General features: G+C 69.3%; 48 protein-coding genes, 2 tRNA genes, 1 other RNA gene and 3 pseudogenes. 28 read left to right on the top strand and 26 right to left on the bottom strand.

Annotated elements, in window-relative coordinates; translation table 11 throughout:
* From VJN29_RS04585 to VJN29_RS04575, 3 genes and pseudogenes are all read left to right on the top strand, one after another.
* Positions 1-893, top strand: a pseudogene (locus tag VJN29_RS04585) (MFS transporter); the annotation flags it as partial.
* Positions 894-1,104: 211 nt separating this feature from the next.
* Complete coding sequence (locus VJN29_RS04580; protein WP_324142398.1) at positions 1,105-2,874, top strand: immune inhibitor A domain-containing protein; 1,770 nt, start codon at positions 1,105-1,107, stop codon at positions 2,872-2,874.
* A gap of 68 nt (positions 2,875-2,942) precedes the next feature.
* A complete protein-coding gene (locus VJN29_RS04575) occupies positions 2,943-3,293 on the top strand; it encodes a VOC family protein (protein WP_324142397.1) in 351 nt (116 codons plus the stop codon).
* A 21-nt stretch (positions 3,294-3,314) separates the two neighbouring features.
* On the opposite strand, the gene VJN29_RS04570 is transcribed toward VJN29_RS04575, so the two are convergent.
* A complete protein-coding gene (locus tag VJN29_RS04570; protein WP_324142396.1) occupies positions 3,315-3,797 on the bottom strand; it encodes a VOC family protein in 483 nt (160 codons plus the stop codon).
* Positions 3,798-4,177: 380 nt separating this feature from the next.
* Entirely contained in the window at positions 4,178-4,357 is a 180-nt protein-coding gene (locus tag VJN29_RS04565) for a hypothetical protein (protein WP_324142395.1), read from the bottom strand.
* 596 nt (positions 4,358-4,953) lie between these two features.
* Here VJN29_RS04565 and VJN29_RS04560 point away from each other — a divergent pair.
* A pseudogene (locus tag VJN29_RS04560) lies at positions 4,954-5,322 on the top strand (transposase); the annotation flags it as partial.
* 391 nt (positions 5,323-5,713) lie between these two features.
* Here the strand turns inward: VJN29_RS04560 and VJN29_RS20350 are convergent.
* Together VJN29_RS20350 and VJN29_RS04555 are read right to left on the bottom strand one after the other, a co-directional pair.
* A pseudogene (locus VJN29_RS20350) lies at positions 5,714-6,232 on the bottom strand (ANTAR domain-containing protein); the annotation flags it as partial.
* Between the two features lie 502 nt (positions 6,233-6,734).
* The gene (locus tag VJN29_RS04555; RefSeq protein ID WP_324142394.1) at positions 6,735-7,436 is read right to left on the bottom strand and encodes a GAF domain-containing protein; all 702 of its coding nucleotides are present in this window, start codon (positions 7,434-7,436) and stop codon (positions 6,735-6,737) included.
* Between VJN29_RS04555 and VJN29_RS04550 the strand changes: the two genes are divergently transcribed.
* Positions 7,435-7,578, top strand: a complete 144-nt coding sequence (locus VJN29_RS04550; protein ID WP_324142393.1) for a hypothetical protein — start codon at positions 7,435-7,437, stop codon at positions 7,576-7,578. The genes VJN29_RS04555 and VJN29_RS04550 overlap by 2 nt on opposite strands.
* 275 nt (positions 7,579-7,853) lie before the next feature.
* On the opposite strand, the gene VJN29_RS04545 is transcribed toward VJN29_RS04550, so the two are convergent.
* The 5 genes from VJN29_RS04545 to rnpB all read right to left on the bottom strand — a co-directional run bounded on the left by VJN29_RS04545 (position 7,854) and on the right by rnpB (position 12,438).
* Positions 7,854-8,168: a hypothetical protein gene (locus VJN29_RS04545; RefSeq protein WP_324142392.1), complete on the bottom strand. Its 315-nt coding sequence runs from the start codon at positions 8,166-8,168 to the stop codon at positions 7,854-7,856.
* A complete protein-coding gene (locus VJN29_RS04540; RefSeq protein WP_324142391.1) occupies positions 8,165-9,334 on the bottom strand; it encodes a protein kinase domain-containing protein in 1,170 nt (389 codons plus the stop codon). The genes VJN29_RS04545 and VJN29_RS04540 overlap by 4 nt, the downstream gene beginning before the upstream one ends.
* The gene (locus VJN29_RS04535) at positions 9,334-10,644 is read right to left on the bottom strand and encodes a hypothetical protein (protein WP_324142390.1); all 1,311 of its coding nucleotides are present in this window, start codon (positions 10,642-10,644) and stop codon (positions 9,334-9,336) included. Before VJN29_RS04535 ends, VJN29_RS04540 begins: the two co-directional genes overlap by 1 nt.
* Before the next feature lie 32 nt (positions 10,645-10,676).
* Positions 10,677-11,456, bottom strand: coding sequence for a vWA domain-containing protein (locus VJN29_RS04530; protein ID WP_324142389.1), 780 nt, complete (start codon positions 11,454-11,456; stop codon positions 10,677-10,679).
* A 615-nt stretch (positions 11,457-12,071) separates the two neighbouring features.
* Positions 12,072-12,438: RNase P RNA component class A (gene rnpB, locus VJN29_RS04525), an RNA gene on the bottom strand.
* Between the two features lie 239 nt (positions 12,439-12,677).
* Here rnpB and VJN29_RS04520 point away from each other — a divergent pair.
* Entirely contained in the window at positions 12,678-13,490 is an 813-nt protein-coding gene (locus VJN29_RS04520; protein ID WP_324142388.1) for a hypothetical protein, read from the top strand.
* A 24-nt stretch (positions 13,491-13,514) separates the two neighbouring features.
* Here VJN29_RS04520 and VJN29_RS04515 read toward each other — a convergent pair whose 3' ends face one another.
* The gene (locus VJN29_RS04515) at positions 13,515-14,954 is read right to left on the bottom strand and encodes an RNB domain-containing ribonuclease (protein ID WP_324142387.1); all 1,440 of its coding nucleotides are present in this window, start codon (positions 14,952-14,954) and stop codon (positions 13,515-13,517) included.
* Between the two features lie 52 nt (positions 14,955-15,006).
* Between VJN29_RS04515 and VJN29_RS04510 the strand changes: the two genes are divergently transcribed.
* A complete protein-coding gene (locus VJN29_RS04510) occupies positions 15,007-15,783 on the top strand; it encodes a peroxide stress protein YaaA (RefSeq protein ID WP_324142386.1) in 777 nt (258 codons plus the stop codon).
* Positions 15,784-15,816: 33 nt separating this feature from the next.
* On the opposite strand, the gene VJN29_RS04505 is transcribed toward VJN29_RS04510, so the two are convergent.
* Genes VJN29_RS04505 through VJN29_RS04485 form a run of 5 tightly spaced genes read right to left on the bottom strand, consistent with a single transcriptional unit; the run spans position 15,817 to position 20,053 of the window.
* Entirely contained in the window at positions 15,817-17,010 is a 1,194-nt protein-coding gene (locus VJN29_RS04505; protein ID WP_324142385.1) for an O-succinylhomoserine sulfhydrylase, read from the bottom strand.
* Entirely contained in the window at positions 16,995-17,408 is a 414-nt protein-coding gene (locus VJN29_RS04500) for a rhodanese-like domain-containing protein (protein ID WP_324142384.1), read from the bottom strand. Before VJN29_RS04500 ends, VJN29_RS04505 begins: the two co-directional genes overlap by 16 nt.
* 25 nt (positions 17,409-17,433) lie before the next feature.
* The gene (locus VJN29_RS04495) at positions 17,434-18,444 is read right to left on the bottom strand and encodes a reverse transcriptase-like protein (RefSeq protein ID WP_324142383.1); all 1,011 of its coding nucleotides are present in this window, start codon (positions 18,442-18,444) and stop codon (positions 17,434-17,436) included.
* Complete coding sequence (locus VJN29_RS04490) at positions 18,441-19,244, bottom strand: zinc ribbon domain-containing protein (RefSeq protein WP_324142382.1); 804 nt, start codon at positions 19,242-19,244, stop codon at positions 18,441-18,443. Before VJN29_RS04490 ends, VJN29_RS04495 begins: the two co-directional genes overlap by 4 nt.
* Positions 19,178-20,053, bottom strand: a complete 876-nt coding sequence (locus VJN29_RS04485; RefSeq protein ID WP_324142381.1) for a Nif3-like dinuclear metal center hexameric protein — start codon at positions 20,051-20,053, stop codon at positions 19,178-19,180. The genes VJN29_RS04490 and VJN29_RS04485 overlap by 67 nt, the downstream gene beginning before the upstream one ends.
* A 163-nt stretch (positions 20,054-20,216) precedes the next feature.
* On the opposite strand from VJN29_RS04485, the gene VJN29_RS04480 reads away from it, so the two are divergent.
* Positions 20,217-21,101 carry a universal stress protein gene (locus VJN29_RS04480; protein ID WP_324142380.1) on the top strand — a complete coding sequence of 295 codons (885 nt, stop codon included), beginning with the start codon at positions 20,217-20,219 and terminating at the stop codon, positions 21,099-21,101.
* A gap of 6 nt (positions 21,102-21,107) precedes the next feature.
* Here the strand turns inward: VJN29_RS04480 and VJN29_RS04475 are convergent.
* Positions 21,108-21,180, bottom strand: a tRNA-Val gene (locus tag VJN29_RS04475).
* 198 nt (positions 21,181-21,378) lie between these two features.
* Here VJN29_RS04475 and VJN29_RS04470 point away from each other — a divergent pair.
* The 5 genes from VJN29_RS04470 to VJN29_RS04450 all read left to right on the top strand — a co-directional run bounded on the left by VJN29_RS04470 (position 21,379) and on the right by VJN29_RS04450 (position 27,318).
* Complete coding sequence (locus tag VJN29_RS04470) at positions 21,379-22,626, top strand: alpha-hydroxy acid oxidase (protein ID WP_324142379.1); 1,248 nt, start codon at positions 21,379-21,381, stop codon at positions 22,624-22,626.
* 61 nt (positions 22,627-22,687) lie between these two features.
* Positions 22,688-23,872, top strand: coding sequence for an ABC transporter substrate-binding protein (locus tag VJN29_RS04465; RefSeq protein WP_324142378.1), 1,185 nt, complete (start codon positions 22,688-22,690; stop codon positions 23,870-23,872).
* An 82-nt stretch (positions 23,873-23,954) separates the two neighbouring features.
* On the top strand, positions 23,955-24,830 hold the full coding sequence (locus tag VJN29_RS04460) for a branched-chain amino acid ABC transporter permease (RefSeq protein WP_324142377.1): 876 nt from the start codon (positions 23,955-23,957) through the stop codon (positions 24,828-24,830).
* Positions 24,830-26,527 (top strand): branched-chain amino acid ABC transporter ATP-binding protein/permease, encoded by a 1,698-nt coding sequence (locus VJN29_RS04455; protein ID WP_324142376.1) that lies wholly within the window; start codon positions 24,830-24,832, stop codon positions 26,525-26,527. The genes VJN29_RS04460 and VJN29_RS04455 overlap by 1 nt, the downstream gene beginning before the upstream one ends.
* 80 nt (positions 26,528-26,607) lie before the next feature.
* On the top strand, positions 26,608-27,318 hold the full coding sequence (locus tag VJN29_RS04450) for an ABC transporter ATP-binding protein (protein WP_324142400.1): 711 nt from the start codon (positions 26,608-26,610) through the stop codon (positions 27,316-27,318).
* Between the two features lie 172 nt (positions 27,319-27,490).
* Here the strand turns inward: VJN29_RS04450 and VJN29_RS04445 are convergent, their stop codons facing one another.
* Positions 27,491-27,997, bottom strand: coding sequence for a peroxiredoxin (locus VJN29_RS04445; protein WP_324142375.1), 507 nt, complete (start codon positions 27,995-27,997; stop codon positions 27,491-27,493).
* Between the two features lie 45 nt (positions 27,998-28,042).
* Positions 28,043-28,459 carry a DUF3052 domain-containing protein gene (locus VJN29_RS04440; protein WP_324142374.1) on the bottom strand — a complete coding sequence of 139 codons (417 nt, stop codon included), beginning with the start codon at positions 28,457-28,459 and terminating at the stop codon, positions 28,043-28,045.
* Positions 28,460-28,784: 325 nt separating this feature from the next.
* Between VJN29_RS04440 and aceE the strand changes: the two genes are divergently transcribed.
* Both aceE and argG read left to right on the top strand, forming a co-directional pair.
* Positions 28,785-31,556: a pyruvate dehydrogenase (acetyl-transferring), homodimeric type gene (aceE, locus tag VJN29_RS04435; protein ID WP_324142373.1), complete on the top strand. Its 2,772-nt coding sequence runs from the start codon at positions 28,785-28,787 to the stop codon at positions 31,554-31,556.
* A 100-nt stretch (positions 31,557-31,656) separates the two neighbouring features.
* Positions 31,657-33,081: an argininosuccinate synthase gene (argG, locus tag VJN29_RS04430; RefSeq protein ID WP_324142372.1), complete on the top strand. Its 1,425-nt coding sequence runs from the start codon at positions 31,657-31,659 to the stop codon at positions 33,079-33,081.
* Positions 33,082-33,375: 294 nt separating this feature from the next.
* Here the strand turns inward: argG and VJN29_RS04425 are convergent, their stop codons facing one another.
* Positions 33,376-34,515, bottom strand: coding sequence for a glycerophosphodiester phosphodiesterase (locus VJN29_RS04425; protein WP_324142371.1), 1,140 nt, complete (start codon positions 34,513-34,515; stop codon positions 33,376-33,378).
* Positions 34,516-34,646: 131 nt separating this feature from the next.
* Here VJN29_RS04425 and VJN29_RS04420 point away from each other — a divergent pair, with 131 nt between their 5' ends.
* The 6 genes from VJN29_RS04420 to fabF all read left to right on the top strand — a co-directional run bounded on the left by VJN29_RS04420 (position 34,647) and on the right by fabF (position 40,596).
* Positions 34,647-35,366, top strand: coding sequence for a class I SAM-dependent methyltransferase (locus VJN29_RS04420; RefSeq protein WP_324142370.1), 720 nt, complete (start codon positions 34,647-34,649; stop codon positions 35,364-35,366).
* Positions 35,367-35,513: 147 nt separating this feature from the next.
* Positions 35,514-36,758, top strand: a complete 1,245-nt coding sequence (locus tag VJN29_RS04415; RefSeq protein WP_324142369.1) for a helix-turn-helix domain-containing protein — start codon at positions 35,514-35,516, stop codon at positions 36,756-36,758.
* Positions 36,759-36,803: 45 nt separating this feature from the next.
* Positions 36,804-37,781, top strand: a complete 978-nt coding sequence (locus VJN29_RS04410) for an ACP S-malonyltransferase (protein WP_324142368.1) — start codon at positions 36,804-36,806, stop codon at positions 37,779-37,781.
* A gap of 10 nt (positions 37,782-37,791) precedes the next feature.
* Positions 37,792-38,892, top strand: a complete 1,101-nt coding sequence (locus VJN29_RS04405; protein WP_324142367.1) for a beta-ketoacyl-ACP synthase III — start codon at positions 37,792-37,794, stop codon at positions 38,890-38,892.
* An 88-nt stretch (positions 38,893-38,980) separates the two neighbouring features.
* Entirely contained in the window at positions 38,981-39,229 is a 249-nt protein-coding gene (locus VJN29_RS04400; RefSeq protein WP_324142366.1) for an acyl carrier protein, read from the top strand.
* 122 nt (positions 39,230-39,351) lie between these two features.
* On the top strand, positions 39,352-40,596 hold the full coding sequence (gene fabF, locus VJN29_RS04395) for a beta-ketoacyl-ACP synthase II (RefSeq protein WP_324142365.1): 1,245 nt from the start codon (positions 39,352-39,354) through the stop codon (positions 40,594-40,596).
* Positions 40,597-40,783: 187 nt separating this feature from the next.
* Here fabF and VJN29_RS04390 read toward each other — a convergent pair whose 3' ends face one another.
* From VJN29_RS04390 to VJN29_RS04375, 4 genes are all read right to left on the bottom strand, one after another.
* Positions 40,784-41,158, bottom strand: a complete 375-nt coding sequence (locus tag VJN29_RS04390; protein WP_324142364.1) for a WhiB family transcriptional regulator — start codon at positions 41,156-41,158, stop codon at positions 40,784-40,786.
* Entirely contained in the window at positions 41,155-41,676 is a 522-nt protein-coding gene (locus VJN29_RS04385; RefSeq protein ID WP_324142363.1) for an HNH endonuclease, read from the bottom strand. Before VJN29_RS04385 ends, VJN29_RS04390 begins: the two co-directional genes overlap by 4 nt.
* A gap of 433 nt (positions 41,677-42,109) precedes the next feature.
* Positions 42,110-42,634 carry a DUF3145 domain-containing protein gene (locus tag VJN29_RS04380; RefSeq protein ID WP_324142362.1) on the bottom strand — a complete coding sequence of 175 codons (525 nt, stop codon included), beginning with the start codon at positions 42,632-42,634 and terminating at the stop codon, positions 42,110-42,112.
* A gap of 184 nt (positions 42,635-42,818) precedes the next feature.
* Positions 42,819-43,160, bottom strand: a complete 342-nt coding sequence (locus VJN29_RS04375; RefSeq protein WP_324142361.1) for a bifunctional 3-phenylpropionate/cinnamic acid dioxygenase ferredoxin subunit — start codon at positions 43,158-43,160, stop codon at positions 42,819-42,821.
* A 103-nt stretch (positions 43,161-43,263) separates the two neighbouring features.
* Between VJN29_RS04375 and VJN29_RS04370 the strand changes: the two genes are divergently transcribed.
* A tRNA-Ile gene (locus tag VJN29_RS04370) sits at positions 43,264-43,337 on the top strand.
* On the opposite strand, the gene VJN29_RS04365 is transcribed toward VJN29_RS04370, so the two are convergent.
* Complete coding sequence (locus tag VJN29_RS04365; protein WP_324142360.1) at positions 43,319-43,741, bottom strand: SHOCT domain-containing protein; 423 nt, start codon at positions 43,739-43,741, stop codon at positions 43,319-43,321. The genes VJN29_RS04370 and VJN29_RS04365 overlap by 19 nt on opposite strands.
* A gap of 226 nt (positions 43,742-43,967) precedes the next feature.
* Between VJN29_RS04365 and VJN29_RS04360 the strand changes: the two genes are divergently transcribed.
* Together VJN29_RS04360 and VJN29_RS04355 are read left to right on the top strand one after the other, a co-directional pair.
* Positions 43,968-44,432 (top strand): aromatic ring-opening dioxygenase LigA, encoded by a 465-nt coding sequence (locus VJN29_RS04360; RefSeq protein ID WP_324142359.1) that lies wholly within the window; start codon positions 43,968-43,970, stop codon positions 44,430-44,432.
* 129 nt (positions 44,433-44,561) lie between these two features.
* Entirely contained in the window at positions 44,562-46,316 is a 1,755-nt protein-coding gene (locus VJN29_RS04355; RefSeq protein ID WP_324142399.1) for a CapA family protein, read from the top strand.
* Positions 46,317-46,342: 26 nt separating this feature from the next.
* Here VJN29_RS04355 and VJN29_RS04350 read toward each other — a convergent pair whose 3' ends face one another.
* Complete coding sequence (locus VJN29_RS04350; protein WP_324142358.1) at positions 46,343-46,702, bottom strand: metalloregulator ArsR/SmtB family transcription factor; 360 nt, start codon at positions 46,700-46,702, stop codon at positions 46,343-46,345.
* A 133-nt stretch (positions 46,703-46,835) separates the two neighbouring features.
* On the opposite strand from VJN29_RS04350, the gene arsB reads away from it, so the two are divergent.
* The gene (gene arsB, locus VJN29_RS04345; protein WP_324142357.1) at positions 46,836-47,948 is read left to right on the top strand and encodes an ACR3 family arsenite efflux transporter; all 1,113 of its coding nucleotides are present in this window, start codon (positions 46,836-46,838) and stop codon (positions 47,946-47,948) included.
* Between the two features lie 132 nt (positions 47,949-48,080).
* Positions 48,081-48,509 (top strand): arsenate reductase ArsC, encoded by a 429-nt coding sequence (locus tag VJN29_RS04335; RefSeq protein ID WP_324142356.1) that lies wholly within the window; start codon positions 48,081-48,083, stop codon positions 48,507-48,509.
* Positions 48,510-48,600: 91 nt separating this feature from the next.
* On the opposite strand, the gene VJN29_RS04330 is transcribed toward VJN29_RS04335, so the two are convergent.
* Positions 48,601-49,650 carry a M15 family metallopeptidase gene (locus VJN29_RS04330; RefSeq protein ID WP_324142355.1) on the bottom strand — a complete coding sequence of 350 codons (1,050 nt, stop codon included), beginning with the start codon at positions 49,648-49,650 and terminating at the stop codon, positions 48,601-48,603.
* Positions 49,651-49,745: 95 nt separating this feature from the next.
* On the opposite strand from VJN29_RS04330, the gene VJN29_RS04325 reads away from it, so the two are divergent.
* Together VJN29_RS04325 and VJN29_RS04320 are read left to right on the top strand one after the other, a co-directional pair.
* Positions 49,746-52,145, top strand: coding sequence for an excinuclease ABC subunit UvrA (locus VJN29_RS04325; protein ID WP_324142354.1), 2,400 nt, complete (start codon positions 49,746-49,748; stop codon positions 52,143-52,145).
* Between the two features lie 234 nt (positions 52,146-52,379).
* Positions 52,380-53,443: M23 family metallopeptidase (locus VJN29_RS04320; protein ID WP_324142353.1), on the top strand; the 1,064-nt coding region annotated here is incomplete at its 3' end.

Raw genomic sequence — 53,443 nt, 5'->3', positions numbered from 1 at the left:
TGCTGCTCGCCGCTTTCGTCGTCATCGAGCTGCGCACCGAGTCCCCACTGCTGCACCTGCACGTGTTCGGCAACCGCGCCTACGCCGTGGTTGCGATCGCGACGGTCATCGGCATGTTCGCCTTCCTCGCGACCTGTTTCTCGATGAGCATCTGGCTCGGCGCCATCCAGCACCAGAACGCGCTGGTGATCGGTGTGCTGTTCCTCTTCATCCAGGGTCCCGCCTTCGTGCTCGTGCCGGTGGTGTCCCACCTGATCCGCAATGTGCCGGCGCAGTGGATCCTCACCGGCGGCTTCGCCCTGATGGCCATCGGCGGGTTGTGGCCCTCGACCTTCGACGTCCATGACATGAGCTGGACTCGCTTCATCGCTCCCATGCTCATCCTCGGCTGTGGCTTCGCGCTCACCGTCGGCTCGATCACCGCCGTCGCGATCAACACGGTCCCGATCCGGCTCGCGGGCATGGCCAGCGCCACCACGAACCTGTTGCGAGACTTCGGTTTCGCGCTTGGCCCGGTCCTCATCGGCGCGGTGGCCTTCAGCAAGGCAAACGAGTGGATGCTCGAGAAGGTCGGCCCGGCCATCGGCGCCTCCGGACTCGAGCCGCCGTACTCCGACATCGCCGGTGGCATCGCACACGAGGGAGGCGCCATGGCGATCAACTCCATGCCCGTCGTCCCCGGCGCAGGTCCCGACATGCCCCCGGTCCCCATGCCAGAACAGCTCCAGCAGCTCGCCTTCGAGTCTCTTGGCAGCGCCTACAACGCGGCCTTCCTGCTGGCTGGGCTGTGCGCCCTCATCGCTGCGGTCCTGACGCTGGTGGGGCTCATCGGCCACCACGAGCCGTCGGCCAAGGTCGAGAGCGGTGAGTCCGAGGACCTCGTCGCGGTCTGAGCCGCATCACCCGGCACCCATGAGCGGGGACCCCGACAGCCGTCGAGGTCCCCGCTCCGGCGTGGCGATTCGGGTCAAGTTCAGCGCGCGCTGGGCTCGAGCTTGTCCTAGGCTCCGGTCAACTGTCCCAAAAAGGCAGCTGCGTCCGTCCCCAAGCCGGGCGCGCACTGACGCGACAGGTCCTGCAACGGAGCAGGCCGGAGGAGTTGAGATGCGGCACACCAGATCCCGAATCTTCATGGGCGCAGCAGTCGCTGCGGCTACCGCGCTAGTTCCTGCCGTGGCCGCCAACGCGGTCCCGGACGTGGAGGACACCGTCGTCCAACGCACCGATGACCGCCCGGACGACCAGAGCGACGCCCGACGCGCCCTGATCGAGGAGGCTGTCGCCCAGGTCATCAATGGCGAGGCCACCCCAGTGACCAAGGGCCAGGGCCAGGCCGTCCAGGTCTCCCCGGGCCAGTGGGCGCAGTACGGCCTGCAGTCCACCGACAACATCCTGACCTTCCTCATCGAGTTCGGTGACCAGATCGACACCCGTTTCCCGTCGGCCCCGGCCGGCCCGGTGCACAACGAGATTCCGCAGCCGGACCGCTCGGTGGACGACACGACCTACTGGGTCGAGGACTTCAACCGCGACCACTTCCAGGACATCTTCTACGGCGACGGCGAGTCCATGACGAGCCTCTACCGCGAGATGTCGAGCGGGCGCTACACCGTTCAGGGCGACACGTCGGACTGGGTCACCGTGCCCTTCAACGAGGCGAGCTACGGCCAGACCGAGAGCCAGGCCGACATGACCCGCTTCATCCAGGACGGCGCCAATGCCTGGTACGCCCAGCAGCAGGCGAGCGGCAAGACCGACGCCGAGATCACGCAGTATCTGCAGCAGTTCGACCAGTGGGACCGCTACGACTACAACAGGAACGGCAACTTCAACGAGCCGGACGGCTACATCGACCACTTCCAGGCCGTGCATGCCGGCGAGGGCGAGGAAGCCGGCGCCCCGGAGTGGGCGATCTGGTCGCACCGCTGGTCGGTGGGCCAGCGCGCGGCCGGTGGGCCCACCTGGAACCGCAACGGTGGCATCCAGGTCGGTAGCACCGACTTCTGGATCCGGGACTACACGACAGAGCCGGAGAACGGCGGGCTCGGCGTGTTCGCACACGAGTTCGCCCACGACCTCGGGCTGCCGGACCTCTATGACACGAGCGGTGGCGAGAACGGCACGGGGTTCTGGACGCTCATGAGCTCCGGATCATGGATGGGCCACGGTCAGGACACGATCGGCACGACGCCCAACCACATGGGCGCCTGGGAGAAGCTGCAGCTCGGCTGGCTCGACTATGCCACGGTCGCCCACGACGAGGGGGCGACTCTGGTGCTCGGCCCGTCGATGCACGCCAACAAGAAGGGCCAGGCGCTCATCGTCACCCTTCCCGAGGACGCCAACGGCCGCGACCGCTTCTACATTGCTGAGAACCGGCAGTATGCCGGTTACGACTCGACGCTCAGGGTCGGCCCGTACAACTTCGGCTGGCTCGAGACGAAGCCCAACTGGGTGGAGCACTTCCCCTACCAGGACGGGCTGTTGGTCAACTACTGGAACACCGCGGTGTCGAACAACAACACCAGGATCCACCCTGGCACCGGTCGCATCCTGCCGATCGACGCCCGTCCGGCTGCGCTCAGGTGGAGCGACGGCGTGGTGGCCCGCAACCGGATCCAGTCGTTCGACTCGACCTTCGGAGTCGAGCGGACCGACCCGATCTCCCTGCACCGGGAGACGGCGGCTGGCATGACGACGCTGGGTGTTCCGGCCCAGGCGCCTGTCTCGACCTTCGACGACAGCGACCCCGAGCGCTACTACGACGCCGCCAACCCCATGGGTAGCGTCAAGGTCGCCGGCGTCGGCGTCACGATCAGGGTGGTGCAGAGCAACAGCACCGGCAAGATGACCGTCGAGGTCAACGGCGGCTGATCACACACCCACCTCGTCGGCCCGGGCGTCCCACGCGGCGCCCGGGCCGACCCGTGATGAGGAGCAGCATGCACGGCTCGATCACTCATCTCATCGCAGGCGTCCCGGTGTCCGAGCTCGACGCCGCCATTGACTGGTACACCCGCTTCTTCGGGCGACCGCCAGATCTGCGCGCCGGGGAAGAGATCCTCTGGGACATCGACGAGCACGCCACGCTCTTCATCGAGCCGGACGCGGCGCGCGCCGGCGCAGGCAGGGTCACCTTCGGCGTCTCCGGACTCGATGCGCTCCTGGAGCGCCTGGCGGCCCAGGGCATCGACCACGAACCAGTCGAGACGTACACGAACGGGGTCCGCCACGCAATGGTGCCGGATCCGGATGGGAATTCACTGGCTTTCGCCGAGTCCCCGTCGTCGTGACGCCTTCGGAAACGAGGCGGCTCAAACGAAGATGCAGAAGGGATGCCCCGCCGGGTCGGCGAAGACGTAGAGCGGTTCCTCCTCGTCGGCGGAGCGGTCGAGGAGGATCGTGGCGCCGAGCCAGAGCGCCCGATCTCGCTGCCGTGCCAGGGCTGCGGCGTCCGGCACCGTCATGTCGAGGTGGAGCATCTGTCGCTGTCGGGCTGCGTCGCCTGCACCTCCAGTGCCGTGCTCGGGCCGCCATTCCGGGCGGACATAGTCATCGGTCGCCTGGAAGGCGATGCCACGACCGCTCCTCGCATCACCCCGACTGGGGCGCAGCACGAGCCAGTCCTCTCCGCGCGGATCCGGCTCCCGCGGAGCAGGCGGTTCGTCGCCCGGACGATAACTGTAGCCGAGCAGCTGGCGGTAGAACTCAGCGAGCACTCGGGGGTGAGGGCAGTCGAGGACGACCTGGCGAACGACTGGAAACTCATCACTGCCGACGGCAGCCATGTTCGTCATCTGTCGACCCTACGACCACCGGGGTGTGAGGGTGGTTGATGAGCCGGCCAGCGCGACTCGTCCATGGATGCACGTGACCGAGCCCAGCGGCATACGGCATCGTGGTCGCCGAAACGGTGCAACGCTGGGAGGCAGGCGATGAGGCACGACCTGGCTCGCGGGATCGATGCCGGCTACCTTGCAAGAGCTCGTGGCTGGGCACCGCCTCAATGAGGAGGAGGCGGTCCAGACGGCAGTCGATCTGGCCTACACCCTTTCCAAGCAGTCGCATGCCCGCAGCACGTCGAATCGCTCGCCAGCTCAGGCGGCCTTCCGCGCACCTCGACCTCAACGCGGTAGATCACGACCACGACGCCGGTCACGAAGCGCGACAGGCAGCCTCAGTCCGGGATCACGAGGAAGGTCAACAGGCCGAACGTCACCAGGAACCACAGCGTGAGCAACAGGATCTGCACCCAAGTGAATGGCCGCTGAGACTCCTGGTTGTGTAGGTAGGTGATCAGCCAGACCGAGATCGCGGTCGCCACGACGACCAGAAGTCCAGCGAACAGCGGGTCCACGATGCCTCCAGCGGTACTGACCCCATCCTGCCAGCGCCCGGCTCATCGTCCATAGGGTCGGAGGCGACGGCCCGCCCGCGTCGCCAGATCCGGCGGCGTCGCGTCTCCCTGGCCCCACCTTCACGAGACACCAGGGCGCGGCAGGCTCGCCGAACGTGGTCAGGAAGCACGGCCCAGACCATTCCCCCAGTCAACCCCTGAGGGCCGCCCTTCCACCAGCTCGCGACCCCTCCCCGGTCCGAGAAATCAAGGGTTGCACCCCGGACCGCATCATGAACAGGAATCGGCGCATCTCACAGGGGGACCGCGTGAGCGATGAGTCAGCCGATACGCCGGGATTGCAGGTACTCGGAGGCGGCGTCCTCCGGAGCCGCGAGCGGGTTCTCGACATCCAACCGCGACATCTCCTGGGACCCTCGAGGTTGCTCGGAGCTCAGGCGCGCTGTCGCTCCTCCCGCTGCCGGAGCAGAACCTCGACCGCGGTCGGCAGGGTCGACTCGGAGTCGATCAGCTTCGCCCAAGTGGGGGGCCCTGACCCTGGTTCTTGGACACGCTGAATCCCGCATTCGCGGGAGAGAGCGAGATGATCCTGAACCGTGGCCCGCCAGAACTACTCCGAGGAGTTCCGTCGGCAGGCCGTCGACTTGTACGAGTCCACTCCGGGCGCGACGGTGCGTGGCATCGCCGAGGACCTGGGCATCGAGCGGGGCACGCTGCGGCACTGGCTCGAGCGGTACGGGACCGGCAAGAAGACGGCTGCTGACGGGACGTTGACCCGCACCCCTCTCCAGGCCCAGCCTCGGCGGGTCCCGGCTGGCGTGGTGGTCGACGAGACGCCCGAGCAGCAGGCCGCGCGGCTGCGGGCGCGGGTCGCGCAGCTGGAGGCGGAGAACGCCAAGCTGACGACCGAGCGTGAGAAGCACCACGGACTCGAACCCGCTCATCGGCACGTCCGCGCCGGTAACCCCAGGGAACGCGCCGTCGACCTCGCGCAGGGGCGACCTCGCTCCAACGAGGGCCGCAAGCCCGGCTCGTACGCTCCTCGACGAGCGGACCGCGGCCTTCCCGAGCTACGACGGAAACGGCATGTACCTCTCGACGGGCAACGTCCTGTCAACCCGGAGGTCGGGATACTGTTCATCAACTTCGAGCACGGCCATCGGATGCGCCTCGAGGGCATCGCGAGCATCGACCTCGAGGACGTGCTGCGGAACGACTACCCGAGGCGCAGTTCGTCGTCAGCGTTCGCACCCGGTCCGACTGGGCGCGCGACGCACTGCCAGCCGGCGATCCGACCAAGGACCCGGGCAGCCGCGAGGTCCTCGGCCGCCGACGTGCCACTCAGGACGACGAGCCTCAAGTCGACCGGCGGTTACGTCGCCCTGCGGCGTCCTCGGCCACTGAGACACCCCATGGCGGATGAGTCGACCTGCGCGCCATGGACTGCCTGGGCTTTGGTGGGCCTACTGCCGATCGTGCCCCAAGCCCCTGACCAGCGCAAACGTGTAGTTGGCTCGTCCATCCGGGATGCGGAATGGCCAGAATGGACGCCACCGCCGACCAGCACAGGTTCAGTCGTCCGCGGCGCGCCGTGACTCCCGCAGTCGTTGGTAAGCAGCAGATGCGTCGCCGGTGCCCCGCTCTCGAGCCCTGACTGGGATGGGTGTGGGCGCGGGTCATGGGTGCTCGAGTAGTTCCTTGCCGGCAGCCGGTTTTCGACGTTGGTCGCGTTGACCAGCTTGCGGCGATGTCACGAAGCTTGATGTTGCCCTCTTGGCAGACCCGTGTCAGGAACGCGAAGGCGCCGTCCTCGTCGAGTTCGTAGCGGCCCATGAGGGTGCCGATGGCCTGGCCGATGACCTTGCGGGTGTACGGGGCCTGGTTGAGGCTCTTCGTGGCGTCCGGGGCCCAGGGCGAGGGCTGCCTGGGTCGCGAGCAGTTCGGCCATCACCATGGTGTCCGGGTCGAGGGTTTGACTCTGGGTGGAGTAGAGGTTGAGGCCGCCGAGCGTCCTGGCGTCGAAGAGCCGTGGGCCACCTGCGCTCGCAGACCGAGGGCGACGGCGCGTGCAATGAACCGGGGCCGCGGTGGGGTCACCGAGACTCCAGCGTGGTCAACGCCCGGCAGCGAACGCTGGGCCGTTTCGACGATGGCCTGCAACGTTGAGGCGAGGTCATGTTGCGAGGGGATCTGGCGGGCCGCTTCGGCGACGGCGCCAGCGAACTGCTCTTGGGTCGGTGTGCATTTGAGGCTCCGTCGGTGATCGCTAGTCGAATTGCCAAGGCCTCGTCCGCTTGGGCCGCACCGCTTCGAAAAGGGATATCCCCCTTGCTTTTCAGAGTAGGCAGAGAATCGGCTGTCCGCCTCCATGGGGCGCCTATTGCGTCGGATCGAACATTTCCACGAGTGCGAGCGCGAGGACGTGGACGGCCACACCGGCTCGTGCGGCCGCGTCGACCAGTTTCTGCTCGGCCGCTTGGGGTTCCAGCCCACGCGCGCTGACCAGAATCCCGACCGCGTGATCGACGTGGGTCTGGGACTTGAGGCGCCGCGGGGCCTTCGCGGCCTCGCGCCGGGTCGCGAAGGACAGGTCCGCATTGGCCACCGCGCCCGGCGCCCAGGCACCGAACACCGCAGCGAGCGCCTCCACGTGTCCCTCGAAGGTGTCCAACGCCTCGCCATACAGGTTGACCCCACCGGTGACGACACCGTCGCGCCGGAACGGCATCGAGAGGCTGCTGCGGATGCCGGCGGCCGCACTCGCCTGCGCAAACAGCTGCCACTTGCCCTCATCGAGCAGGGACTCGGCGTCGGTGCGGACCGTCTCGCCGTTGCGAACCGCCTCAAGGCACGGTCCGTCGTCGGCGTACTGGACTGCATCGAGGGCGGCAACGTCGACGCCCGTGGCGACATAGGTCAACACCAGATCCTCGGCGACCAAGCCCAAGCTGACACCGACCAGTCCAGGCACCAGCTGCTGGGCAAGTGCGGTCTGCCGCTTCAGGTCATCTCGCAACTGGAGGTCGCCGTACCGCTCGAACTCCAGCAGCGCCTCATGGGTTGCGGGGATTGGTTCCATGGCATCCGCATACCCCGCCGACTCGTGCACCAAGCGTTGGGACGCGGCCGAGTGCCCCGTCAGCCCAGAGGCGGCCCGCACTGTCGTCCTCGTGCTGCACGTACGCGATCTACTGGTGCAGGCGAAGACCGGTGGCGCATGACCTCGGACTCCGCGGAGCGCAGCAGGCTGTCGCGCTCGTGTCCGGCAGCTGTGGCGGCCGGACGGTCACCACCCCAACCCGCGCGCGGCAACCCGGGACGCAACAGCTTCGCTACGGTGTCAGCTCGGTCGGGGTGCCGTGCCACGATCCAGACGCGCGAGCGTGGGCGCCCGGCTTGGCTTCATGGGTTGCCCGCTCTTCTGAGACGTCGACAGGCCGCGCGGCCGGCACGGGGCGGGATCGTCTGAGACACGCATTTCGGCCGCAGACTTGTCTCACGAGGCGCCGGGGTTGCGGCGGCGTGGGGTGCTGACCATGATGCATCCGCCTGGCACGGGAATCATCCGGACGTTCTGCTCGTCGTAGGGCCACTCGTCCTCGTCGACGGGTTCGCGGTTGATCGCACGCTGGACCGGCGGGGGGAGCTGCTGCCGGGCTGGTGGCGGCGGCAGCGGTGCGATTCGGGCGCGTGCAGCGTTGACTGCTCGGGATCCGCGGGTCATGACCGCGCCGCAGGCTGCGCAGGCGGTGCCGCCCGTGTTGACGGTCTCGCAGACGGCGCACCGCCACACCGGTGTCGGCGCGGTCATCGCGAGCGCCGCTCATCGATCCGGGAGACCAGCCGGCCGAGCAGCCCTGGGCCCCGAGGTCTTGCCGTCGGCGCGGGGCCTTCCGGGGTGCCTTCAGTGGGGGCCTTGGAGCGCTTGCCGGCGATGCCCAGGCCCTTGCCGCGCAGCCCGGACGCCGTGGATGGCGCCGCCGCTGGTCGGCCGGAAGGTGTTCCCGAAGCCGCGGGGGGCGAGCGTAGGGGGATCGGTGGTCGGGGAGGGGCGGGGAAGCGGCCCGGCGTGGTGCGGGTGGTGCGGATCCTCATCAGCGTTGCGTGCGCCTGCGTCACGGTGGGCCGGGCGGCGGGATCGAGCAGCATCATCCGCTCCACTAGGTCGCGCACGCTCTCGGGCACCCGGTCCGTGGCCAGACGAAGGCGCTGACCGTGTAGTGCCGCGATCGCGGCCTGCGGGTAGGCGGGGTCGAACGGCGGCAGTGACCCGGTGAGGTATTCGGTGTAGATGAGGCCCAACGCGAAGATGTCCGAGGCCTGGGTGAGCTCGCCGGGGTGGGCGGCACCTTGGATGTAGCGCACCAGCTCCGGCGAGTAGTGCGTCATCGTGCCCACGATCTCCTCGGGAGGCGGGGGCGTGCCGACGATGTAGGAGCTGTCGAAGTCGATGAGCTTGGTCGTGTAGCCCAGCTCGGTGCGCTTGATCAGCACGTTGCTGGGCTTGAGGTCGCTGTGGACGATCTTGAGGTCGTGCAGGATCTTCAGGCTGTGCGCCACCGTCTTCAGCAGCACCAACTGGGCGGGGAAGGCCAACCGCGCCACGTCACCCGGCGCCAGCCCGGCGAGGTCGACCTTCTCGGTCACCTTGTAGTACTTCGCGCCCTCACGGAAGAAGTCGAGGGTGGCGATGAGGTTGCCGCCATAGGTTGTCAATGGGGCCATCGCCACTTGGATGCCGCGGTGGTGCGCCTCGAAGGCGGCGCACCGTTCGCGCTTGCGCGCCTTGGTCCGTGGGCTTCCCGGCGCCGCGTCGTCGGGGTAGGTCGGGCTGAGGAAGCGCTTGACGAAGTAGATCCGCCCACCCTGCTCCGCGAAGGTCCACTCGCTCAACCCGGCGCCGACCACGCGGAAGTCCTCCAGGAGCCGGTAGCCGCGAAGCATGTCACCGGCACGCAGCACGTCAGTTCGTGCCATCACGCTTCCCTCTCGTCCGGTGCACGAAGGTAGCGTTCGTACTCCGCCTTGTAGGCGCCCCAGAGTTGCGCCTGACCGGTGACCTGCCGGCGCCGTGCCTCCTCCAGTGCCTGTTCCGCGCGCTGCACCTCCGCCCCCAGCTGGTCCAGCGGCCGGATCCACCGACGCTCCAGCTCGGTGGTTCGGGCGGCAAACAGCACCTGCAGCTCGGCGTGGTCGGCGCCGACCGCCAGCAGCCCCATGGCTGCATCGTCGCCGGTGACGGCGCCGATCGCGGACTGCATCACCGCCGACCACTCCTCGGCGTCGTGCGAGTCCCGCAGCGCCGCAAGGACAAGGTGCTCGAAGTGCATCGGGCTCCGCAGGTAGCCGAAGCAGCCGTCGGTGGCGGCGATCGCCACAAACGGCGCGTCCAGCTCCACCTCGCGGTGCCGCACCACGAAGTCGGTGTCCGCCGACATCACGTTGCTCACCACCGAGTCCTGGCGCAGGTTGACCATCGCGTCCCCGGCGTCACGGATGTCATCCGTGGTCAGCTGGTGGGCCCCCGTCGCCGGGTCGAAGGCGTAGACCCGCGAGTCACCGCTCCACAGCAGGTGGCCGGTCCAGGGGTCGCCGTCCGAATCGCGGCGCTGCAGGGCAATCAGCGCCATGGTCGTCGGCAGGGCTCGGATCAGCCGCGACCGCAGCCCGCTGGCGGGAGCGTTGAGCTCTCCGAGCGTCTCGACCAGCGCCTGCCTCACCCCGACCTGCAGCTCCCGCGCTGCGCTCGGTCCGTCGAGATTCCACTCCGGGTCGAGCAGGCGCAGCATCCGCGGTTCGACCACATCGCGGGCCACCCGCGACGCGAGGTACGCACCGGTGCGTTGCCCCTTCGGCGTCTCGTAGACGGTGCCACCCGCACCACCCATCCCGTCGAACACGGCCACCAAGCCCAAGTGCCTGCCGTGCCGAACGATGGGGTCGGAGTCCTCCCCCTGTCCGGGGATCTTGGCAAGATTGAACCCCAGCGCGACGCGGGGCCCGGCTGGCGACCGCCTCTCCATGGCCGACCCCTCCAGCTCGTATTCCGGCTCCCATGCCTCCTCGACGGAGCGCGACCCCGCCAACTCGGCTTGGTCGCCGCCCTGGTCCGTCGCGGCGGGGACGTTGCCCGCTGCACTGGACGCGGCAGCCTCCGGGACTGCTGCCGTCGTCCGGTATGCCACCTCGGGGTGGTCCGCCGGGACCTCGGCTTGCGGGTGGTGCTGCTGCTCTGTGCTAGCGGACGGCCCTTGCAATCCCTCGTTCTCGGCCGGGGCCGAGTCCATCGCGGAGCCGGCTTCGGAGGGTGTCTGTCCGATCACACCGAGTTCCCGATGGAATCGATGATCGTGCCGTAGTCCACGTCGGAGAGCCCACCCCCGGCCTGCGACGGATGGTGAACGACGTTCTCCCACACGGAGGATATGTCGCTCCACCCCGGACCGTCCGGCGCGAATAGAATCAGCCGCTTGCTGCTTGAGCCGAGCGTCCCCTGCGCGTCCTCCCACATGTCGGTGAGCGCGCTGAAGTCGGCCGGCACGCGCCCGCGGTAAGCCTCCGGCAGAACTGCGGGGCTGAGCGGCTGGGCCGGCTGGTCGGTCCACACGACGACGACCTGACGCCGCCGGTCGCCGCGGGTCGTCCACGGCGAGGCCATCGCGAGCGAGACCGCCTCCAGGCCGGACTCCGGGGCATCCCCGCCGCCCTCGGCGACAAGACCGTTGACGAAAGCGCTGAACTCCCCCTGGTCGGCGGGCAGCGCGAAGAAGGGCGACTCCTGCATCGCGGCGTCACCGTCCGCCGTGAAGTCGCGGAAGGCCACCACGCGCACCCGCAGCTCATCGACATTCTTGCCCTTGTTGACCAGGTTGTCCTGAACGTCCCCATAGAAACGCAGCGCGTTCGCCTTCACAGCGTCCAGGATCGGCGTCATGCTGCCGGTCACGTCGATGCAAAACACGATGTCAACCGCATAGCTCAGCCCCCGCACCGGCGGAGGCGGGGCGGCCAAACTGGTCTGCGAGCTGTCGCCATCGCCGCCCGTCGGCGCCTCGACCGTGGCGGCCGGCTCCTCCGCGGGCTGCTCGGTCCCGGCCACGTCCATAACCGGCAAGCCCGCGCCCGGCGCGGCGTCCGCTTCGGTGCCGCCCGGCGCAGTGGCGGTCGCCTCTCCGGCGCCGAGTGCCGCCTCCGCGGCTGAGGCGTCAGTGGGTAGGGCATCGGCCGCGGTCGTGTCGGCGCGGGAGTCGGCGGGCGAAGGGGGCGTTGGCGTCTCAGACATTGCAGGTGCTCCAAGCGGTCTCGGGGTTGTACGCCGGAAGGCGCGGTATCCACTACCTACCCGGGCCCAAACCCGGTCAACCGCTCGGCGATGCGCGGGTCCCATCCCTTGGGATATGACCCAAGAGACCGATTGCTCGCCAGTTCGCTGACGACGAGTTTGGAACGCTCGACCGGGCCCAATGTGATGCAATGACGGCAGCTGCGATCTGGGGCCACTGCTGGCACCTCGGCTCGGCGACCACATCCTGTCCGCGCGCCCTGCCTCCTTGCCCAGGGTCCAGTCTCGCAGCTGCGAGGGTGTCTGACGACGCAATTCGGCCAGACCCGGGCGTCCGGTGCTCGGCGCTGCTCCAAGATCTCGGTGGCATCGCGCGAGCGCGTCCATCCGTAGCCGCGCTCTTGTGCATCTTGCCCCCGACGGAACGTATGGCGGATGAGCCGGCTTGTACGCCGGGTTCTGTTCCGCGTCCCCGTTGCCAGTGACGCGGCGACGGCCATCCATCTCGGCCGGCCATTGCTGACCGGCTCCAGCGCCCTACCCGCGCACTCGACCGGGCCGGTCTCGAACGTGCGCTGTCTGGGCTTGCTCCGGGTGGGGTTTACCGAGCCGCCCCAGTCACCTGGAGCGCTGGTGGTCTCTTACACCACCGTTTCACCCTTACCTGCACGCAGGCGGTTTGTTTTCTGTGGCACTGTCCCGCGGGTCACCCCGGGTGGCTGTTGGCCACCACCCTGCCCTGTGGAGCCCGGACGTTCCTCGGCAGGATCTCTCCTGACGCGACCGCCTGGCCGACTCATCCGCCTTCAATCATAGATGCCGTATGCCGCTGAGCTCACACCGCGCCCACCTGACCTCGCGCACGTGGCCGACTCCAGCCACCTACCGCGGGTAGAACGCTCCACGACAAACCCAGGGTTCGCGAACAGACCTCGTCTGCGAGTCGGCGTGACCTGACTCACACCTGGACGCGGGCATCAACGAGCGAGGGCCCTCGTTCGTCCTCATGGAGAACGCGATACACAACTGAACCAGGACATGACCGAGCAACTGAACACCGAGACCGCCCCACCCACCCGCAGAGCGACGTTGCTCGACCTCTCAGTCACCCAGCTCATCGCCGGGTCGTTGGCTGCTGCCACCGCGGCCTTCCTCGGCTCGCGCCTCGGTGTCCTCGGCACCATCAGTGGTGCAGCGATCGGTTCGGTCGTGAGCGCGATCGCAGCGAGCCTCTACACGGCATCGATGACCCGGGCCCGCGAGGCGCTGCGCTGGCGGGAACTGCTCAGTCGACAGGCTCACTCGAAACCGCAGAACGCGCCGCCGCCCACCCCGTCGAGTGTGCAGTCTGCGCCCACCTCGCCGCCCTCGTCGAGTGTGCAGTCTGCGCCCACCTCGCCCTCGTCGAGTGTGCAGGACGTGCCTGTCCGCCCGCCTCGTCGGGTCCTGGCAACCGCCGGCGTACTCTTCGCCCTGGCCATTGCCTTCCTCACCGGCCTCCAGCTCGCGAGCGGAGCCGACGTCACGGGGACGTCGGTGGGCACACGCCGGTCCGCTGGCCAGCTCGAACGGCCTGTGTCCCCCACCAGCGAGGACCCGCCCGGCACCTCACCGAGGGGGCCGGGAGCCACCTCGGAGTCAGCCACGCCGACGCCACAGCCACCGGCCCAGGCCACGACGGACGCCCCGGAGCCGGCGTCCGAGGCCACCGGCACCGCACCTTCCGTCCCCGCGGAGCCCACTCCGACGCAGACCTCCACGGTGGACCCGACGGCCCCGGGAGACCCGGCTCCAAGCCCATCCCCGACCCAGCCGACCCACCAAGTGGCCCCGACGACGCCAGGCGGCTGAGCGGCATACGACCCTGGGCAGCGCTCAGCTGACGACGCTCAGTGCGAGGGTGCCGGTCTCGATCTCCGCGGCGTCGACGCGAACCTGTACGGTCGCTCCCTCGTCCGCGCGACCGGTTGCCTTCGCCACCACGGCGAAGTCGATGAGCTGGACCACGACACCCTTCTCGTTCTGGTCGACGACCACCCCTTCGACGGTCGAGCCGACGCGGGAGCGGAGCTCGGCCGCCTCCACCGCGTCGGTGCAGGCGCGCTCCACTCCCCCGGCCCGGCGGTCCGAGGTCGTCATGACCTCGGGGATCGTCGGCAGCGCCTCGAGTACCCACCGCGGCACCTCGTTGCCCGCTGAGAGCGCCTCGCAGACAACGAGTCCGAACCGGTCGACGAGGCGTCGCAGCGGGGCCGTGACGTGGGCATACGGGTTGGCGACGGCGGAGTGGTTCGGCTGCTCGGGCACTGAGCCGTTGAAGTGCGTGTAACCCGCGCCGCGAAAGAGCGCCGTCGCCTCGTGGATGAGCGCGAGGTGCTTGGGATTCGTCCGGTCGAGTGTCCGGAGGAACTCGCCATAGGCCAGGTCCTTCGCCCACGGCACGCCGGCGGCAGCCGCCTGGCGGCGGAACCGCTTGATGTCTCGCGGGTCCGGATCGGGCATGGTGCGCAGGACGCCGACCTTGCCGCGGAGCATGAGGTCAGCGGCGCCCATTCCGGTCAGCAGAGAGATCTGGGCGTTCCAGTCCTCCGACGCGAGCAGCGGCCGGAAGCTGACCGTGAAGCCACCCTTGCCGTCCTCGGCAACCTCCTGCTCCGGCATCGGCAGGGTTGCGCCACCACGCTTGGCCTCCAACGTGATTCGCTTCTCCCCCACCTCCCTGAGGAGCAGCAGCACCTCCTCGGCGGACCCACCGTCGACCAGCTGCTGCGCCTCGACATAGTCGTAGCGGCGCACGCTGCGAACCATGGCCCGCGCAACGCTGACCTCGACACCCTCGCCGTCGGCTGCGAGGACCATGTCCCAGACGAAGGCCGGACGCACCTGGTCCGGCAGCAGGCTCGCCGCACCCTCGCTGATCTCCTTGGGGTGCAACTGGACTCGCTTGTCCGGACAGTAGATCGTCTGACCGCGGCGGCGGGACTCGGCGTCGATCGCCCCGCCCGGCTGCACGAAGGCCGGCACGTCCGCGATGGCGTAACGGACGCGGTATCCGTCGCCCTTTCGCTCGATGTGCATGGCCTGGTCGAGATCCATCGACGTCGGCGGGTCGAGGGTGATGAAGGGGATGTCCGTCGCGTCGGTCGTCGCCAGATCCGCGCTGCCGGCGGCCCGCATGGCCTCGGCGACGACATCAGCAGGGAACTCCTTCGGCACCTCGAACTCGTCGCGGATCGCCTCGAAGCGTTCGGCGAGAGCGAGTCCCGCCCCGCCCGGCGGCTCTGCTCGGCGATAGACGATGTGTCGCTTGGCCATGACGCAACCCTACGCAGAAGCGGCCGCCCAGCAGCGGCCTAGGCTGTGTCGCGTGCTCATCCTCCTGCCGCCCTCAGAGGGCAAGACCCAGCGTCGCCGCGGCCGGGCACTCGACCTCGAGACGCTGTCCTTCCCGCAGCTGACCGGACTGCGGACCCGCGTCATCGCTGGCGCCGGCGAGATCAGCGCACGCCCGGATGCGCACCGGCTTCTCGGCGTCAGCCCCAACCTGGTGGAGGAGGTCGCCCGCAACACCCGCCTCCGCGTGGCGGCGACGGCGCCTGCCGGAGAGGTCTACAGCGGCGTGCTCTACGAGGCGCTCGGCATCGCGACGCTCGACCCGGCCTCAAAGCGCCGGGCAAGCCGCCGGATCGTCATCCTGTCGGCACTCTTCGGCGCGGTACGCCCCACCGACCGCATCCCGGCCTACCGGCTCCACCCCTGTGTCCAGCTGCCCGACATCGGCGAGCTGACCCGGGCGTGGCGACCCGAGCTGGCGCCCGTCCTCGAGCAGGAGGCGGGGGCCAGGCGCCTCATCGTCGACTGCCGGTCCAGCACCTATGCGTCGATGTGGAACCCGAAGGGTGCACTGGCCGAGCGCCGCGTGCAGGTCACCGTCCCGGGTGCGTCGCACATGGCCAAGCACACTCGCGGCCTCGTCGCCCGGCACCTGGTGCAGTCGGGGGCGAAGCCCCGTTACCCCGAGGACCTCGTCGAGATCCTCTCCGATGCCTTCGACGTGCGGATCACCGAGCCGGAGCGGCCGGGCCGCCCGTGGCAGCTCGCCGCGACGCCCTCGCCTGGTTCGAGGTACCAGCAGGCTCTGTAGGGCCCGGCGAATACCTCCACCGGACGAGGCAGGTCAACCGAGGGCGCGCTTCAGGTCGTCCACGAGGTCGCGGACGTCCTCGAGCCCGACGGAGATCCGGAGCACGCCATCGGTGATCCCCACCGCCGCCCGGGCCTCTGGAGAAAGCCTCCGGTGCGTCGTCGTCGCAGGGTGCGTGACGAGCGACTTGGCGTCGCCGAGGTTGTTCGAGATGTCGATGACCTCGAGCGCGTTCATCACCGCGAACGCCTCGGCCTTGCCACCGTCGAGCTCAAAGGTCACCACGGTGCCGCCACCGAGCATCTGGCGACGGGCCAGCTCGTGCTGCGGATGCGACTCGAGGAACGGGTGCACCACCCGGCGCACCCGCGCGTGCGCCTCGAGGAACCGCGCGACCTCGAGGCAGCTCGCGGCCATGCGCTCGACCCGCAGCGACATCGTCTCGAGACCCTTGACCAGCACCCAGGCGTTGAACGGCGACATCGCGGGTCCGGTGTGCCGCATGAGGTTCTGCACGGGCCCGTCGATGAACTCGCGCGGCCCCAGCACCGCACCACCGAGCACGCGTCCCTGCCCGTCGATGTGCTTCGTCGCGGAGTAGACGACGATGTCGGCGCCGTGCTCGAGCGGCCGGGAGAACACCGGCGTCCCGAAGACGTTGTCGACGACCACCTTCGCTCCAGCCGCATGGGCGAGCGAGCAGACCGCGCGAATGTCGACCAGCTCCTGCATCGGGTTGCTCGGTGTCTCGAAGAACACCGCCGTCGTGGGCTCCGACAGCGCCTCGCGCCACTGGTCGAGGTCCGGCCCGTCGACGAAAACCGTCTCGACTCCCCACCGGGGCAGGATCTCGTCGAGGATGACGAAGCACGACCCGAAGAGCGAGCGCGACGACACGACCCGGTCCCCCTTGCCGAGCAACGCCGCCAGGGCCACCCACACGGCCGCCATGCCGGACCCCGTCGCAAAGGCCGCCTCGGCCCCCTCGATCTGCGCGATGCGGTCCTCGAACATCCGGACCGTCGGGTTCCCGTAGCGGGAGTAGACGAACCGGTCCGATTCGCCCCTGAACGCCGCCTCCGCGGCCTCGGCCGACTCGTAGACGAACCCGGACGTCAGGTAGATGGCCTCGGACGTCTCGTCGAAACCGCTGCGCGCCAAGCCTCCCCGCACCGCGATCGTGTCCGGACGCCACCCGCGTCCCGTGTCGTTCAGCCCTGAACCCACGGCAGTCCCGCGACCTTCCAACCGGCCAGCGAGCGATGGTGCTGGGCGTCGTGGGGTCCCTCGAAGCCCTCGCTGACGTTGTACGACTCGGCCCACCCGGCAGCAGTGGCCGCCTCTGCCGCGGCCAGGGAGCGCACCCCGGACCGACACAGGAAGTAGAGGGGCTGGTCCCTCTCGACGCCAGCGGCTGCCAGCTCATCGACGAAGCGGTCGTTGATGGCGCCGTCCGGGTACCGCTGCCACTCGACGCGCAGGACGGCACGGCCCAGCGATCGCAGGTCGGGCAACCCGACGTACGACCACTCGGCATGGGTCCGCACGTCGACGAGCACGGCTCGCGGGTCCTGCTCCAGGGCGGCCCAGGCCTCGGTGGGGGTCACGTCACCGGCGTAGGTCATGACTCCGAATATCGCACAGTGCCCACTAGGCGAGATGATCCGTCCGATTCGTGAAAGCGATCGACGCCGTGCCGTCCCCCCACACCTCGACGCCGCTCAGGCTGCCGGGTGCCGTCGCGAGGCTCCAGAACCGCTCGGGGCCCAGGCCGAGGACCTCCGCCAGGACGGTGACGATGCCGCGTCGCGTGGTCACGACGACGACCGTCCCCCCGTTCAACCGCAGTCTGCCGTATGCCGCTGAGCTCGCCGCGTCCGCAGGCTCGCTCCCAGCCCTCCCGGGATCCGCCGCCCAGTCCGCGGAGACCTCGACCTCGGTGCCGATGAGCTCCGCAACCGCGCGCCCGGTCTGCTCGGCCAGCGGCTCCGGCGCGGTGACGACCCGGCTGTCCCTGCCGACGAGCGGCCGAACGGCCTCCGCGACTCGCTCGACGGCGCCCTCCGTGGACGGCGTCTGGACGAGGAGCAGCCGCAGGTCCCGCTGGTCCGCCAGGTCGTCGGGGGCGTCCGGCGCGTCGGCGGGCTCGGCCGCCCTCGAATCGTCGGCCTCCACATCGTCGACCCGATCCGAGCCGGCCGGCTGGTCCCGGTGCACACGGCGCACGCTCTCACCGTCCATCGCCAGGTTGCTCAGCGCGTCGGCCGCCTTGTTGAGCTCCCGCGGGATCCACGCGAAATCGACGTTGCCGCCGTTGTCCCTGATCGCCCTGCAGATGGCCTGGGCCTCAAGCGCGAGCGGCCGCATGTTCGGGTGCTTCACCTTGTTGACACCCGTCATCTGCTTGACGATGAGGTCCGAGTCCATGCGCACGCTGATGTCCGCGCCTGGATCGATGTCGAACGCAGCCTTCAGGCCAGCCAGGAGTCCTCGGTACTCCGCAACGTTGTTGGTCGTGGTGCCGAGTGGTTCTGCCAGCTCGATCAATACCTTGCCCGTACGTGCCTCCCGCACCACCGCGCCGTAGCCGGCCACGCCCGGGTTCCCTCGTGAACCGCCGTCGGACTCCACGATGAGGCCACGGCGACCAGGTCGACTCACAGGCCTGACTCACCCGTCCGGATCATGATCCGGCGGCACTCCTCGCACCGGATGACCTCGTCCTCCGCGGCCCGCCTGATCCGGTCGAAGTCGACATTGTTCAGCTCCAGGCGGCACCCGCCACACCGGCGCTGGCGCAGCTCCGCGGCTGCGATGCCGCCGCTCTGGGCCCGGATCTTCTCGTACAGCCCGATCAGCTCCTCGCCGACCCCGGCGACGATGTCCGAGCGTCCGGAACCGACCTGCTGCGCCTCCGCCTCGAGGTCGGCGAGGACCGTGGCGTGCTCCTGCTCGAGACTCGCGAGCCGGTCGGCGACCTCGGTGCGGGTGCGCTCGAGCTCGGCGACCCGCTTCGTCAGCGTCTCGGCCCGCTCCATCACCTCGATCTCGATGTCCTCGAGCTCGGACTGGCGCCGGGCGAGTGAGACGAGCTCGTGCTGGAGTGCAGCGAGGTCCTTCGCGCTGCCCTGACCGGAGTCGAGCCTGGCCTGGTCACGTGCTGCGCGGTCGCGAACGAGCTGGACGTCCTGCTCCGACTTGGTCAGCTCGCGCTGGACGTCGCCGACGGCGGTGCGGGCATTGACGAGCTCGGTGTCGACCGCGGCCAGCTCGCTCCGGGCCGCGGCGATCGCGGCGACCTGGGGCAGGTTCGCCCGGGCATGGGCGATCTGGTCGAGCCGCGTGTCGATGGCCTGCAGGTCGAGCAGACGCCACTGGCGGGACGGATCGGCTTTCAGGACACACCTCCAGGTGAGTCCGCATCGGTGCTTGCGGAGTTCGCTGCGACCACGAAGGTCCACGGCTCGGTGCGGATGGACGAGATTCTCGACTCGACCCTAGTCGGTGCGGACGGGTCCTCCCCCAGCTCCGCCAGAAGGCGACGCTCGGCGCTCGCCAGCCACAGCGACTCAGTCGCCCAGTGACCGGCGTCGATGAGGTAGGGCGGCCCGCCGCGGGCCTCTTCACGGGCCTCCAGCACGGGGTGGTGACGCAGGTCGGCCGTGACGTAGACGTCGGCGCCGCTGGCCCGCACGGCGTCGAACTGGTCATCGCCGGAGCCGCCCATGACCGCCACCGACCGGACCGTCCCCGCTGGGTCACCGCTCACGCGGATGCCGCCCGCGGTCGGCGGCAGGGCAGCGGCGACGGCGTCCGCGAACTCAGCCAGCGACGCAGGCGGGGAGAGCTCGCCGACCCGCCCAGCGGCATACGGCCCGATGGTGGTCAGCGGGCGCTGGGAGGTGAGCCCAAGTGCGTCAGCCAGCACGGAGGAGACCCCCGGGTCGGCGACGTCGGCGTTGGTGTGGGCGACATAGAGCGCGATGTCCGAGACGACGAGGTGCGTCACGGAGGCACCCTTGGCACTCGTCGTCGCCACCGAGTGGACGCCGCGGAGGAGCAGCGGATGATGCGTGACGAGCAGGTCGGCGTCCCAGTCGCGCGCCTCCTCGATGACGGCGAGCGTCGGATCCAGCGCGAAGGCGATGCGACGCACGGGCTGGTCGAGATCGCCCGTCACGAGGCCGACCCGGTCCCAGTCGGCGGCGCTGTCCTGCGGATAGAGCCGCTCCAGCGCGGCGACGACCTCGCGCAGCGTCAGGTCACCCATGGTCGCTGACCTGCACCGACGCCTCCTCATGCCTTCTGTCTGCGTGAAGGAGACTACTCGGTGTCCGCACCGCAGCGGCGTGGGTTCGGCGGCGGCGCGGTGAGGCAGATCCCGAGCGCCAGGGCTAGGTTCGTGCCCATCGACTCCTGCGGGAAGGAATCCCATGACCGGCCGGATCGTGGTGGGCATCGACGGCTCGGAACAGAGCCGCTACGCGCTCGAGTGGGCAGTGGCCCGAGCACGTCTGGGCGGCGAGGAGCTCGAGCTGCTCCATGCCTACAGCTTCACTCCGCCGATCGACTTCTTCGGCTACCACGGCGCCGCAGCCGGCCAGCAGGTGGCCTGGTTCATGGAGTTCTCCGAGGAGGTGCTCTCCGCCGCCCAGCAGCGCGTCCGTGAGCTGGCTCCCGAGCTGACCTGCACCACGACCTCGAAGCTGGGCCACCCCGCGGTCATGCTCGCGGAGGCATCAGCGGCCGCAGACGTCGTCGTCGTCGGCCGCCGCGGCCTGGGAGGCGCTGCGAGCGTCCTCATGGGTTCGGTGAGCAACCGGCTGCCGGTCGAGTCGAAGGGCCCCGTGGTCGTCGTCGGGGACGATGAGCCTCCCACAGGGGGCCCGATCGTCGTGGGCGTCGACGACTCACCGTTCGGCACGAACGCGCTTCGGTACGCGCTGGCCGAGGCGGCCGTGCGCAAGACCCGCGTGAGAGCCGTCGCCGCGTACGACCTCACGGACCAGGCGATCCAGGGAGACCCGGAGCTCGTCGCGCGGGCGCGGGCGGATGTCGAGGCCGACGCGGAGGGCACGATCACCCGGGCGCTCGGGGAGCTCCACGGGATGGGCGCCGCGTCGGTGGGCGTGGACCGAGTCGCGGTGGAGGGCCGCGCGGCCGACGCGATCCTGGCTCATGCCGACGATGCGCAGCTGGTCGTCGTCGGTACGCACGGCAAGGGCCTGGTCCGTCGGGCGCTGCTCGGGTCCGTGAGCCGGCAGGTCCTCAACGATGCCGACCGGCCGGTCGCCATCGTCGATCTTCCCGACAGCTGACTCGGGTGGGCCCGGCCGGTCTCGAACCGACGACACCCGCGGTGTAAACGCGGTGCTCTACCAACTGAGCTACAGGCCCTCAGGACGCGGGGCGCCACCGTGACGCTCCCTCATCCGGCGGACCATTGTGTCAGGAGTTGGAGACCGCGCCAGTCGCCGGCCGTCCCGGACCCGAGCCGAGCAGCTGGGTGGTGCCTCTCCGCGCCATGAACTGTCGCCGAAGCGCAACTCCGGGCATCTCCCCAAGGTGCCGGTCGAGGCGGCATGATGAGGCGCCATGAGCACCCGGCGCCGTCGTCCGCGTTGGTCCGAGCTGCGCCCTCTCGTCCGGATCGAGCCGCCGCGTGTCGGCTCGGCCGAGCGTCGGGTTGCGGCGGCCGCGACGATCGCAGACCTCCGGAGGATCGCCAAGCGCCGCACGCCGCGCTCCGTCTTCGACTACGTCGACGGCGCGGCGGAGCAGGAGATCAGCCTCCGCCGGGCGCGCGAGGCCTTCCTCCGCGTCGAGTTCCGGCCCCGGGTCCTGCGCGACGTGAGCGAGGTGGACGCGAGCCGGGTCGTCGTCGGCAGCCGGAGCAGCCTGCCGCTCGTCCTCGCCCCCACGGGCTTCACCCGGATGATGCACTACGAGGGCGAGCGAGCCGTGGCGCGAGCCGCAGCCCGTGCCGGCGTCCCGTACGCCCTGTCCACCATGGGAACCGTGTCGGTCGAGGACCTCGCGGCCGTCGCACCCGATGCAGAGCGCTGGTTCCAGCTCTACCTCTGGCGGGACCGCGAGGCATCGCTCCAGCTCATCCGGCGCGCCCGGGAGGCCGGCTACTCGGCTCTCGTGCTGACGGTCGACACGGCGGTCGCCGGGCGGCGCATCCGGGACGTGCACAACGGCCTCACCGTCCCGCCGTCGCTGACCCTGCGCACGCTGGCGGACATGTCGATCCACCCGTCGTGGTGGTTCAACCTGTTGACGACCGAGCCGCTCGAGTTCGCCTCGCTGACGCACTCGGGCGGCACCGTGGCCGAGCTGGTGGATCGGATGTTCGACCCGTCCGCGTCCATGGCCGAGCTCGCGTGGCTGCGCGACCAGTGGCCGGGCCGGATCGTCGTCAAGGGCATCCAGGATCCTGAGGACGCCCAAGCCGTCGCGCAGCTCGGCATCGACGGCATCGTCGTGTCGAACCACGGGGGTCGGCAGCTCGACCGGGCAGTCACCCCGCTCGAGGTGTTGCCGCAGATCGTCGAGGCGGTCGCGGGCCGGACCGAGGTCCTGCTCGACACCGGGATCATGGACGGCGCCGACATCGTCGCGGCCGTGGCCAACGGGGCCACCGGCTGCCTCGTCGGCCGGGCGTACCTCTACGGGCTCATGGCGGGTGGAGAGCGCGGCGTCGACCGAGCGTTGAGCATCCTTCGGGACCAGGTCACCCGGACCATGCGCCTGCTCGGCGTGACCTCGCTCGACGAGCTGACCCCCAGCCATGCGATCATCCGCCCACGGGATCGGCAGACCGACGTCGCAACCACGTGACAAGCACCGGTCCGTCCCGGCCGGTGCCAAGATCGCAGTCAGATCGTTCTAGGAGGAAAACTTGCGTACCAATCTCTCTCGTATCGCCGTCACCGCGACGGCGATGCTCGCCCTCACCGCGTGCGGCGGCAACGGCGACGGCGGTGACGACGGCCAGACCGGTGCGGCCGGCGGGCTGACGGGCCAGGGGTCCGGCGATTCGTGCACGATCTCGAGCACGATCCCCGTCGGCGCAGCGCTCAGCCTCACGGGTGCGGCGGGCAGCTACGGCACCTCCCAGCAGAAGGGGCTGCAGCTCGCCGCCGAGCAGCTGAACGCCAAGGGCGGCGTGAAGTACGACGTCAAGATCGAGGATGACCAGACGGATCCGAGACAGGGCATCACGGTCTTCGAGGGTTTCGTCAACGGCGACAAGAGCGTCATCATCGGCCCCACGCTGTCCAACACCGCCTTCCAGGCGCAGCCCATCGCCCAGGAGGGCAAGACGCCCGTCCTCGCCATCTCCAACACGGCCTCGGGCATCACCGAGCAGGGTGACTTCATCTTCCGCGACTCCCTCACCGAGGCACAGGTGATCCCGCAGACGGTCAAGAAGGCCAAGGAGAAGTACAACCTGGCCAAGGTCGTGGTCATGTACAGCAATGACGACGCCTTCACCGAGTCGGGCTTCAAGGTCTTCGAGGAGGCGCTCAAGGCCGAGGGCATCCAGAACCTGGAGACGATCACCTTCTCCAAGGCCGACACCGACTTCCGGGCCCTGTTGACACAGGCCAAGGGACAGAACCCGGACGCCCTCGTCGTGTCCGGGCTCATCGAGGCGGCCATCCCGCTCGTCACCCAGGCCAGGGAGCTGGGCATCACCGTCCCGATCATCGGCGGCAACGGGTTCAACAACCCGAAGCTGATGGCCGACGCCGGCGAGGCCGCAGAGGGCGTCGTCGTGGGCGCCGCGTGGAACTCGGCGTCAGAGAACGAGCTCAACACGGCCTTCCTCAAGGACTTCCAGGCGAAGTTCAACGCGGCTCCCGACCAGTTCGCCGCGCAGGCACATGCCGGGCTCGTGCTCATCGACCACGCCGTCCGGTCAGGCTGCTCGGGCGAGCGCGAGGCCATCCAGGAGGGGCTGACCAAGATCAGCAACGTCCCGACCGTGCTCGGCGACGTGTCCATCAACGCGAACCGGGACGCGGAGCACCCGGCGGTGGTCCAGGTCGTCCAGGACGGCAAGTTCGCCGTGCTCGAGTGATCGCAGGCCGGGTCGGGCGGCTGGGCCACTCCCAGCCGCGCGGCCCGGCCAACCATTCGCTTCCGGACCACGAAGGACCCCCATGCAGCAGCTCCTCAATGGCGTGTTCATCGGATCGATCTACGCGCTGTTCGCCATCGGCTTCACCCTGGTCTTCGGCATCCTCGACCGACTGAACCTGGCCCACCCGTCGGTGTTCGCGGTCTCTGCCTTCATCGGCATCGAGCTCGTCGCGGATGGGGGCCTGTCCATCTGGCTGGCACTGCCCATCGTGCTCGTCGTTGGGGCGGTGCTCGGGCTCATCATCGAACGGCTCGCCTTCCGGCCGCTGAAGAACCGGCCCGATGCGCACTTCGCGGGGCTGATCTCCTCCATCGCGCTTGCCGGGATGTTCATCGCCCTGTTGCAGTGGCGCTACGGCCCCGACACACGCCGCTTCCCCGCCGGGTCGTTCCCGGAGACGCCGATGCAGTTCGCCGGCGTCTCCGTGACCGTGCTCCAGGTGGCGATCCTGCTCATCTCGGTCGTCCTCATGGTCGGCCTCAGCTGGCTGGTCGCCCGGTCTCGGCTCGGTCGGGCCATGCGCGCCATCGCCGAGAACCCGGGGGCCGCCCGCGTCCTCGGGGTCAACGTGGACCGGGTCACCGCGGTGACCTTTGCCATCTCATCGGCCCTCGGCGCCGTGGCGGGCGCCCTCTTCGCGATGAACGTCAACTCGGCCCAGCTCGGGATGGGCTCGGCGATCGAGCTCAAGGGGCTGGCTGTCATCATCGTCGGTGGCATGGGATCGCTGCCCGGCGCCCTCGTCGGCGGCTTGATCCTGGGTCTGGCGGAGGTCTTCGCCGTCCAGTACATCGGCAGCTCATGGCGCGACCTCATCGCGTTCGGCCTCCTCTTCGTCATCCTCCTCGTACGTCCGCAGGGCCTTTTCGGCAGCCGGAAGGTGCGGGAGGTCTGATGGTGACCGATGCGACCCTGACCTTCGTCGCACTGGGTGCGATCTTCGCCTACTCGTTCTATGCCGTCCTCGTGGCGGGGCAGCTCAGTCTCGGCCAGGCCGGCTTCGCGTCGCTCGCTGCCTTCACCGCGGCCACGCTCGCGCCCAAGCCGAGCGAGATCGGCGAGGTGCCGGCCCTGCTCATCGCCATCGTCATCGGCATGGTCGTCGGTGCCGCAGCCGCCGTCGTGCTCGGCCTGCCGACGATGCACCTGCGGGGCGTCTTCCTGGCCATCGCGACGCTCGCCTTCGCGGAGGCGGTGCGCATCCTCATCCTCAACCAGGAGTGGACGGGAGGTGCGCAGGGCATGCCCGTGCCCAAGGTCCTCACCCCGGGCATGGCGTGGATCATCCTGGCGGTCGTCGCCTACTGGTTCGCCAGAATGGGCCGCTCCCGCTACGGTCGCGCCCTCGAGGCGATCCGCGAGGACGAGCTCGCGGCTCGCGCCATGGGCATCGACGTGGGCCGCCACCGGCTCTCCGCGTTCGTCACCGCCGGCGCGGTCGCCGGCCTCTATGGCGTCCTCTGGGCCTACTACGTGCGGCTCATCGCCCCCGAGGACTTCGGCTTCACGGCGGCGATTGATGGTCTCGTCACGGCTGTCGTCGGCGGCTCGACGATGTTCGTCGGACCGCTCCTCGGCAGCGGGTTCCAGACCCTCGTCCCGGAGATCCAGCGAGCGCTCGGCGTGGAGGCCGGCTGGATCAGGCCGTTCGTCGCAAGCACCCTGCTGCTCGTCATCATCCTCTTCCTCCCAGGCGGCCTGGCCAGTCTCTTCCGGCGCCGCCTCCGGATGCCCCGGAAGCCAACGACGACCGGCCGGGGCCTGCGCAGCCGCAGTCACCCCGCACCCGGTGAGCTGCTCGCCGGCCTCGAGGGCCTGAGCAAGGAGTACGGCGGCGTCCACGCCGTCCAGGACGTGGACCTCGAGCTGCGCAGTGGAGAGGTCCTCGGCCTGATCGGCCCGAACGGCGCCGGCAAGACGACCCTGGTCAACATGATCAGCGGCCTCACCCCGCCGACGTCCGGCCGGGCCACGGTCCTCGGCACGGAGGTGGGTCGGGTCCCGGTCCACCGGGTTGCACAGGCCGGCGTGAGCCGAACCTTCCAGCACTCCAAGCTGTTCAACCGGCTGTCGGCGCTCGAGAACGTCCTCGTCGGCGGTCACCTCGTCAGCCGGCCGACGTTCCTCCGCCGGCTCCTGTGGCTGCCCGCGGCTCGCCGCGACGAGGCGGCTGCGCTGGAGCACGCGGCGCAGTGCCTTGACCGGGTCGGACTTGCCGACCTCGCGGGCACCCGGGCGTCCGCCCTCTCCTACGGTGACCAGCGCCGCCTCGAGATCGCGCGGGCGCTGGCGTCGGACCCGACCCTGCTCATCCTCGACGAGCCGGCCGCCGGCATGAACCACGTCGAGGCGAGTCGGCTCTCCGACCTGATCAGCTCGCTCGCCGCAGACGGCCTGACCATCCTGCTCATCGAGCACAACGTCGGGATGGTCCTCAGCACCTGTGACCGCATCGTGGTGCTCAACTTCGGCAAGGTGATCGCGACGGGCACGCCGGACGAGATCGCCTCCGACCCAACGGTCATCGAGGCCTACCTCGGCTCTGCCGACGACGCCCATCCGACCGATCGCACCGAGCGGAGCCACTCGTGAGCCAGACCGACCCCGCCGCGGCCGCCGGCACCGAGACGGCGAACACCGGGAGCACCGGCGGCACCGCAGTCCGCGACCCGATCCTCGTCGTCGAGGACCTCCACGTGGCCTACGGCCGGGTCGAAGCGGTCCGCGGAGTCTCCTTCTCGGTCGAGCCGGGGGCCCTCGTCACCCTCGTGGGCGCCAACGGCGCCGGCAAGTCCTCGATCATCAACGCGATCTCGGGACTGATCCGTCCGAAGTCAGGGCGGATCACCTTTGCCGGCCGGGACATCACGCGAACCCCGTCCCACCGACTCGTCGGCGAGGGCCTGGTCCAGGTGCCGGAGGGCCGCCAGATCCTCGGCACCCTCACCATCGAGGAGAACCTCCATCTCGGCGGCTGGCACGTCGGGGGGGCCTCCGAGGAAGCGCTCGCGCAGACCTACGACCGCTTCCCGGTCCTGGGTGACCGCCGGAGCCTGCCTGCCGGCTCCCTCTCGGGCGGCGAGCAGCAGATGCTGGCCATCGCACGGGCCCTCGTGGCACGCCCACAGGTGCTCCTCATGGACGAGCCCTCGATGGGCCTCGCGCCCAAGGTCGTCGACGAGGTCTTCCGGGTCGTCGAGGAGATCCGTGCCACCGGTACCACCATCGTGCTCGTGGAGCAGAACGCGCGGCGCGCGCTTCGTGCGGCAGACGACGGCTACGTCCTCCAGACCGGCGAGGTCGTGCATTCCGGCCCCGCCGCCGACCTCCTCGCCGATCCCAAGATCGTCGAGGCCTACCTCGGCGTGGAACCCCAGCGCTGACCCCTCCGCTCCGCATCGAGTGTCGGGAAGATGACCGCGCCCACGGACTACCGCGACCTCCCGACCGGGACCGCCACTGAGCAGGCAGGGCCGCGCTCCCGGCGGCATGGTGGTAGTCCGTCGCCCCAGGGCCCTGTGCACCCCCTGCGGGTGCGGGTGGCTGCGGAGGGACTCAGCGAGCGCGGCGGCGAAGCTCGCTGAGGGCAGCGCGGTAGGTGCGGAAATCGCGGGCCTCCCCCGGGCGGTTGACCTCGAGCCACGCCACCCGGCCGTCCCGGTCAATGAGGAAGGTGGCCCGCAGCGGCGCACCCTGGTCCTCGCTGAAGACCCCATAGCGACGGGTGACCTCGCCGTGCGGCCAGAAGTCGCTGAGCAGGGGGAAGAAATGCCCCTCGAGGTCCGCCCACGCCCGCAGGCTGTACATGGCATCGCACGAGATCGTGAACACCTGGACGTCCCCGTCCTGGAAGTCCTCGAGGCCGTCGCGGATCGCCCTCAGCTCACCGGTGCAGATGCCCGAGAAGGCAAAGGGGTAGAAGACCACGGCCGCGAACTTGGCGCCCCGGACGGAGGACAGCGTGACATCCACCCCGTGCTGGTCGGGGAGGGTGAAGTCCGGAGCCAGCTCGCCTACCCGCGGCGGGCCGACATCTGACTTCGGGCGGGCAGGCGTGGTCATGCCCGCCAGTGTGCCAGTCGGGTGCGCCCGACCGTCACAGTGGCGTCAGCGGCGGGCACCCTTGGGCGGCATGAGCCGGGCACCGGCCCATTCCGAGGCGACGTTGACCTGACCGCCAGTGGTCAGGCCCGCGGTGGACGCCGCTTCCTCGACGTCGCTCGCCTCGACGTGCCCCGGTCGGCCGGCCTTCGGGGTGAACAGCACGATGAAGCCCGCATCGAAGAGCTTCGTCAGTGCGTCGACGAGCAGGTCGACCAGGTCGTCGTCCCCGTCCCGGTACCAGATCACGACGCCGTCAGCACCGTCGTTGAAGTCCTCGTCCTCGAGATCGCTGCCGATGACGTCCTCGATCGCGAACCGCAGGTCGTCATCGACGTCGTCGTCGTATCCGAACTCCTGGATGATCTGTCCGGGCGCGAATCCGAGCTTGGCGAGGGACGCCGCTCCCGCGGTCGTGCTCACAGTCACCGTTCCTTTCGTCGGGATGGGATCTGGGGTGTCGGACGAGCAGGGTCAACGTGCATTCGGTGCAGACCAAGTGCACCGGCTCCGACGCTACCGCGCAACCGGTGTCCACCGGCACGCTTCCGGTCACCCCGGCGTGGCCCGGGCGTGGCCCGGCATCGGTCGGGCCTACCAGCCGATCGGGCGCCCGGGGGGCGGCCGATCGGGCGCCCGGAGGGCAGACCCGGGTGTGACGACCACCACGCTTTGGGGGAGGATGGGAAGCAGCAGCGCTGCGACCAACCGGTCGTGACCGCGTGGCGACGAGAAAGGATCCACGATCGTGGTAGCCGAGGCCGGCCCCATCCTCAACGGCATTCCCAGTCAGCTCCCGGACATCGACCCGGAGGAGACCCAGGAGTGGCTCGACTCCCTCGACGCGGTCCTCGACGAGAAGGGTCGAACGCGAGCCCGATACGTCATGCTCAGGCTCCTGCAGCAGGCGCGCGCCAAGCAGGTCGGGGTCCCATCGCTGACGGCCACCGACTACATCAACACCATCCCACCGGAGCTCGAGCCCTGGTTCCCCGGCGACGAGGAGGTCGAGCGCGAGTTCCGGCGCTACATCCGCTGGAACGCCGCGGTTCTCGTCCACCGGGCCCAGCGGCCCGACATCGGGGTGGGCGGCCACATCTCGACCTACGCGTCGGCGGCGACCCTGTACGAGGTCGGCTTCAACCACTTCTTCCGTGGCAAGGACCACCCGGGCGGCGGCGACCACGTCTTCTTCCAGGGGCACGCCTCGCCCGGCATGTACGCCCGGTCGTTCCTCGAGGGGCAGCTGTCCGAGGCCCAGCTCGACGGCTTCCGGCAGGAGAAGAGCCACATCGTCGACGGCACCATCAAGGCGCTTCCGTCCTACCCGCACCCTCGACTGATGCCCGACTACTGGGAGTTCCCCACCGTCTCCATGGGCCTCGGTCCGATGAACGCGATCTACCAGGCGCAGTTCAACAAGTACGTGCACAACCGCGGCCTGCGGGACACGAGCCAGCAGCACGTGTGGGCCTTCCTCGGCGACGGGGAGATGGACGAGCCCGAGTCGCGCGGCGCGCTGCAGATCGCGGCCATGGAGGAGCTGGACAACCTCACCTTCGTCATCAACTGCAACCTGCAGCGCCTCGACGGTCCGGTCCGCGGCAACGGCAAGATCATCCAGGAGCTGGAGTCCTTCTTCCGAGGCGCGGGCTGGAACGTCATCAAGGTCGTGTGGGGCCGTGGCTGGGACCCGCTGCTCGCCGCTGACCGCGACGGCGCTCTCGTCAACATCATGAACCAGACGAGCGACGGCGACTACCAGACGTTCCGTGCGAACGACGGCAAGTACGTCCGGGACCACTTCTTCGCGCGCGACCCGCGCACGCTCAAGATGGTCGAGCAGTGGACGGACGACCAGGTCTGGTGGGACCTCAAACGCGGTGGCCACGACTACCACAAGGTCTACGCGGCCTACAAGGCAGCGATGGAGCACACCGGTCAACCGACGGTGATCCTCGCCAAGACGATCAAGGGCTACGGGCTCGGGTCGCACTTCGCTGGTCGCAACGCGACGCACCAGATGAAGAAGATGACCCTTGAGGACCTCAAGCAGTTCCGCGACTCGCTGCGCATCCCGATCACCGACGAGCAGCTCGAAGCCGACCCGTACCGCCCGCCCTACTACCACCCGGGCGACGACCACCACACCATCCGCTACGCCATCGACCGGAGGCAGAAGCTCGGCGGCACGCTCCCCCGCCGCAAGGTCGACTTCGAGCCGATCAAGCTGCCCGGCGACGAGGCCTACGCCCAGATCAAGAAGGGGTCGGGCAAGCAGGAGGTCGCCACGACCATGGCGTTCGTGCGGCTGCTCAAGGACCTGCTGCGCGACAAGGAGTTCGGCAAGCGGGTCGTGCCGATCATCCCCGACGAGGCGCGCACCTTCGGCATGGACGCGTTCTTCCCGACCATCAAGATCTACAACCCTCACGGACAGAACTACACGCCGGTGGACGCCGAGCTGATGCTCGCGTACCGCGAGCACGAGCAGGGCCAGATCCTCCATCTCGGCATCAACGAGGGTGGGTCGGTGGCCGCGTTCATCGCCGCGGGCACGTCCTACGCGACCCACGGCCTGCCGATGATCCCGGTCTACGTGTTCTACTCGATGTTCGGCTTCCAGCGGACCGGTGACGGCCTCTGGGCGGCCGCCGACCAGATGACCCGTGGCTTCCTCATCGGCGCGACCGCGGGGCGCACGACCCTGACCGGTGAGGGGCTGCAGCACGCCGACGGGCACAGCCCGCTGCTGGCCTCGACCAACCCGGCGGTCGTCCACTACGACCCGGCCTACGGGTACGAGATCGCGCACATCGTGCAGGACGGGTTGCGCCGCATGTACGGCGAGGGCCTGTCGAGCGACGCCGCCAACCTCATCTACTACCTCACCGTCTACAACGAGCCGATCGTCCAGCCGGTGGAGCCGGAGAACGTCGATGTCGAGGGCATCCTCAAGGGGATGTACAAGCTGTCGGCCGCCAACACCGACGGTTGGCAGCACACGCCGGCGCGCGCCCAGCTGCTCGCCTCGGGCGTCGGTGTGCCGTGGGCGCTCGAGGCCCAGCAGCTGCTCGCCGACGACTGGGGTGTCGCCGCTGACGTGTGGTCCGTGACCTCCTGGAACGAGCTGCGCCGCGACGGGCTGGCGGCTGACGAGCAGGCGTTCCTCCGTCCGGACGAGGAGCGGCGGGTGCCCTGGGTGACGCAGTGCCTCCAGGACGCAGAGGGCCCGGTCATCGCCGTCTCCGACTACATGCGAGCCGTGCAGGACCAGATCCGCGAGTGGGTCCCCGGCACCTACGCCAGTCTCGGTGCCGACGGCTTCGGGTTCTCCGACACCCGACCGGCCGCTCGCCGCTTCTTCCACATCGACGGTCCGTCGATGGCGGTCCGCACCCTCCAGCTGCTCGCCCAGGAGGGCAAGATCCCGGCCGATGTCCCGCAGCAGGCGGCGGAGCGCTACCGCCTCGACGACGTCACGGCCGGCACGTCCGGCAACGCCGGGGGCGAGTCCTAGCAGCCAGCAGACCCGTTGAGCCCGCTCCCGGCTGGGAGCGGGCTCAGCGGCATACGACATCGTTGGATACTTATGCGTGACTGTGCATATACTTGCAGCCGTGTCCAAAGTCTTGACGTCCCTGCCTGTCGGTGAACGAGTCGGGATCGCCTTCTCCGGCGGTCTCGACACCTCGGTGGCGGTCGCGTGGATGCGCGAGAAGGGTGCCGTCCCATGCACGTACACCGCGGATCTCGGCCAGTACGACGAACCGGACATCGGGTCCGTCCCGGGCCGCGCCGGGGTGTACGGCGCGGAGATCTCACGCCTCGTCGACTGCAGGACGGCACTCGTCGAGGAGGGCCTGTCCGCGATCGCGTGCGGCGCCTTCCACATCCGCAGCGGAGGCAGGACCTACTTCAACACCACTCCCCTGGGCCGCGTCGTCACGGGGACGCTGCTCGTGCGAGCCATGCATGAGGACAGCGTGTCCATCTGGGGCGACGGGTCCACGTTCAAGGGCAACGACATCGAGCGGTTCTACCGCTACGGGCTGATGGCCAACCCCCAGCTGCGCATCTACAAGCCGTGGCTCGACGCGGACTTCGTCAGCGAGCTCGGCGGCCGCCAGGAGATGTCCGAGTGGCTGACCGTCCGGGAGCTGCCCTATCGGGCCAGTGCGGAGAAGGCCTACTCCACCGATGCGAACATCTGGGGCGCCACCCATGAGGCGAAGACCCTCGAGTACCTCGACGAGTCCATGGAGATCGTCGAGCCCATCATGGGCGTGCGGTTCTGGGACCCGTCCGTCGAGATCGACACCGAGGACGTCACGATCCGATGGGAGCAGGGCCGCCCCGTTGCCATCAACGGCGTGGACCACCCAGACCCGGTCGCGCTCGTCACGGAGGCGAACACGATCGGTGGCCGCCACGGTCTGGGCATGAGCGACCAGATCGAGAACCGCATCATCGAGGCGAAGTCCCGTGGCATCTACGAGGCGCCCGCGATGGCCCTGCTGCACCTGACGTATGAGCGACTGCTCAACGCGATCCACAACGAGGACACGATCGCCAACTACCACGCCGAGGGGCGGCGGCTGGGGAGGCTGCTGTACGAAGGGCGCTGGCTCGACCCGCAGAGCCTGATGGTCCGGGAGTCGATCCAGCGGTGGGTCGCCTCTGCCGTCACGGGCGAGGTGACCGTGCGCCTTCGGCGTGGGGACGACTGGTCGATCGTCGACACGACTGGCCCGGCCTTCAGCTACCACCCCGAGAAGCTGTCGATGGAGCGCACCGAGCACGCCGCCTTCGGCCCGGTCGACCGCATCGGGCAGCTGACGATGCGCAACCTCGACATCGCCGACTCCCGTGCCAAGCTCGAGCTCTACGCCACGCAGGGGCTGCTCGGCTCCCGCAACGCCCAGCTCGTCGGAGAGCTGGCGCCCGGTGGTGCGGCAGCGATCTCGGCCAACCCGGCCGCGGCCGACGTCGACGCCCAGGACGACGCGCTGGACCGTGCCGCCATGGAGTTCGGCACGGACTGACTGGCTGGTTGGCCCCAAGCGTGGGTCATCCCGGCGGGCGCCAGCCGTGCCCTCCAGTTCCGCACCTCATCCTCGCCAAGGCGAGGTGCCGGCGGCAGCGGAGGCCCTCAGGTCCGCGGCAGCTTCGCCCCGGCGATGTTGTGGCCGTCGGGCGAGGCGCCGGTTGGGGACCCTGGTCCGGATCTGGCGGGAAAGCGCGACCGCTGCCCGCCAAACGCGGGCCCCGGTCCCGATCTGGCGGGATGCTGCGCCGACAACTCGTCGGCGCTGCATCGGGGCCTCCCGGCAACGACGTCAGCTGCCCGCGAGGAACTCCGCCTTTGCGGCCACGCCGACGTCCGCCTGGTCGGTGAAGAGACCGTCGATGCCGGTCTCGAGGAAGGTGACCTGCTCCTCGAGGGCTCGTCCGAAGGCAGTCGGGTCGGCGCCGGCACGCAGCTCGACTGGCAGGAAGGTGTTCTCCGCGCGGAACGTCCACGGGTGAACCTTGAGGCCTGCGGCGTGGGCGGCGGAGACGAGGCCCGTCGGGCTGCCCAGGGTCCCGTCGCTCCTGCGCGGGATGACCAGCGACTTCTCGGGGCCGATGCCGTTGATCGTGTTGCCGAGCGCGAGGAGGCTGTGTGGCTGGACGAGGTCACGGTATGTGCGCGGGTCGCCCTTGGCGACGAGGTCATAGGGCGCTCCGCTGGTCACGAGGAAGACGAGCGGCACTCGGACCCCGTGCTCGTCGCGCAGCTCGAAGAGGTTGGACAGCTCGAACGACTGGATGTAGATCGGCGCATTCCGGCGGTCGAGGTGGTGCCGGCGCACGGCGTCGGCGACCTTCGCCTCGAGGTCGAGGCCGGCTTCGTCGAAGAACGTCGGGTGCTTCGTCTCCGGGTAGACGCCGACCTCTCGCCCCAGCTCACTGGTCAGCCGCTCGCGCAGCTCGAGGACCTCTTCGAAGGTTGGCACCTCGAACCTGTGGTCCCACATGGTGCTCTCCTGCCGGACCTGCGGCAGGCGCTCCTTGGCGCGCAGGGTCTTCAGCTCGGCGAGGGTGAAGTCGGTCGTGAACCATCCGGTCACGGGACGCCCATCGATGGACTTCGTGGTCCGCCGGGAGGCGAACTCGGGTCGCTCGGCGACATCCGTCGTCTCCGAGATCTCGGGCTCGTGGCGAGCGACGAGGACGCCGTCCTTGGTCGAGACCAGGTCAGGCTCGATGAAGTCGGCGCCCATGCGCGCTGCGAGCTCATACGCGGCGAGGGTGTGCTCCGGACGGTACCCGGACGCACCGCGGTGGGCGACGACGAGCGGCTCGACCGCCTGCCGCCGCGGCTGGTCCGTCGTCGTGGCGGTGCTCGGTGGGGCGATCGTGCCCGTGGTGAGTGCCGTGGGGGCAACGGCCGCAACGAGGGCCGCTGCGGTGAGAACTGGGCTGAGTCGCTTCATGGCCCAATTCACCCGGCCGTGCGCAACCGCGATGGGGCCGTTCTCCGACGGGGTGATGACATGTCGGTGAAGTGTGTGCTGCGCGGCGCGCCGCGACCTCACGCCCGATATGGGGCGGTATGTTCGCGCCCGTGGACTCGCGCGTGGACTCGATGACCGAGCAGGTGCAGGTCAGACGCCAGTACGAGCGAGCCGACAAGCTCCTGACCCGCGCCGGCGTCTGGGGCCCGGGACCCGATGGTGTCACTCCTGTGGACGTGCTGCTGACCGCCGTCCTGTCGGCCCGACCACGAGAGATCCTCGAGATCGGCTGCGGGACAGGCCAGTTCGCCAAGGCCGTCATTACCGCCATGCCGGATTGCGTCTACCTCGCGACCGACGAGTCAGAGGGCAAGGTCGCCGCGACCAAGCGCCTCGGCGTTGCGGCTCGACAAGCCGACGCCACGCAGCTGCCGTTCATGGCCGAGACGTTCGACGGCGTCGTCGCCGCGTGGATGCTCTATCACGTGCCGGACCTCGACCGTGCCCTTCGAGAGATGCGCCGCGTCCTCCGGCCCGGTGGACAGCTCACCGTCGCAACGAACGGCGATCTCCATCTGGCCGAGCTCCTGCTCGAGGCCGGCGGCGAGCCTCTCGTCACGCAGTTCTCCTCCGAGAACGCGGCAGAGTCCCTGCGACGTCACTTCCGGCACGTGACCCAGCGCGACATCGAGACCCGCGCGACCTTCCCCGACCATGCCTCTGCCGTGGCCTATCTGGGAACGTTCTCCGAGGAGCTGGCCGCTGGACTGCCCTGGTTCGACGGCCCTCGGGAGTATTCGGGCCTCACCTCGGTCCTCACCGCACACTGACGGTTTGTCCGCGACATACAAAGCACCACACCGCAATCGCGATCGAGTCCGATTGAGTCCGATCGAGCGAACACCGTCTGGCCCGAGAGCTGTTCACTCGATCGGGCTGGGGGCGCGGGTGGCGGGCCCGGCCGTAGGCTGAGGCTCGTGACTGCACCCGAGCGGCGCCGACCGAGCAGCGAGACCTCGCGCGCCGTCGATCGCAGCACCGGCGAGCTGGCGACCCTCGCCGCTCGCCGCATGGAGGAGAACCTCGCCTGGTACCGCGACCTTCCCGCAGCCGAGCGGTCCCAGGTCGGGCTGGTCGCCCAAGCCGGCATCTCGGAGTTCATCGCCTGGTTCCGGACCCACGAGGACAGCGCTCCCTCGGCCATCTCCATCTTCGCCAAGGCGCCGCAGGAGCTGACGCGCACGGTGAGCCTGCGGCAGACCCTCGACCTCGTCCGGACCGTCGTCGAGGTCGTCGAGGCCAGGGTCGAGAGCCTGGCCGGTCCGGGCGACGAGCAGCTGCTGCGCGAGTCCGTGCTGCGCTTCAGTCGCGAGATCGCCTTCGCCGCCGCTGAGGTCTATGCGGGCGCAGCCGAGGCACGGGGCGCCTGGGACGCGCGACTCGAGTCTCTCGTGGTCGATGCCGTGCTCCGGGGCGAGGCCGACGACTCGATGCAGTCGCGTGCTGCGGCGCTCGGCTGGGACGAGGTCGGGCACGTCACCGTCGTCGTCGGAACCACTCCCATGACCGATGGTGGCGCCGCGGCGTCGGTGGACGCCGTGCGACGCGCCGTCCGACACGAGGGCGGCGAGGCGCTGGCCATCGTGCAGCGCACGCGGCTCATCGCGATCCTCGGGGGCACCGAGGACCCCCTGGCCGTCGTCTCCGCCGTGTCGGAACGGTTCGGGGAGGGCCCGATCGTCGTCGGGCCAACGGTCCCCCATCTCTTCGCGGCAGGCCGGTCGGCCCGGGCAGCCCTGAGCGGACACTCCGCGGCCGCTGCCTGGCCTGCGGCTCCCCGCATCGTGGAGTCGCAGGCCCTCCTTCCGGAGCGCGCGCTTGCCGGCGATGTCCCGGCGCAACGCCTGCTCGTGGACCAGGTCCACCGACCCCTCGCCCGGTCGGCCCAGCGCGCGCTCCTCGCCACGGCCGAGGCCTACCTCGAGAGCGGTCGCTCCCTCGAGGCGACGTCCCGGGCCCTGTTCATCCACCCCAACACGGTCCGCTACCGGCTCGGCCGGATCGAGGACCTGACCCATTTCGACCTGACCGAACCTCGCGACGCCTGGGCGGCCGGCATCGCCCTGGCCCTCGGCCGGCTCTCCGATGCAGAGCGCGCCACCCGCGCCAGCCCCAGACCGCAGTTGGAGGAAACCTCCAAACCAGTCCAGTCGACTTCGTGACATTCGGAGTCTCCATCCGGGCTCTCGATCCGGGAGGCTGGACAGGTGCTAGCGATCGTGTGCCCCGGACAGGGATCCCAGACCCCCGGCTTCCTCACCCCTTGGCTGGAGGTCGACGGCGTCCGCGACCAGCTCGTGCGCCTCTCCGAGTCGACCGGCATCGACCTCGTCGCTCACGGCACGACCTCGGATGCCGAGACCATCAAGGACACCGCGATCGCCCAGCCCCTCATCGTGGGTGCCGGCCTGGTCTCGCTCCCGCCGTTGCTCGGCGACGCCGTCGTCACCCTCGACGGCGTCGGTCTCGTGGCGGGCCACTCGGTCGGTGAGATCACCGCCTCGGCCGCCGCGGGTGTCCTCGACGCCGGTGACGCGGTCGTCTTCGTCCGTGAGCGCGGTCGGGCCATGGCTGCCGCCAGCGCCGCAACCCCGACCGGCATGGCCGCGGTCCTCGGCGGTGACCCGGACGACGTGCTCGCCACCCTCGAGCGCCACGGCCTCACCCCGGCCAACGTCAACGGTGCCGGGCAGACCGTCGCGGCCGGCACGCTCGAGCAGCTCGAGGCCCTCCAGGCGGATCCCCCGGCCAAGGCTCGCGTCATCCCGCTCCAGGTCGCCGGGGCCTTCCACACCCACCACATGGCGCCCGCGGTCAGCGTCCTCGAGGAGCTGGCCGAGACCACCCAGACCCGGTCCCCGTCAGTCACCCTGCTGTCCAACGCGGACGGCCGGCCCGTCACCGATGGGCGCGAGACCCTCGACCGCCTCGTGCGTCAGGTGAGCAACCCGGTCCGCTGGGATCTCTGCATGGAGAGCATGCTGGAGCTCGGTGTCACGGGTCTCATCGAGCTCCCCCCAGCGGGAGCCCTCGTGGGCCTGGCCAAGCGGGCCATGAAGGGCGTCGAGACGCTCGCCCTCAAGACCCCGGACGACCTCGAGGCCGCCCGACGCATGATCTCGGCGCACGCCGGCACCACGACGACGCAAGCCGCTTCCCCTTCCGCACGAGTCGACGAAGAGTGAGGCTTTTCCTGTGACTTCATCCACCACCACCCCCACGCCCAAGGGCACCGGCGCGATCATCGATCCGGGCAGCCCACGCCACTCCCGCATCGTGGGGGTCGGCGCCTACCGACCGGCCCGGGTCGTCACCAACGCCGAGATCGTGGACAAGATCGACTCGAGCGACGAGTGGATCCGTGAGCGCTCCGGCATCGTCAGCCGTCACTGGGCGGCCGAGGACGAGAGCGTCATCGACATGGCCGAGCACGCGGCCCGGCAGGCACTCGACCACGCCGGCATCACGCCCGACCAGCTCGGCTTCGTCCTCATGGCGACGGTGACCCACCCGTACCAGACCCCCGCCGCCGCACCGGAGCTCGCCGCCCGACTCGGCTCGACCGCCCCGGCGATGGACATCTCGGCCGCTTGCGCGGGCTACTGCTACGGCGTCGCCACGGCCAGCGACATGGTCAAGGGCGGGTCTGCCGACTACGTCCTCGTCATCGGTGTCGAGAAGCTGACCGACTTCACCGACCCCTACGACCGCGGCACGGCCTTCATCTTCGGCGACGGTGCAGGCGCAGCCGTCATCGGCCCGTCGGACACCCCCGGGATCGGCCCGACGGTCTGGGGCTCCGACGGGGGACAACGCGACGTCATCTCGAACCGGCACTCGTGGCTGGAGGTCCGGGACATCTTGGGCGACGGCGGCGCCGAGGCGGCCCAGGCCAGCGCTGCCGAGACCGCCACGATGGAGGGCGCAGGCAGGAAGGGCTGGCCCATGCTGACCATGGCGGGCCAGAGCGTCTTCCGCTGGGCAGTCTGGGGCATGGCTCCGATCGCACAGCAGGCGATCGACCGGGCGGGCATCAAGGCGGACGACCTCGACGCCTTCATCCCGCACCAGGCCAACATCCGCATCGTCGACGCCATGGTCAAGCAGCTCAAGCTGCCGCCGGACATCCCCGTCGCGCGCGACATCGTCACGACGGCCAACACCTCTGCAGCCTCGATCCCGATCGCCACGACCCGGATGCTCGCCGAGGGCGAGATCCCCAGTGGCGGCCTCGCGCTGCAGATCGGCTTCGGGGCCGGCCTGGTCTACGCGGCCCAGGTCATCGTCCTCCCCTGAGGACCTCCCGTTTCCCGCTTGTCCCGACGGGTACTCGGGGCCACATCACCAAGTGACCACCATCAAGTGACCACCTAAGGAGCAGCACATGGCTCAGTCCGAGCAGGAGATCCTCGAGGGTCTCGCTGAGATCGTCAACGAGGAGACCGGCCTCGACACCGCGTCGGTGGAGATGGACAAGTCCTTCACCGAGGACCTCGACATCGACTCCCTCTCGATGATGACGATCGTCGTCAACGCGGAGGAGAAGTTCGGCGTCCGCATCCCCGACAATGAGGTCAAGAACCTCAAGACGGTCCGCGACGCCGTCAGCTACATCGGCAACGCGCAGGGCTGAGCGACCTCCCCGGAGCCCGATGGCTGGGTCCCGCCGGGAGGCACGGACCCAGCCCAGCGGCATACGGAATCTCTCCACAACGAACGAACCACCCGACTTCACCTGACGAGGAGCACCTCACCATGACGTCAAACCGACGCGTTGTCGTCACCGGCCTGGGCGCCACGACGCCCGTGGGGGGCACTGCCCCCGAGACGTGGGAAGCCATTCTCGCCGGGCGCTCCGGAGCCCGAACGATGGACTTCGACTGGGTGGCCAAGTACGAGCTGCCCGTGACCTTCGCCGCCACGATCGCGACGAAGCCCGAGGAGGTGCTCGCCAAGGTCGAGACCCGACGCCTTGACCCCTCCAGCCAGTACGCCCTCATCGCGACGCGTGAGGCCTGGGCCGACGCCGGCAAGCCCGAGGTCGAGCCCGAGCGGCTCGGCACCGCGATCGGGTCCGGCATCGGTGGTGTCTGGACGCTGCTCGACCAGTGGGACACCCTGAGGGAGAAGGGTCCGCGTCGGGTCTACCCACTCGCCGTCCCGATGCTCATGCCCAACGGCCCGTCGGCGGCGGTCTCGCTCGAGCTGGGGGCCCGCGCCGGCGTCCACACGCTCGTCAGCGCGTGCTCGTCCGGAGCGGAGAGCATGGGCTACGCGATCGACATGATCCGCAGCGGCCGGGCTGACGTCGTCGTCGCCGGCGGCACGGAAGCGGCCGTGCACGCGCTGCCGATTGCCGGGTTCGCCGCCATGCAGGCCCTGTCGACCCGCAACGACGAACCCGAGAAGGCGTCCCGGCCCTACGACACGGAGCGTGACGGCTTCGTCCTCGGGGAGGGTGCCGCCGTCGTCGTCCTCGAGTCGGAGGAGCATGCCAGGGCTCGTGGCGCGCGGATCTATGCCGAGCTCGCCTCGGTCGGCCTGTCGGGTGACGCCCACCACATCACCGCCCCGGAGCCGCAGGGCTCCGGCGCCTCGCGCGCCATGGTCTTCGCGGTCGAGGGGGCGGGCCTGTCGCTCGGCGACATCAGTCACATCAACGTGCACGCCACGTCGACACCGGTCGGTGACATCGCGGAGTACCACGCGATCAAGCGAGCCTTCGGCGACCGGACGGACGACATCGCCGTCACGGCGACGAAGTCCATGACCGGTCACCTGCTCGGTGCTGCCGGCGCGCTCGAGGCCGTCCTCACGATCCTCGCCATCCACCACCGCACCGTGCCGGCGACGATCAACCTCGACAACCAGGACCCCGAGATCCCGCTCAACGTGGTCACGGGCGAGCACCTCAGGCTCCCCGCCGGCGACGTGGCCGCCCTGAACAACTCGTTCGGCTTCGGCGGTCACAACGTCGCCCTCGCCATCACGAGCGTCTGACGACGCAACCACCCGCGGACGTATGCCGCTGAGCTGGGTCCGCGCAAGCGGCGCGGTCCCAGCCCGGCCGGCTCTGGGTCAACCAACCGGAGGTTCGGGACGGCCGCCGCTTGGAGCATGGCTGCTGAGGTCGTACTTCCGGTTGGTTGACCCATGACCTGAGCCGGCCCAGCGGCAATGGGCCGGGTCAGGCGGTGCGTGGCTGGTCGCGAGGTGACGGGCGGACGTTGCCCGGCAGGTCCGTCGTGACTCGCCCCTTGGCCAGCAGCTCCCCACCCCAGACCCCCCACTCGCCACGCTCCTGCGCAGTCGCGAGACAGGACCGGACCAGGGGACAACCGCGGCAGACCGCCTTGGCCAGCGCGGCCTCCGACTCCGTCGCGGGCCAGAAGAGCTCCGGGTCCTCCTCGGTGCACGGCGGCGTGACATCGCCGAGCTCGAACGGGTGGTGCGACGCCGCGGCGAACGCCTTGGAGTCGAACAGGTCCCGGCCGAGCGACCGCGGGTGCGTCCCATCCGCGGCACGCGGTGCGGTCCTGAGGTTCGGGCGGTGCCTGGTCATGCGACGAGCTCCCTTCCGGGTCGCGTCCGGGTGTGGGGTGTGCCAATGCTCGACAGGCACGCATCGGGTCGGGCGAAGCGGAGCTGCACCCGGGTCGGGACGTAGGGCTGCCACCGCAACGGCATGCCGGATTCGTCCGGAATCCGGTTGCCCTTGCGGGCGTTGCAGTCCTCGCACGCTGCCACTGCGTTGACCCACGAGGTGGCGCCGCCGCGGGACCGAGGCAGGACGTGGTCCATCGTCGTGGCGTTGAACCTGCCGCAGTAGGCGCACTGGCCCTTGTCACGGAGCAGGACACCCTCGCGCGAGTGGGTCGCCCGCGTCCGGGAGTAGAGCCACTTCATCTCGACGTGACGCACGAGTCGCACGACGAGCGGCACCTGGTACGGACCGAAGGTCTCGGACTCGTGCACCTCGACGGGTGTGGCGATCCCGCGCCAGATCATCTTCACCGCATGCCGGACGGAGACCCGGTGCAGGAGAGTCTCGTCAGCGTTGCGGACCTCGACCTGCGTCATCGCCGACACCTCCTTCCTGGGGTCATGGCGGCGAGTTCTGTTCGCCGACGAGAAGAGCCGCCGTCGGGACGTCCCGGCGGCGGCTCCTGGGGTGAGCTGTGGGGCTCAGGGTTGAGGGGGTCCGCAGGCGGGACGGCGGTCGGCGTGGCACTCGGAGCTCGGGCGCCACAGCTCGACGAGGCTTGAGTAGGCCGACATTGCGTCGCGCTGGAGGCGCTTCGCGTGCCGCGTGAAACCCGATGCCACGACAAGCCTTTCAACCGAACCAAATCAGAGCCGGCGAGCAGTACCCGGTACCCGCCAAGCGTTGCACGTGAGCCCGACTGGCGCACCATGGTTTCCACAGCAGGGAGCGGGGCCCGGACGCACGAACCGTCCGGGCCCCGGGGAAGCCCACTCGCGACGCTGGAGACTGGCGCCGGAGCGGGAGCCGTCAACCGACCTTGTGCAGCCACCTCACCGGGGCGCCCTCGCCGGCGTAGCGGAACGGCTCGAGCTCGTCGTCCCATGGGACTCCGAGCAGCAGGTCGATCTCCTCCTGCAGCGCGTCTGCGTCGCCCCGGTTGCGGATCATCGCGTCCCGGAGTCGGTCCTCGTGGATGACCGCGTCGCCGTTGACGCTCGTCATCGTGTGATGGATCCCCAGGCTCGGCGTGAAGGACCATCTCGACCCGTCGGAGACCTCGGTCGGGTCTTCCGTGACCTCGTAGCGCAGCCCTTCCCAGCCGCGGAGGGCACTCGCCAACTCGGCGCCAGTGCCCACCGCGCCCGTCCAGGACAGTTCCGTGCGAACCGTGCGGGGCAGGATCGGCTGCGGGATCCAGTCGATCGAGATCCGCTGGTCGAGGACCGCCTCGATCGCCCACGCGATGTGGGGGCACAGTGCCGTCGGGGCACCGTGGATGAACACCACCCCGCGCGTGGTGTGGCGCGGGGAGCGCGGCATCGCGACAGACATCCTGACCTCCTCACGTGCAAGGGACGTCTTCCCCAACGACCTCGCGCGTGTCGGTCAGCCCGTGCTGTCGGACTCGGATGAAGTTGTATGCCGCTGGGCTCACTTCCAGGAGCCCGTGACCCATTGTGCACCACGAGACCCATGCGTACCAGCACTTCCCGGCACTCCGGTGCGGGTCAGGTCGTCATCCGTCGTTGGGGACACCCGGGAACAGGTAGATCTCGCCGTCGCGGATCTCGAGCTTGTGGCTGGCCACCGGCTTGGTCGCCGGGAGGCACAGCACCTCGCCGGTGCGCAGACAGAAGCGGCTCGCATGGAGCGGGCACTCCACCTCGCCGGCCTCGATCCACCCCTCGGCGAGGGAGGCGTCCTCGTGCGAGCACGTGTCATCGAGGGCGTAGTAGCTACCGTCGTCGTCGCGGAACAGCGAGATGGGCTCCTCCGTCCGCGTCAGGTCCTCGGGCAGCACGAGCGCTTCCCCCGGCTCGACGTCGTCGACCGCGGCGACGCGGATCCCCTCAGCCATGGTCCTCCTCAGGATGCTTTCCACTCGAGCCTAGGACGGCGAGGAGGGACGACCGCCCGCGGGTGGGTAGACTCGCTGCGCCCACGATGCAGTCGTGGCGTCCGGGGCAGTAGCTCAGCCGGTTAGAGCAGCGGACTCATAATCCGTCGGTCCAGGGTTCAAGCCCCTGCTGCCCCACCCACGTTCGTGGTGGCGAGGGCTCGCGCCTTCAGCTGCTCGAACTCCGTCTGGCTGATCGCTCCGTCGTCGAGCAGCTTCTTGGCCGACGCGATCTCGTCGACGCCCGAACCGCCACCGTTCGAGGCGGCCACGGAACGCACGTACTGGGCTTGCTGGTCGAGCAGCTGCTGCCGGGCCTCCATGGAGCGCTGTGTCATGCCATTGCCGCGAGCGATCAGGTAGACGAAGACGCCCAGGAACGGCAGCACGATGATGAACACGCACCAGAGCGTTTTTGCGACGCCGCCCAGATCGCGGCTACGGAAGACATCTCCGAACACGTAGAACAAGCACATGATCCATGCCACGAAGATGAAGAACTCGAACATCGCGAGCAGGAACGACCCGTTGTCATCGAACATGTGACTGCCTTCCGTGTGGATTGCGCTGACGGCGTGCCTGCTCATTCGATCGCGTCCCACACCGCCGCGCCTCATCCCAACCGGATGGTTCTCTGTACGCCTCCGCGTCGGATCACCCGGAAAGCACCATCTGCCGCAGTCCTGCAGGGCCTACCGTGGAACCGGCGCCGGACCGGCAGCTGCGGGTTCCAGTGCCACAACCAGTGCACCGCTTTGGAGGCTTGGAATGACAACCAGTGTGGAAACAAGAGGTGGCACCACGGAGGGACGCGGACTGCGCGGTGTCGGCACCATCGGACTGCTCCTGATCGTCTTCGGCGCCATCATGTTCGTCGCCGGAGTTGGCACGTGGGTCGTGGTGGCCGACCAGCTGGCCGCCGAGAAGATCACCGTCGCGGAGGACGCGGCCCGCTTCGCAGGCGCAACGGTGGACACGCCGTGGGAAGCCTACGCACAGGCCGATGTGATCAACAAGCACGCGATGGAGGGGTCCGGCGGCAAGACCTACGCCGAGCTCGACCGTGACGACCCTGCGCGCGCGACGGTGATGAACGCGTCGTTCTTGCGGGCATCGCTCTTCACCTCCGTCGTCGCCTTCGGGGTGGCGTTCATGGCGGCGGCCCTCGGCGTGGGGTTCATCCTGACAGGCTGGGCCTTCCGGCGAGTCGCGAGGCGCGCCGACGTCGTTTGACCTCAGGTCGGCGATTCGACCCCCAGGCCATCGCGGGGCGCATCGGTGCTGTCGGTGCGCTCCTACGATGGTGCTGTGACGAGACGTTCTCGCCTCGTTCTTGCAGCGGGCATTGTCGCGGTCCTCATCATGAGCGCATTCCTGATGATGGGGCCCATGCTGAGTGACGACCTTGGCGAGCGCGAGTTCGCGTCCCCTTCGCCAACTGTCAGCTCGCCGAGGCCGTCCCCGAGCGTCGCTCCGTCGACTCCTCCCTCCAGCGCCGCTCCGGCGACGCTACGGCTCGCCTTCGCCGGCGACGTTCACTTCGAGGGCGATTACCGCGACGTGCCGTCGAGCCCCTCGTCCACCCTGGGCCCGATGTCGGACATCCTGCGGGACGCTGACCTCGCGATGGTCAATCTCGAGTCTGCGGTGACGTTGAGGGATGCCCCGACCAGCAAGGAGATCGAGGTCCCGTCGAACCGGTACTGGTTCCGAGCCGGGCCGGCTGCTCTGGACGTGCTCGCTCGTTCCGGCGTCGACGTCGTGTCCGTCGCCAACAACCACGGGGCCGACTTCGGCTTGGCAGGACTGCTCGACACGATCCGGGCCGCCGAGACCAGCGACGTGGCGCTTGTGGGCGTTGGGCGAAATCACCGGGAGGCGTTCGCGCCCCACCGCGTCAAGGTCAAGGGCACGGACGTCGCCATCCATGCCGCCGACGCGTCGTTCCGCGAGAGCGCGGACGCCATCTGGGCAGCGGCCCCCGGCTCCGGACCGGGCCTCGCATCTGCGCGCGGCCCGGGGGTTGCGACGCTCGCGGCCGCCGTTCAGGAGTCCGCGCGGACAGACGACCTGGTGATCGTCTACCTCCACTGGGGTGAGGAGGGCAACGCTTGTCCCAGCCCGACCCAACAGAGCCTGGCCAGGAGGCTCGAGGCTGCCGGAGCGGACATCGTGGTTGGGTCCCATGCGCACACGCCACTGGGGGCTGGTCTGCACGGTTCCACCTACGTCAGCTACGGGCTGGGCAACTTCTACTGGTACCACGGTCGACCGCCGCACACCGGCGTGCTTCGGTTGTCCGTCCGCGGCGGCGAGGTCGTCGCCGACGAGTGGCTCCCGGGCCGGTTCCGTCCCGAGGGTGGCGCCCCGACGCCACTCACCGGAGACGCGGGAACTGCCGCGGTCCGCGACTGGAAAGACCTGCGGGGATGTACCGACCTCGGACCCGGTCCGGGGCCCGATGTGGGAGCTGCGTCGGACACGCGCGACCACGCGGGCCAAGCGGAGTCAGGCGTGACGGACAAACTTCCCGACTTCGCCGTCTCCATCAGCCGGATCGGCCCCTCAGTGCGTCTCGGCATGCGGAGCCACGACCCCCAGACGTGTCCGGTTCCCCTTGCCGACTTGCGCCACCTCGTCGTCACCCATGTCGGGTTCGACGGACGAGCGCGCCGAGGCGAGCTCGTGGTGCACGCTGACGTCGCGGAGGACGTCGCTGGCGTGTTCGCCGCTCTCTACGCCGAACGGTTCCCGATCGAGCGAATGCTGCTCGTCGACGAATACGGCGGCGACGACGACCGGTCCATGGCGGCCAACAACACGTCCGGCTACAACTGCCGCCGCGTGGCAGGCCAGTCGGCCTGGTCCGACCACGCCTACGGTCGAGCGATCGACATCAACCCGGTCCAGAACCCATACGTCGTCGGCAGTGAGGTGAGGCCGCCTGCCGGCCGTCCTTTCCTGGAGGTCGACCGAACCGCGGGCGCACCCTCACAGCCCGGCGTCATCCGTGACGGCGATGTCGTTCGCCGAGAGTTCGACCGAATCGGCTGGGAATGGGGAGGCCTGTACTCCGATCCAGACTTCCAGCACTTCAGCGCGCCCGACATTCCTTGACGGCGTGGACTGACGTCCGGCATGGATCAGGCAAAGATCTGACCGAGCTGATCGAGCCGTTCCGGCACGAGGGTGAACCAGGCCTGCGTGCCGCGTTGCTCCCGCGTGAGCAGCCCAGCCTTCGTGAGGACCTTGAGGTGGTGGGACACCGTGGGTTGGGACAGCCCCACGGCCGGAACCACGTCGCAGACGCAGGCTGAGCAGTCGCCGGCGGAGCGGATGATGCTCAGCAGCTGCAGGCGGGCCGGGTCGGACACGGCCTTGAGCAACCCCGCGACCTCCTCGGCCTCTGGCCGCGTGAGCGGTGCCCGTGCCGGCGCCCCACAGCACTTGCCGATGGCTCCCTCGAGCAGGGTCCCCTGAAGCACGACGACCGATTTGACCACCCGTCGTTCACCTCCCGTTGTCTGGTTGCTCACTGCGCATTCCATCGAACACTGTCAATATTGACATAGATCAATGAAGGCTGGAACGCTCAGTATGACGGTCCACCTCGATGGAAGCGAGAAGTCACCCCACATGAGCCAGCGCGCCGACGTGAGCCAGCCCACCGGCATACGCCCTGATGCGCCCGCACCCGACCACGTCGCCGCGCGACTGTCGACCCTGGACCGCTTCCTGCCGGTCTGGATCGGCGCCGCCATGGTTGCCGGGCTGCTGCTCAGCCGGGTCATCCCGGGGCTCGGCGACGCCCTCGGCGCAGTGGAGGTCGACGGCGTCTCGCTGCCCATCGCGCTCGGGCTGCTGGTGATGATGTACCCGGTGCTGGCCAAGGTGCGCTACGACCGGCTCGACACCGTGACCGCGGACAAGCGGATGCTGTCCAGCTCGCTCGTGCTCAACTGGCTCGTCGGGCCTGCGCTGATGTTCGCCCTCGCGTGGCTCTTCCTGCCCGACCTGCCCGCGTATCGCACCGGCCTGATCATCGTCGGTCTGGCCCGCTGCATCGCCATGGTCATCATCTGGAACGACCTGGCCTGCGGCGACCGGGAGGCCGCCGCGGTCCTCGTCGCGCTGAACTCGATCTTCCAGGTCATTGCCTTCGCCGGGCTCGGCTGGTTCTACCTTTCAGTCCTGCCTGGCTGGCTGGGGCTCGAACAGGCCAGTCTCGACGTGTCCGCCTGGCAGATCGCCAAGTCCGTCCTCGTCTTCCTCGGCATCCCGCTGCTCGCCGGCTACCTCTCGCGAACGTACGGCGAGAAGGCACGCGGCAGGGAGTGGTACGAGCGGTCCTTCCTTCCCCGGATCGGACCCTGGGCCCTCTACGGCCTCCTGTTCACGATCGTCATCCTCTTCGCCCTGCAGGGCCAACAGATCACCTCCCGCCCGCTCGACGTCGCTCGCATCGCGTTGCCGCTGCTCGCCTACTTCGCGCTCATGTGGGGTGGCGGGTACGCGCTCGGCAAGGCGCTCGGCATGTCCTACGAGCGCACCACGACGCTCGCCTTCACCGCGGCGGGCAACAACTTCGAGCTGGCCATCGCCGTGGCCATCGCGACCTTCGGCGTCACCTCCGGACAGGCCCTCGCCGGCGTCGTCGGCCCGCTCATCGAGGTTCCGGTCCTCGTCGGCCTTGTCTACGTCAGCCTGTGGCTCCGCCGCCGCTTCCCCAACGAGAACGTCACCCGCTGATGGCCACGCCAAGCCCCTCAGCGACAGCGTCGTTCGCGCAGCCGACGCCATCCTCACGATGGGCTGCGGCGACGCCTGCACCATCTACCCGGGCTAGCGACCTCGACCCCACTTCCCACCCCAGGAGCCATCATGTCCGACCGGCCGTCCGTCCTGTTCGTCTGTGTCCACAACGCCGGCCGGTCGCAGATGGCCGCCGCCTACCTGACCGCCCTGTCCGGAGGACAGGTCGAGGTCCGCTCGGCCGGCTCGGCGCCTGCTGACCAGGTGAACCCCTCCGCTGTCACCGTCATGGCCGAGGAGGGCATTGACCTGTCCGCAGAGACTCCAAAGGTCCTGAGGACCGAGGCCGTCAGGGAATCCGAAGTCGTCATCACCATGGGCTGCGGCGACACCTGCCCGATCTTTCCGGGAAAGCGTTACGAGGACTGGGAGCTGGACGACCCGGCCGGCCGGGGCGTCGAGTCCGTCCGACTGATCCGCGACGAGATCAAGCGCCGCGTCATCGAGCTGATGGACTCTCTGGGCGTCGAGCCGGTGCGAGCGAGCACGCCCTCGTGACTGCTGAGGTGCCAGCCCGGCACGACGTGGGCGTATGCCGCTGAGCCGGCTCAGCGGCATACGGCTGAATCTGCCTGTGGCCGAGTCCAACTCATCGCGCTCGCCGTCGGGCCCACGCGCGTCCGACGAGGGCGAGCGCGCCTGCCAGCCCGAGTAGTCCGGCGACGAGGACAAGAGGATCGACGTCGTACTGCGAAACGGTTGCGGGGGCCGAGGCGACGGTCGGCTCTACCGACGGGGCCGCTGGCACCCCTCTCTCACTTGGCGTCACGGTCGGCATCGTCGTCGTTGACGCCTCCCGCGACCTGCTGGGCGTCGCGGACGGCGTGGGCGTCGGAGTCGCGATCGGTCTGCCGCTGCTGTCGAGCAACGTGTGGTTCCTCCACAGGTACTCCCGGATCGTCAGGCCCGAGCGGTGCACCTTGGCGGCGACCTCACGGCCGAGGTAGCGGTAGTGCCACGGCTCATAGCGCAGGCACGTTCGGTCGTTCCAGCGCGCACCGCCTTCGCCGCGTGGGTAGCTGTTGACCCAGCCGAACTTCCAGGAGTTGTCGCGCATCCAGCGGCCCGCCGCGGTCGTGGCCCAGTCGCCCGGCAGGGGGTTGCCGCCCCCGGCGCTCATGAAGTCGACGCCGAGTCCGAGCTGGTGCTCAGAGTGCCCCGGGCGCTGGGAGTACGTGATCGCGCTGTCGAGGCCGTTCTCTCGGGCGTAACCATTGAAGATCTGGACCTGCTCCTCGTAGCTGCGGTATCCGCTCCACACGCCGATGGGCGCACCGGCAGCTCGCGCCGCTCTCGCCATGGCGCGCGTGTCGTCGATCGCCACCGCCCGGATGTGGCCACCGCCCGGGAGGCCGGCCTCACCGACGTGCACCAGGTCCGGCGGCACATAGTCCTTCTCGACGCGCAGGAGCCGGTCGACCAGGGTGACGCTCCAGTCGTCGTAGCCGCGGGGCACGGTGTAGACATTCCCGAGGTCGCACGAGGGGAGCCGCCCGACCGCCTGAGCCGACCGCGGCCCTGGACTCGACACGACGAGACCCGCGATGAGGAGGGCGAGAGCCAGGGCCGATGCCACGTGCCTCGGCCGCGCGCGGAGCTCCGCTCGGACGCCCGGTCGAGTGGGATCGGCAGTGTCCATGGCTCACCTCGGTGCTCACCATAACCACGGCAGGTGTCGACAGGCGTCAGGAATGAAGAAGCGCACAGCGTGGCGCCGCGGCTAGCGTGAGCGACATGACGAGCACGGCCACGAAGATCGATCCAGAGTCGCGGGCGGCGCTGCCGCTCGCTGACAGCCACGACATGATCCGCGTGCACGGAGCGCGGGTCAACAACCTCAAGGACCTGAGCGTCGAGATTCCAAAACGTCGGCTGACCGTCTTCACGGGGGTCTCGGGCTCGGGCAAGAGCTCGCTCGTCTTCAACACGATCGCAGCGGAGTCGCAGCGCCTCATCAACGAGACCTACAGCGCCTTCGTCCAGGGGTTCATGCCGACCCTGGCGAGGCCCGACGTCGACCTCCTGGACGGCCTGACGACGGCGATCATCGTCGACCAGGAGCGGATGGGTGCCAACCCGCGCTCCACCGTCGGGACCGCCACCGATGCCAACGCCCTGCTCCGGATTCTTTTCAGCCGACTCGGCAAGCCGCACATCGGGTCGCCGCAGGCGTTCTCGTTCAACGTCGCGTCGATCTCCGGAGCGGGAGCGGTCACCGTCGAGCGCGGGGAGTCGTTCACCAAGGAACGACGCAGCTTCACCATCACCGGCGGCATGTGCCCTCGCTGCGAGGGCATGGGATCGGTCACCGACTTCGACCTCACCGCCCTGTATGACGACACCAAGTCGCTCAACGAGGGTGCGCTCACCATTCCCGGCTACAGCATGGACGGCTGGTACGGCCGGATCTACCGTGGCAGCGGGTTCTTCGACCCGGACAAGCCGATCCGGAGGTACACCAAGAAGGAGCTGCACGACCTGCTCCACAGGGCGCCGACCAAGATCAAGGTCGAGGGGATCAACCTGACGTACGAAGGGCTGATCCCGAAGATCCAGAAGTCGATGCTCTCCAAGGACGTCGACGCGATGCAGCCCCACATTCGCGCCTTCGTGGAGCGGGCGGTCACGTTCACCACCTGCCCGGAGTGCGACGGCACACGGCTGAACGAGGCGGCCCGATCATCGAGGATCAAGGGCAAGAACATCGCGGACGTCTGCTCCATGCAGATCAGCGACCTCGCCGGCTGGGTTCGCGACCTGGACGAGGCCTCGGTGCGCCCGCTGCTCACTGGCCTTCAGCACCTGTTCGACTCGTTCGTGGAGATCGGGCTCGGCTACCTCTCACTCGACCGCACCTCGGGGACGCTGTCGGGTGGAGAGGCCCAGCGGACCAAGATGATCCGTCACCTCGGCTCCTCCCTCACCGACGTGACCTACGTCTTCGACGAGCCGAGCATCGGCCTGCACCCCCACGACATCCAGCGGATGAACCAGCTGCTGCTGCAACTGCGCGACAAGGGCAACACCGTGCTCGTCGTTGAGCACAAGCCGGAGATGATCGCCATTGCCGACCATGTCGTCGACCTCGGCCCCGGCGCCGGCACGGCCGGAGGGACGGTCTGCTTCGAGGGTGGCGTGGAGGGACTGCGGACGAGCGGAACCATCACGGGCCACCACCTCGACGATCGGGCGGCCCTCAAGCCGTCAGTTCGGGCCCCGTCCACGGTGCTCGAGGTCCGTGGCGCGAGCACCCACAACCTGCGCGACGTGGACGTCGACATCCCGCTCGGCGTGCTCTGTGTCATCACGGGTGTCGCCGGCTCGGGCAAGAGCTCACTGATCAACGGCTCGGTCTCCGACCGGGACGGCGTGGTGACGATCGACCAGGGCGCGATCCGGGGATCACGTCGCAGCAACCCGGCGACGTACACCGGACTGCTCGACCCGATCCGCAAGGCGTTCGCGAAGGCCAACGGCGTCAAGCCGGCCCTGTTCAGTGCCAACTCAGAGGGCGCCTGTCCCGCGTGCAACGGCGCCGGCGTCATCTACACGGACCTCGGCCCGATGGCGAGCGTGGCGACGCCCTGCGAGGAGTGCGAGGGCAAGCGCTTCCAGCCGGCGGTGCTCGAGTACCACCTGGGGGGCCGCGACATCAGCGAGGTCCTCGCGATGCCGGTCGCTGAGGCCGAGGAGTTCTTCCGCGATGGGGCTGCGAAGGTGCCCGGCGCTCATGCCATCCTCGGCCGGCTCGCCGACGTCGGGCTCGGCTACCTCAGCCTCGGCCAGCCGCTCACCACGCTCTCCGGCGGTGAGCGGCAGCGCCTGAAGCTGGCCACCCACATGGGCGAGAAGGGCGGCGTCTACGTCCTCGACGAGCCGACCGTCGGTCTGCACCTCGCCGACGTCGAGCAGCTGCTGGCGCTGCTCGACCGGCTCGTCGACTCCGGCAAGTCGGTGATCGTCATCGAGCACCACCAGGCCGTCATGGCCCACTCCGACTGGATCATCGACCTGGGCCCGGGCGCCGGGCACGACGGCGGTCGGGTCGTCTTCGAGGGCACGCCCGCCGACCTCGTCGCAACCGAAGCGACCCTGACCGGCGAGCATCTGGCGGCCTATGTCGGCAGCCGGTGACCAGGACTCCCGGCGGCACGGATGGGCCACATCAACCGGAAACTTGCACCCGTTCCGCCCCCGGCACTCCGGTGATCACCCTATGGTGGAACCATTCGGTTGACACCGTGGCGTGGGGGCGTCCATGGTGATGGCCGGTCCGAGGTCCAGTCAGGAGGCCCCGGTTCGCAATCAACTGCCCGATGGGGGTGCCTGCCAGTGCAGGAGCCGATCAGGCCGACGAGTGGCCCGACCGTGGTGCACATCAGAGTGCGCGGTCGGACCTTGACGTTTGCGGCCGGAGTCACCCTCGTGGCGCTGCTGCCCTTCCTCGGCGGGAGCGCACCACAGCTGGTCCGACAGTCGGTCGTCCTCGCAGCTGGCGCGTCAGACCCTGTCCCCGCCGGCACGCCCAGCGCCGCTGCGCCCGCCTACCCGCAGGGCGTCTCCCCGGACCTCGCAGGAGCCATGTCCGGCGTTTCGTCGGCCATCGGCGGCGGGCTCTTCCAGTTCCCCAGCCTGGCCCTGCCCCCGGGGATGGTGCCACCACTCGCGTCGCCCCTGCCAGACCAGCAGTCCCAGCTGCGTTTCATCCGTCCCGTTCTCGGCGGGCAGTCATCCAGTTTCGGTCCACGGATGCACCCGGTGCTCGGGGTGCCCATGTTCCACACCGGCATCGACCTCGCCGGGGCGTGCGGCACGCCAATCCGGGCCGCAGCCTCAGGGACCGTTGTGTACGCCCAGGTCTCCCCGTCGTGGGGCGCACGGACGATCATCCAGCACAGCCCCAACCTCAAGACGGCCTACGGCCACCAGTCGAAGTTCCTCGTCAAGGCGGGCGACGTCGTCAAGCAGGGCGACATCATCGGTCTGGTCGGCACGACGGGCTGGTCCACCGGCTGTCACCTGCACTTCGACGTCATCCTCAACGAGCGCTATGTCGACCCGGGGCCCTATCTCGGCCTGCCGAGCTCGCATGCCCCGAGCATCCCGTTCCAGGCAACTCCCCCGGCGGTCCGCGACGAGCGTGGTCTGCCGGTGCACGTCGAGGACGGTGACGTGCCCATCCCGCCGTCCACGAGCGGGACCTCGAGCCCGTGGATTCGGACGCCGTCCTCCACCACGACCAAGCCGCCGTTGACCTCGACCCCGACGACGAACCCGACGACCAACCCAACGACCAGCCCAACGACTGATCCCACCACGTCCGAGCCGGACCCGACGACCTCCGAGCCGGACCCGACCACGTCCGAGCCGGACCCGACCACGTCCGAGCCGGACCCGACGACCTCCGAGCCGGACCCGACCACGTCCGAGCC

This window comes from Intrasporangium sp. (assembly GCF_035280925.1).
Lineage (GTDB): Bacteria > Actinomycetota > Actinomycetes > Actinomycetales > Dermatophilaceae > Intrasporangium.
This window is presented reverse-complemented; position numbering and strand designations above follow the sequence as displayed.

Coding starts and splice junctions, on each gene's coding strand:
- VJN29_RS04580 (WP_324142398.1), top strand. CDS start 1,105: ATGCGGCACACCAGATCCCGAATCTTCATGGGCGCAGCAGTCGCTGCG.
- VJN29_RS04575 (WP_324142397.1), top strand. CDS start 2,943: ATGCACGGCTCGATCACTCATCTCATCGCAGGCGTCCCGGTGTCCGAG.
- VJN29_RS04570 (WP_324142396.1), bottom strand. CDS start 3,797: ATGACGAACATGGCTGCCGTCGGCAGTGATGAGTTTCCAGTCGTTCGC.
- VJN29_RS04550 (WP_324142393.1), top strand. CDS start 7,435: ATGGCATCCGCATACCCCGCCGACTCGTGCACCAAGCGTTGGGACGCG.
- VJN29_RS04555 (WP_324142394.1), bottom strand. CDS start 7,436: ATGGAACCAATCCCCGCAACCCATGAGGCGCTGCTGGAGTTCGAGCGG.
- VJN29_RS04545 (WP_324142392.1), bottom strand. CDS start 8,168: ATGACCGCGCCGACACCGGTGTGGCGGTGCGCCGTCTGCGAGACCGTC.
- VJN29_RS04540 (WP_324142391.1), bottom strand. CDS start 9,334: ATGGCACGAACTGACGTGCTGCGTGCCGGTGACATGCTTCGCGGCTAC.
- VJN29_RS04535 (WP_324142390.1), bottom strand. CDS start 10,644: ATGGACTCGGCCCCGGCCGAGAACGAGGGATTGCAAGGGCCGTCCGCT.
- VJN29_RS04520 (WP_324142388.1), top strand. CDS start 12,678: ATGACCGAGCAACTGAACACCGAGACCGCCCCACCCACCCGCAGAGCG.
- VJN29_RS04515 (WP_324142387.1), bottom strand. CDS start 14,954: ATGGCCAAGCGACACATCGTCTATCGCCGAGCAGAGCCGCCGGGCGGG.
- VJN29_RS04500 (WP_324142384.1), bottom strand. CDS start 17,408: ATGACCTACGCCGGTGACGTGACCCCCACCGAGGCCTGGGCCGCCCTG.
- VJN29_RS04485 (WP_324142381.1), bottom strand. CDS start 20,053: ATGGGTGACCTGACGCTGCGCGAGGTCGTCGCCGCGCTGGAGCGGCTC.
- VJN29_RS04480 (WP_324142380.1), top strand. CDS start 20,217: ATGACCGGCCGGATCGTGGTGGGCATCGACGGCTCGGAACAGAGCCGC.
- VJN29_RS04470 (WP_324142379.1), top strand. CDS start 21,379: ATGAGCACCCGGCGCCGTCGTCCGCGTTGGTCCGAGCTGCGCCCTCTC.
- VJN29_RS04460 (WP_324142377.1), top strand. CDS start 23,955: ATGCAGCAGCTCCTCAATGGCGTGTTCATCGGATCGATCTACGCGCTG.
- VJN29_RS04455 (WP_324142376.1), top strand. CDS start 24,830: ATGGTGACCGATGCGACCCTGACCTTCGTCGCACTGGGTGCGATCTTC.
- VJN29_RS04445 (WP_324142375.1), bottom strand. CDS start 27,997: ATGACCACGCCTGCCCGCCCGAAGTCAGATGTCGGCCCGCCGCGGGTA.
- VJN29_RS04425 (WP_324142371.1), bottom strand. CDS start 34,515: ATGAAGCGACTCAGCCCAGTTCTCACCGCAGCGGCCCTCGTTGCGGCC.
- VJN29_RS04400 (WP_324142366.1), top strand. CDS start 38,981: ATGGCTCAGTCCGAGCAGGAGATCCTCGAGGGTCTCGCTGAGATCGTC.
- fabF (WP_324142365.1), top strand. CDS start 39,352: ATGACGTCAAACCGACGCGTTGTCGTCACCGGCCTGGGCGCCACGACG.
- VJN29_RS04390 (WP_324142364.1), bottom strand. CDS start 41,158: ATGACCAGGCACCGCCCGAACCTCAGGACCGCACCGCGTGCCGCGGAT.
- VJN29_RS04385 (WP_324142363.1), bottom strand. CDS start 41,676: ATGACGCAGGTCGAGGTCCGCAACGCTGACGAGACTCTCCTGCACCGG.
- VJN29_RS04380 (WP_324142362.1), bottom strand. CDS start 42,634: ATGTCTGTCGCGATGCCGCGCTCCCCGCGCCACACCACGCGCGGGGTG.
- VJN29_RS04375 (WP_324142361.1), bottom strand. CDS start 43,160: ATGGCTGAGGGGATCCGCGTCGCCGCGGTCGACGACGTCGAGCCGGGG.
- VJN29_RS04365 (WP_324142360.1), bottom strand. CDS start 43,741: ATGTTCGATGACAACGGGTCGTTCCTGCTCGCGATGTTCGAGTTCTTC.
- VJN29_RS04360 (WP_324142359.1), top strand. CDS start 43,968: ATGACAACCAGTGTGGAAACAAGAGGTGGCACCACGGAGGGACGCGGA.
- VJN29_RS04355 (WP_324142399.1), top strand. CDS start 44,562: ATGAGCGCATTCCTGATGATGGGGCCCATGCTGAGTGACGACCTTGGC.
- arsB (WP_324142357.1), top strand. CDS start 46,836: ATGAGCCAGCGCGCCGACGTGAGCCAGCCCACCGGCATACGCCCTGAT.
- VJN29_RS04335 (WP_324142356.1), top strand. CDS start 48,081: ATGTCCGACCGGCCGTCCGTCCTGTTCGTCTGTGTCCACAACGCCGGC.
- VJN29_RS04330 (WP_324142355.1), bottom strand. CDS start 49,650: ATGGACACTGCCGATCCCACTCGACCGGGCGTCCGAGCGGAGCTCCGC.
- VJN29_RS04325 (WP_324142354.1), top strand. CDS start 49,746: ATGACGAGCACGGCCACGAAGATCGATCCAGAGTCGCGGGCGGCGCTG.